This is a genomic window from Ralstonia sp. 25mfcol4.1 (assembly GCF_900104095.1).
Classification (GTDB): domain Bacteria; phylum Pseudomonadota; class Gammaproteobacteria; order Burkholderiales; family Burkholderiaceae; genus Cupriavidus.
Genome location: NZ_FNJO01000019.1, coordinates 1 through 55,090, shown reverse-complemented (window position 1 = coordinate 55,090; position 55,090 = coordinate 1). Strand labels below are relative to the sequence as shown.

The 55,090-nt window shown below is 66.3% G+C and carries 53 protein-coding genes, 1 pseudogene and 1 riboswitch (1 of these 55 cut by a window edge); of the genes and pseudogenes, 22 read left to right on the top strand and 32 right to left on the bottom strand.

The window, feature by feature from the left end; translation table 11 throughout:
- From BLQ58_RS25350 to thiC, 5 genes are all read right to left on the bottom strand, one after another.
- Positions 1-117, bottom strand: partial view of a thiamine phosphate synthase gene (locus tag BLQ58_RS25350; RefSeq protein WP_092602955.1) — the 5' portion only. Its footprint begins 1,014 nt before the window's first position; the window shows 117 of its 1,131 coding nt (coding positions 1-117); its start codon is at positions 115-117; its stop codon lies off the left edge, out of view.
- The gene (locus BLQ58_RS25345) at positions 114-962 is read right to left on the bottom strand and encodes a thiazole synthase (RefSeq protein WP_092602953.1); all 849 of its coding nucleotides are present in this window, start codon (positions 960-962) and stop codon (positions 114-116) included. The genes BLQ58_RS25350 and BLQ58_RS25345 overlap by 4 nt, the downstream gene beginning before the upstream one ends.
- Positions 963-973: 11 nt before the next feature.
- On the bottom strand, positions 974-1,171 hold the full coding sequence (gene thiS, locus BLQ58_RS25340) for a sulfur carrier protein ThiS (protein ID WP_092602951.1): 198 nt from the start codon (positions 1,169-1,171) through the stop codon (positions 974-976).
- Positions 1,172-1,183: 12 nt separating this feature from the next.
- The gene (locus BLQ58_RS25335) at positions 1,184-2,392 is read right to left on the bottom strand and encodes an FAD-dependent oxidoreductase (RefSeq protein WP_092602949.1); all 1,209 of its coding nucleotides are present in this window, start codon (positions 2,390-2,392) and stop codon (positions 1,184-1,186) included.
- A gap of 162 nt (positions 2,393-2,554) precedes the next feature.
- Positions 2,555-4,432, bottom strand: a complete 1,878-nt coding sequence (thiC, locus tag BLQ58_RS25330; RefSeq protein ID WP_092602947.1) for a phosphomethylpyrimidine synthase ThiC — start codon at positions 4,430-4,432, stop codon at positions 2,555-2,557.
- 124 nt (positions 4,433-4,556) lie between these two features.
- A riboswitch (TPP riboswitch) is annotated at positions 4,557-4,659 on the bottom strand.
- A gap of 174 nt (positions 4,660-4,833) precedes the next feature.
- Here thiC and BLQ58_RS25325 point away from each other — a divergent pair.
- Positions 4,834-6,528, top strand: a complete 1,695-nt coding sequence (locus BLQ58_RS25325; RefSeq protein ID WP_092602945.1) for an acyl-CoA dehydrogenase family protein — start codon at positions 4,834-4,836, stop codon at positions 6,526-6,528.
- A gap of 179 nt (positions 6,529-6,707) precedes the next feature.
- On the top strand, positions 6,708-8,249 hold the full coding sequence (locus BLQ58_RS29705) for a methyl-accepting chemotaxis protein (protein ID WP_092602943.1): 1,542 nt from the start codon (positions 6,708-6,710) through the stop codon (positions 8,247-8,249).
- A gap of 48 nt (positions 8,250-8,297) precedes the next feature.
- Here BLQ58_RS29705 and BLQ58_RS25315 read toward each other — a convergent pair whose 3' ends face one another.
- Positions 8,298-9,980 (bottom strand): GMC family oxidoreductase, encoded by a 1,683-nt coding sequence (locus tag BLQ58_RS25315; RefSeq protein WP_092602942.1) that lies wholly within the window; start codon positions 9,978-9,980, stop codon positions 8,298-8,300.
- Positions 9,981-10,253: 273 nt separating this feature from the next.
- Here BLQ58_RS25315 and BLQ58_RS25310 point away from each other — a divergent pair, with 273 nt between their 5' ends.
- Positions 10,254-11,618, top strand: a complete 1,365-nt coding sequence (locus tag BLQ58_RS25310; RefSeq protein WP_254776152.1) for a coniferyl aldehyde dehydrogenase — start codon at positions 10,254-10,256, stop codon at positions 11,616-11,618.
- A gap of 9 nt (positions 11,619-11,627) precedes the next feature.
- Here the strand turns inward: BLQ58_RS25310 and BLQ58_RS25305 are convergent, their stop codons facing one another.
- Both BLQ58_RS25305 and metK read right to left on the bottom strand, forming a co-directional pair.
- Positions 11,628-12,515, bottom strand: a complete 888-nt coding sequence (locus tag BLQ58_RS25305; protein ID WP_175460002.1) for a Kdo hydroxylase KdoO — start codon at positions 12,513-12,515, stop codon at positions 11,628-11,630.
- Positions 12,516-12,651: 136 nt separating this feature from the next.
- Positions 12,652-13,815: a methionine adenosyltransferase gene (metK, locus tag BLQ58_RS25300; protein ID WP_092602939.1), complete on the bottom strand. Its 1,164-nt coding sequence runs from the start codon at positions 13,813-13,815 to the stop codon at positions 12,652-12,654.
- A 286-nt stretch (positions 13,816-14,101) separates the two neighbouring features.
- Here metK and BLQ58_RS25295 point away from each other — a divergent pair, with 286 nt between their 5' ends.
- The 4 genes from BLQ58_RS25295 (at position 14,102) to BLQ58_RS25280 (ending at position 17,653) form a co-directional block, all read left to right on the top strand.
- Positions 14,102-14,995, top strand: a complete 894-nt coding sequence (locus tag BLQ58_RS25295; RefSeq protein WP_092603059.1) for a lysophospholipid acyltransferase family protein — start codon at positions 14,102-14,104, stop codon at positions 14,993-14,995.
- Positions 14,992-15,885: a lipid A biosynthesis lauroyl acyltransferase gene (locus BLQ58_RS25290; RefSeq protein ID WP_092602937.1), complete on the top strand. Its 894-nt coding sequence runs from the start codon at positions 14,992-14,994 to the stop codon at positions 15,883-15,885. Before BLQ58_RS25295 ends, BLQ58_RS25290 begins: the two co-directional genes overlap by 4 nt.
- Before the next feature lie 14 nt (positions 15,886-15,899).
- Complete coding sequence (dapF, locus tag BLQ58_RS25285) at positions 15,900-16,766, top strand: diaminopimelate epimerase (protein WP_092602935.1); 867 nt, start codon at positions 15,900-15,902, stop codon at positions 16,764-16,766.
- Between the two features lie 77 nt (positions 16,767-16,843).
- Positions 16,844-17,653 carry a polyphosphate kinase 2 family protein gene (locus BLQ58_RS25280; RefSeq protein ID WP_092602933.1) on the top strand — a complete coding sequence of 270 codons (810 nt, stop codon included), beginning with the start codon at positions 16,844-16,846 and terminating at the stop codon, positions 17,651-17,653.
- 41 nt (positions 17,654-17,694) lie between these two features.
- On the opposite strand, the gene BLQ58_RS25275 is transcribed toward BLQ58_RS25280, so the two are convergent.
- Entirely contained in the window at positions 17,695-19,026 is a 1,332-nt protein-coding gene (locus BLQ58_RS25275; RefSeq protein ID WP_092602931.1) for a DUF3734 domain-containing protein, read from the bottom strand.
- Positions 19,027-19,084: 58 nt separating this feature from the next.
- A complete protein-coding gene (pyrE, locus tag BLQ58_RS25270) occupies positions 19,085-19,762 on the bottom strand; it encodes an orotate phosphoribosyltransferase (RefSeq protein WP_066730642.1) in 678 nt (225 codons plus the stop codon).
- A gap of 30 nt (positions 19,763-19,792) precedes the next feature.
- Here pyrE and BLQ58_RS25265 point away from each other — a divergent pair, with 30 nt between their 5' ends.
- Positions 19,793-20,569, top strand: coding sequence for an exodeoxyribonuclease III (locus BLQ58_RS25265; RefSeq protein ID WP_092602929.1), 777 nt, complete (start codon positions 19,793-19,795; stop codon positions 20,567-20,569).
- Between the two features lie 39 nt (positions 20,570-20,608).
- Here the strand turns inward: BLQ58_RS25265 and BLQ58_RS29355 are convergent.
- Positions 20,609-20,723, bottom strand: a pseudogene (locus BLQ58_RS29355) (type II toxin-antitoxin system MqsR family toxin); the annotation flags it as partial.
- A gap of 1,292 nt (positions 20,724-22,015) precedes the next feature.
- Here BLQ58_RS29355 and ltrA point away from each other — a divergent pair.
- Positions 22,016-23,722, top strand: a complete 1,707-nt coding sequence (ltrA, locus tag BLQ58_RS25250; protein ID WP_092602927.1) for a group II intron reverse transcriptase/maturase — start codon at positions 22,016-22,018, stop codon at positions 23,720-23,722.
- Between the two features lie 140 nt (positions 23,723-23,862).
- A complete protein-coding gene (argC, locus tag BLQ58_RS25245; RefSeq protein ID WP_254776147.1) occupies positions 23,863-24,810 on the top strand; it encodes an N-acetyl-gamma-glutamyl-phosphate reductase in 948 nt (315 codons plus the stop codon).
- Between the two features lie 110 nt (positions 24,811-24,920).
- Here the strand turns inward: argC and BLQ58_RS25240 are convergent, their stop codons facing one another.
- A complete protein-coding gene (locus tag BLQ58_RS25240) occupies positions 24,921-25,385 on the bottom strand; it encodes an excinuclease ATPase (protein ID WP_092602923.1) in 465 nt (154 codons plus the stop codon).
- A 109-nt stretch (positions 25,386-25,494) separates the two neighbouring features.
- Entirely contained in the window at positions 25,495-26,430 is a 936-nt protein-coding gene (locus tag BLQ58_RS25235) for a M48 family metallopeptidase (RefSeq protein WP_092603057.1), read from the bottom strand.
- A 117-nt stretch (positions 26,431-26,547) separates the two neighbouring features.
- Here BLQ58_RS25235 and BLQ58_RS25230 point away from each other — a divergent pair, with 117 nt between their 5' ends.
- The gene (locus tag BLQ58_RS25230) at positions 26,548-27,828 is read left to right on the top strand and encodes a muropeptide transporter (RefSeq protein WP_092602921.1); all 1,281 of its coding nucleotides are present in this window, start codon (positions 26,548-26,550) and stop codon (positions 27,826-27,828) included.
- A gap of 51 nt (positions 27,829-27,879) precedes the next feature.
- On the opposite strand, the gene BLQ58_RS25225 is transcribed toward BLQ58_RS25230, so the two are convergent.
- The 6 genes from BLQ58_RS25225 to argB all read right to left on the bottom strand — a co-directional run bounded on the left by BLQ58_RS25225 (position 27,880) and on the right by argB (position 33,568).
- Complete coding sequence (locus BLQ58_RS25225; protein ID WP_092602919.1) at positions 27,880-28,698, bottom strand: acyl-CoA thioesterase; 819 nt, start codon at positions 28,696-28,698, stop codon at positions 27,880-27,882.
- A 129-nt stretch (positions 28,699-28,827) separates the two neighbouring features.
- Positions 28,828-29,436, bottom strand: coding sequence for a methionine biosynthesis protein MetW (metW, locus tag BLQ58_RS25220; protein ID WP_092602917.1), 609 nt, complete (start codon positions 29,434-29,436; stop codon positions 28,828-28,830).
- The gene (locus BLQ58_RS25215) at positions 29,433-30,605 is read right to left on the bottom strand and encodes a homoserine O-succinyltransferase MetX (protein ID WP_092602915.1); all 1,173 of its coding nucleotides are present in this window, start codon (positions 30,603-30,605) and stop codon (positions 29,433-29,435) included. The genes metW and BLQ58_RS25215 overlap by 4 nt, the downstream gene beginning before the upstream one ends.
- A 286-nt stretch (positions 30,606-30,891) precedes the next feature.
- Positions 30,892-31,548 carry a nucleoid occlusion factor SlmA gene (gene slmA / locus BLQ58_RS25210; RefSeq protein ID WP_092602913.1) on the bottom strand — a complete coding sequence of 219 codons (657 nt, stop codon included), beginning with the start codon at positions 31,546-31,548 and terminating at the stop codon, positions 30,892-30,894.
- A complete protein-coding gene (locus BLQ58_RS25205) occupies positions 31,545-32,579 on the bottom strand; it encodes a pyrimidine 5'-nucleotidase (protein ID WP_092602911.1) in 1,035 nt (344 codons plus the stop codon). The genes slmA and BLQ58_RS25205 overlap by 4 nt, the downstream gene beginning before the upstream one ends.
- Positions 32,580-32,650: 71 nt before the next feature.
- A complete protein-coding gene (gene argB, locus BLQ58_RS25200) occupies positions 32,651-33,568 on the bottom strand; it encodes an acetylglutamate kinase (protein WP_066735077.1) in 918 nt (305 codons plus the stop codon).
- Between the two features lie 156 nt (positions 33,569-33,724).
- Between argB and BLQ58_RS25195 the strand changes: the two genes are divergently transcribed.
- A complete protein-coding gene (locus BLQ58_RS25195) occupies positions 33,725-33,946 on the top strand; it encodes a cysteine-rich CWC family protein (RefSeq protein ID WP_092602909.1) in 222 nt (73 codons plus the stop codon).
- A gap of 63 nt (positions 33,947-34,009) precedes the next feature.
- The gene (locus tag BLQ58_RS25190) at positions 34,010-34,951 is read left to right on the top strand and encodes a LysR family transcriptional regulator (protein WP_092602908.1); all 942 of its coding nucleotides are present in this window, start codon (positions 34,010-34,012) and stop codon (positions 34,949-34,951) included.
- Positions 34,952-35,006: 55 nt separating this feature from the next.
- Here BLQ58_RS25190 and BLQ58_RS25185 read toward each other — a convergent pair whose 3' ends face one another.
- Positions 35,007-35,504, bottom strand: coding sequence for a copper chaperone PCu(A)C (locus BLQ58_RS25185; RefSeq protein WP_092602906.1), 498 nt, complete (start codon positions 35,502-35,504; stop codon positions 35,007-35,009).
- Positions 35,505-35,708: 204 nt separating this feature from the next.
- On the opposite strand from BLQ58_RS25185, the gene BLQ58_RS25180 reads away from it, so the two are divergent.
- Positions 35,709-37,082, top strand: coding sequence for an ATP-binding protein (locus tag BLQ58_RS25180; protein WP_092603055.1), 1,374 nt, complete (start codon positions 35,709-35,711; stop codon positions 37,080-37,082).
- On the top strand, positions 37,082-37,696 hold the full coding sequence (locus BLQ58_RS25175; RefSeq protein WP_092602904.1) for a response regulator transcription factor: 615 nt from the start codon (positions 37,082-37,084) through the stop codon (positions 37,694-37,696). The genes BLQ58_RS25180 and BLQ58_RS25175 overlap by 1 nt, the downstream gene beginning before the upstream one ends.
- Positions 37,697-37,732: 36 nt before the next feature.
- On the opposite strand, the gene BLQ58_RS25170 is transcribed toward BLQ58_RS25175, so the two are convergent.
- A complete protein-coding gene (locus tag BLQ58_RS25170) occupies positions 37,733-38,059 on the bottom strand; it encodes a hypothetical protein (protein WP_092602902.1) in 327 nt (108 codons plus the stop codon).
- 302 nt (positions 38,060-38,361) lie between these two features.
- Here BLQ58_RS25170 and BLQ58_RS25165 point away from each other — a divergent pair, with 302 nt between their 5' ends.
- Entirely contained in the window at positions 38,362-38,919 is a 558-nt protein-coding gene (locus tag BLQ58_RS25165; RefSeq protein ID WP_092603053.1) for a YcnI family copper-binding membrane protein, read from the top strand.
- A gap of 78 nt (positions 38,920-38,997) precedes the next feature.
- On the opposite strand, the gene hslU is transcribed toward BLQ58_RS25165, so the two are convergent.
- The 4 genes from hslU to BLQ58_RS25145 all read right to left on the bottom strand — a co-directional run bounded on the left by hslU (position 38,998) and on the right by BLQ58_RS25145 (position 43,296).
- Entirely contained in the window at positions 38,998-40,329 is a 1,332-nt protein-coding gene (gene hslU, locus BLQ58_RS25160; protein WP_092602900.1) for an ATP-dependent protease ATPase subunit HslU, read from the bottom strand.
- A 19-nt stretch (positions 40,330-40,348) separates the two neighbouring features.
- Positions 40,349-40,885, bottom strand: coding sequence for an ATP-dependent protease subunit HslV (hslV, locus tag BLQ58_RS25155; protein ID WP_092602898.1), 537 nt, complete (start codon positions 40,883-40,885; stop codon positions 40,349-40,351).
- A 273-nt stretch (positions 40,886-41,158) separates the two neighbouring features.
- The gene (locus BLQ58_RS25150; protein ID WP_092602896.1) at positions 41,159-42,145 is read right to left on the bottom strand and encodes a tripartite tricarboxylate transporter substrate-binding protein; all 987 of its coding nucleotides are present in this window, start codon (positions 42,143-42,145) and stop codon (positions 41,159-41,161) included.
- Between the two features lie 239 nt (positions 42,146-42,384).
- Positions 42,385-43,296 carry an alpha/beta fold hydrolase gene (locus tag BLQ58_RS25145; protein ID WP_092602894.1) on the bottom strand — a complete coding sequence of 304 codons (912 nt, stop codon included), beginning with the start codon at positions 43,294-43,296 and terminating at the stop codon, positions 42,385-42,387.
- Between the two features lie 194 nt (positions 43,297-43,490).
- On the opposite strand from BLQ58_RS25145, the gene BLQ58_RS25140 reads away from it, so the two are divergent.
- From BLQ58_RS25140 to BLQ58_RS25115, 6 genes are all read left to right on the top strand, one after another.
- Positions 43,491-44,024: a Fur family transcriptional regulator gene (locus BLQ58_RS25140; protein WP_092602892.1), complete on the top strand. Its 534-nt coding sequence runs from the start codon at positions 43,491-43,493 to the stop codon at positions 44,022-44,024.
- Between the two features lie 55 nt (positions 44,025-44,079).
- Complete coding sequence (locus BLQ58_RS25135) at positions 44,080-45,159, top strand: CobW family GTP-binding protein (protein WP_092602890.1); 1,080 nt, start codon at positions 44,080-44,082, stop codon at positions 45,157-45,159.
- Positions 45,160-45,513: 354 nt separating this feature from the next.
- On the top strand, positions 45,514-46,200 hold the full coding sequence (gene dksA / locus BLQ58_RS29580; RefSeq protein WP_228771094.1) for an RNA polymerase-binding protein DksA: 687 nt from the start codon (positions 45,514-45,516) through the stop codon (positions 46,198-46,200).
- A 216-nt stretch (positions 46,201-46,416) separates the two neighbouring features.
- Complete coding sequence (locus tag BLQ58_RS25125) at positions 46,417-47,613, top strand: GTP-binding protein (protein ID WP_092602888.1); 1,197 nt, start codon at positions 46,417-46,419, stop codon at positions 47,611-47,613.
- Complete coding sequence (locus BLQ58_RS25120; RefSeq protein WP_092602886.1) at positions 47,603-48,058, top strand: hypothetical protein; 456 nt, start codon at positions 47,603-47,605, stop codon at positions 48,056-48,058. The genes BLQ58_RS25125 and BLQ58_RS25120 overlap by 11 nt, the downstream gene beginning before the upstream one ends.
- 109 nt (positions 48,059-48,167) lie before the next feature.
- On the top strand, positions 48,168-50,327 hold the full coding sequence (locus BLQ58_RS25115) for a TonB-dependent receptor (RefSeq protein WP_092603051.1): 2,160 nt from the start codon (positions 48,168-48,170) through the stop codon (positions 50,325-50,327).
- A gap of 93 nt (positions 50,328-50,420) precedes the next feature.
- Here BLQ58_RS25115 and BLQ58_RS25110 read toward each other — a convergent pair whose 3' ends face one another.
- The 7 genes from BLQ58_RS25110 to BLQ58_RS25080 all read right to left on the bottom strand — a co-directional run.
- Positions 50,421-50,972: a GNAT family N-acetyltransferase gene (locus tag BLQ58_RS25110; RefSeq protein WP_092602884.1), complete on the bottom strand. Its 552-nt coding sequence runs from the start codon at positions 50,970-50,972 to the stop codon at positions 50,421-50,423.
- Between the two features lie 2 nt (positions 50,973-50,974).
- Positions 50,975-51,919, bottom strand: coding sequence for an MBL fold metallo-hydrolase (locus BLQ58_RS25105; RefSeq protein ID WP_254776145.1), 945 nt, complete (start codon positions 51,917-51,919; stop codon positions 50,975-50,977).
- The gene (locus BLQ58_RS25100; protein ID WP_092602882.1) at positions 51,916-52,167 is read right to left on the bottom strand and encodes a DUF1289 domain-containing protein; all 252 of its coding nucleotides are present in this window, start codon (positions 52,165-52,167) and stop codon (positions 51,916-51,918) included. Before BLQ58_RS25100 ends, BLQ58_RS25105 begins: the two co-directional genes overlap by 4 nt.
- Positions 52,164-52,667: a YbaK/EbsC family protein gene (locus BLQ58_RS25095; protein WP_092602880.1), complete on the bottom strand. Its 504-nt coding sequence runs from the start codon at positions 52,665-52,667 to the stop codon at positions 52,164-52,166. The genes BLQ58_RS25100 and BLQ58_RS25095 overlap by 4 nt, the downstream gene beginning before the upstream one ends.
- Positions 52,668-52,685: 18 nt before the next feature.
- Positions 52,686-53,618: a hydroxymethylglutaryl-CoA lyase gene (locus BLQ58_RS25090; RefSeq protein WP_092602878.1), complete on the bottom strand. Its 933-nt coding sequence runs from the start codon at positions 53,616-53,618 to the stop codon at positions 52,686-52,688.
- 65 nt (positions 53,619-53,683) lie between these two features.
- Positions 53,684-54,625, bottom strand: a complete 942-nt coding sequence (locus BLQ58_RS25085) for a 2-hydroxyacid dehydrogenase (protein WP_092602876.1) — start codon at positions 54,623-54,625, stop codon at positions 53,684-53,686.
- Positions 54,626-54,752: 127 nt separating this feature from the next.
- Positions 54,753-55,090: integrase core domain-containing protein (locus BLQ58_RS25080; protein ID WP_139186124.1), on the bottom strand; the 338-nt coding region annotated here is incomplete at its 5' end.

Here is a 55,090-nt window from a genome sequence, read left to right as displayed (position 1 = left end):
GGCCAGCGGCCACACCTGCCAGGGCGATTCGTCGCGGCCGAACATCGCGGCAAAGCGCCGCATCACGTCCTCAAACAGTGCGGCATCGATGGCCGCGGCAACACCCTGGCGCGTCATGCGCGATCCTCCGCGCCTTCGGCGTGCCAGAACGGCATGCCGACCACCGGCGTGCTGGCCTGCGCCACTTCGCGCTCGGGCATCGGCCCGGCCAGGTAGGCGGTGCGGCCGGCGTCCACGGCCAGCGCGAACGCGCGGGCCATGTTCACCGGGTACGCGGCCTGCGCCACGGCGGTGTTCAAGAGCACGCCGTCGTAGCCCCACTCCAGCACCTGCGCCGCGTGCGACGGCAGGCCCAGGCCGGCATCGACGATCAGCGGCGTGTCGGGCAGCCGGTCGCGCAGCGTGCGCATGGCGTGCGGATTCACGGCGCCACGGCCGGTGCCGATCGGGGCCGCCCAGGGCATCAGCGCCTGGCAGCCCACGTCGAGCAGGCGGCGGCACAGCACCAGGTCCTCGGTGCAGTAAGGCAGCACCTTGAAGCCTTCCTTGATCAGCGTCTCGGCCACGGCGGGCAGGTTCAGCGTGTCGGGCTGCAGCGTGTAGTCGTCGCCGATCAGTTCGAGCTTGATCCAGTCGGTCTCGAAGACCTCGCGCGCCATCATCGCCGTGGTGATGACTTCCTGCGCGGTGAAGCAGCCGGCGGTGTTGGGCAGCACGGGCACGCCCAGCGAGCGCAGCATCTGCCAGAAGGTGTCGCCGCCCAGCGTCTGGCCGTCGCCACTGCCGATGGCGGTCTGGCGGCGCAGGGCCACGGTAATCATGGCCGGGCGCGATGCCTCCACGGCAGCCTGCAGCGTGGCCGGCGACGGATAGCGCGCGGTGCCCAGCAGCAGGCGCGAATCGAAGGATTCGCCGTACAGCACGAACGGGTCGCGCAGGGTTTCAGCAGGTTCGAATGTCATGGAGGGTCCCTTTAGCCGCCCGTTACCGGTTGCACGAGATCGATCTGGTCGCCCGCATTGAGCGATGTGGCCGCATGCGCGGCGCGCGGCACGAACTGGCCGTTCACCGCGGCGGCGAACGGCGGCGCGATGGCTGCCGCCGTCACGGCGTCGGCCAGCGTGGCGGCGTCCGGCACGTCGAGCGGTTGGCCATTGAGCAGGATTTGCATGATGGTTATCGGTTAATGCAGCGTGCCGCCGCCGGGGCTGACGACCACGCTCGGCGCGGGGCAGACCACCTCGCGCACCTGCTGGATCATGCCGGGCCAGCGCAGCGCGGACGGCACGGCGTAGGCGGCGGGATCGTCGTTGAGCAGGGCACGTACCACGTGGCAGGCGGCTTCCGTCACGGCCGGCGCGATCAGCCAGCCATGGCGATACAGCCCGTTGATGCGCACCACGCGCGCACGCTGGTCCACGCGGATGGACGGCAGGTGGTCGGGGCGCGTCGGGCGGCGCTGCACGTTCAGTTCCAGCACCCGCGCCTCGCCGAAGGCGGGATGCAGCGAGTGCGCGGCCGACAGCAGTTCCAGCGCGGAGCGCACGCTCATCGGCGAATCGTCTTCGCTTTCGATTTCGGTGGCGCCGATCACGTACAGGTCGTTCGGCTTCGGTGCGATGTAGATCGGGTAGCGCGGATGCAGCAGGCGCACCGGCCGGTGCAGCTTCACGTCGGGCGCATGCACGCGCACCACTTCGCCGCGCAGGCCACGCAGGCCGGGCACGGGGTTGCCCTGCGCGTCGCGGTCCATCCAGGCGCCGCGGGCGCCCAGGCCGCGGCAATCGAGCACCACGTCGGCCTTGATGCCCAGCGATGGCAGCGATTCGGCGTCGATCTCGCCGGCCTCCCACACGCAGTGCAGCCCTTCGTCCATCGCACAGTGGAGCAGGGCCCGCAGCGCGCCACGATTGTCGAGCTGGCCTTCGCCCTGCAGCAGCAGGCCCTGCGGGAAGCGTCCGGCCAGTTCGGGTTCCACCTCGGCCACGCCCTTGCCGTCCAGCGTGCGCAGGCGCGCCTGTACCAGTTCTGGCGGGGCTACCGCGCGCATGCGGCTGGTGAACAGGGACACCTCGCTGCGGTCCCGCGCATGCCAGACCACCAGCGTGCCATCCTCCTGGAAGAACACGGGCTCGGGCAGTTCCTGGATCCAGGTGCGCCAGAGGTCGACGCTGGCGATGCCAAGGTCGACGATGCGCCGTTCGGCGATGGCCGATTCGGCCAGCGGCGCCAGCATGGCCGCGGCCACATGCGCGGCCGAGCCGCTGCCGTCGGGGCCGCCACGCTCCACCAGCGCCACGCGGGCACCGGCACGCACCAGCAGCCAGGCGGAAATCCGCCCGGCCAGGCCGGCGCCGAGAATGGCGACATCGAAGGACTGTACTGCTGTCATGGGCTTGTATGCCGGCGGCCTTGGCCAGGTAAGTGGCGCCGACCGGCCTCCGGTTGGATGAATACCGCCGCGCCGCGTGGGGGCGCCGCGCGCGGAACTCTGGGTGCTACGGTACTGCCGGGCGGCGCCGCGTGGGCGGCCGCCCGTCCTGCAAGACAACGCTTACGAGTAGATCTTCGAGCCCGACTTCACGAACTCGATCGATTTCTCTTCCATCCCCTTCTGGGCAGCGGGCAGCGATGCCGCATAGTCGCGCACTTCCTGCGTGATCTTCATCGAGCAGAACTTCGGCCCGCACATCGAGCAGAAATGGGCGATCTTGGCGCCTTCGGCCGGCAGCGTGGCGTCGTGGAACGACCGTGCGCGCTCGGGATCGAGGCCCAGGTTGAACTGGTCTTCCCAGCGGAACTCGAAACGTGCCTTGGACAGCGCATTATCGCGCAGTTGCGCGCCGGGCCAGCCCTTGGCCAGGTCGGCGGCATGGGCGGCGATCTTGTACGTGATGATGCCTTCGCGCACGTCTTCCTTGTCCGGCAGGCCCAGGTGCTCCTTCGGCGTGACGTAGCACAGCATGGCCGTGCCCATCCAGCCGATGTTGGCGGCGCCGATGCCGCTGGTGATGTGGTCGTAGCCCGGTGCGATGTCGGTCACCAGCGGTCCCAGCGTGTAGAACGGGGCTTCGTAGCAGTGCTTCAGCTCCTCGTCCATGTTCGCCTGGATGCGCTGCAGCGGCACGTGGCCCGGGCCCTCGATCATCACCTGCACGTCGTGCTCCCACGCCTTGGCGGTCAGTTCGCCCAGCGTGCGCAGTTCACCGAACTGTGCGTCGTCGTTCGAATCGGCGATGCAACCCGGACGCAGGCCGTCACCAAGGCTGAACGACACGTCGTACGCCTTCATGATTTCGCAGATCTCGTCGAAGTGCGTGTACAGGAAGTTTTCCTTGTGGTGCGCCAGGCACCACTTGGCCATGATCGAGCCGCCGCGCGACACGATGCCGGTCACGCGGTCGGCCGTCAGCGGCACGTAGCGCAGCAGCACGCCGGCGTGGATCGTGAAGTAGTCCACGCCCTGCTCGGCCTGCTCGATCAGCGTGTCGCGGAACATTTCCCAGGTCAGGTCCTCGGCGATGCCGCCGGTCTTGTCCAGCGCCTGGTAGATCGGCACCGTGCCGATGGGTACCGGCGAGTTGCGCAGGATCCATTCGCGCGTTTCGTGGATGTGCTTGCCCGTGGACAGGTCCATGATGGTGTCGGCGCCCCAGCGGATCGACCACACCATCTTTTCCACTTCCTCGGCCAGCGACGACGTCACCGCCGAATTGCCCAGGTTGCCGTTGATCTTCACGCGGAAGTTGCGGCCGATGGCCATCGGCTCCAGTTCCGTGTGATTGATGTTGGCCGGGATGATCGCGCGGCCAGCGGCAATTTCACGGCGCACGAATTCCGGCGTGATGTCTTCCGGACGCAGCGGCAGCGCGGCGCCCAGCGCATTGCCGGGATGCTGGCGCAGCAGCGCCTTGTATTCGGGCTTGTCGTACAGCGCCTGCAGGTTCAGCGATTCGCGCAGCGCCACGTATTCCATCTCGGGCGTGATGATGCCCTTGCGTGCGTAGTGCATCTGCGACACGTTCGCGCCTGCCTTGGCGCGGCGCGGGTTGGTCAACTGGGCAAAGCGCAGGTGGGCCGTGGCGGGGTCGTTGGCGCGCGCCAGGCCATATTCCGACGACAGGCCGGACAGCACCTCGGTGTCGTTGCGCTCTTCGATCCACTTTGCGCGCACGGGCGGCAGGCCGGCCTTCAGGTCGATATGCACGTCCGGGTCGCTGTACGGGCCCGAGGTGTCATAGACGGGAATTGGCGGATTCGCCATCTCGCCCTTCTCGGTGCGGGTGGCGGTCTGCAGGATCGTGCGCAGCGGCACGCGGATATCGGGGCGGCTGCCGGTCAGGTAGGTCTTGCTCGAAGCCGGATAGGCGAATTTCTGGTCGAGATCGCTTTCCAGCGACTCAAACGATGCGGCGGGGGCAGTACGGGCCATGGGTGTCGTCCTCTCTCTTGCGGGGATGGACGAAACCAGGAGCCCTGTGAGCCGGCCTGCGCGGCATGGCCGGCGGCGGCGTCCCGTTGCGGCAAAAGCGGCTTTCCCGCGGGACAAGAGGCAAATCGGTTTTTGTGAAACTTCCCACGCCGGTACTAGCCGGATCGGGTTCGAAGGGACTCTCTCAGCGCGCCCGGCCCATCCGGACGGCACCCCTGTTTCATCCAACGGGGTGAATTTAAGCACAAGCCCCGCCCCCGCGCCACCCGAAATTCGGTTCCAGCTGTCGTGCTTCACGGTATCGGAATGATGGTGCCCTGCAGCATTCCGAACGGGGAAGTTGCCGTACCATGGCCGCAGCCCGCCGAAGTGCCGAGAAGCATTGCCGCCCAGGAGATGCCATGTCCGCCACACCCGCCACCGACGTTCATCAAGCGCAGGCCGCAGAGACCCACAGCGTCTTCAACCAGGTGCCCGACCTTGCCCGCTACAACCTGTTCGACACCGATCCCGGCCTGCGCGCCGCGCTGGACCGGCTGGGCGGGACGTGGCATGCCGACGCGCTGTCAGGCTATGGCGCCCGGCTTGGCGACCCGGAGGTACAGGCATGGGCCGCCGATGCCAACCGCCTGACCCCGACGCTGCACACCCACAGCCGCACCGGCGAACGGATCGACCAAGTGCAGTTCCACCCCGCCTGGCATCACCTGCTGGCCCTGCTGCGCAGCCAGCAACTGCAGGCGCTGCCTTTCGCGCAGCCGCGCGAAGGCGCCTGGGTGGCGCGCACGGCCGGGTATTTCCTGCAGGCCCAGGTGGAATCCGGCTCGCTCTGCCCTACCACGATGACGTTTGCCAGCATCCCGGTACTCGGCAAGGAACCGGCGCTCTATCGCGATCTGCAGGCACGGCTGTTCTCGACCGAACACGATCCGCGCGACCTGCCCTGGCGCGACAAGACCGCCGTGATGATCGGCATGGGCATGACCGAAAAACAGGGCGGCTCGGACGTCCGCGCCAATACCACCGTCGCGATACCGGTGCGCGGCGAAGGCCGTGGCGCCGAATATGCGCTGACCGGCCACAAGTGGTTTTTCTCGGCGCCGATGTGCGATGCCCACCTGGTGGTGGCGCGCATGGGCGCCGCCGACGGCCCGCTGTCCTGCTTCTTCGTGCCGCGCTTCCGTGACGATGGCAGCAAGAATCCGATCCTGATCCAGCGCCTCAAGGACAAGCTCGGGAACAAGTCCAATGCCAGCAGCGAGGTGGAATTCCGGGGCGCCACCGGCATCCTGATCGGCGAGGAAGGCCGCGGCATTCCCACCATCATCGAGATGGCCACCAACACCCGGCTCGACTGCGTGATCGGCAGCGCGGCGCTGCTGCGTGCGGCGCTGGTACAGGCGCTGCATCACGCGCGCCACCGCATGGCGTTTGGCCGGCTGCTGGCCGACCAGCCGCTGATGCGCAACGTGCTGGCCGATCTGGCGCTGGAATCGGAGGCCGCCACGCAGATGATGATGGCGCTGGCCCACGCCTTCGAGCATGCCGATCAGGACCCGTTGGCCGCCGCGTGGAAGCGCGTGATGACGCCGGCCGCCAAGTTCTGGATCTGCAAACGTGCGCTCGAAGCCACCGGAGAGGCGATGGAGGTCTGGGGCGGCAATGGCTATGTCGAGGAAGGTCCGATGGCCCGACTCTATCGCGAGGCGCCGGTGAATTCGATCTGGGAAGGCTCGGGCAACATCATGTGCCTGGACGTGCTACGCGCGCTGCAGCGCAATCCCGACGATGGCATCCGCATCCTGCAGGACCTGGCACGGCTCTCGAACGGCCACGCCATGGTACGCGCGGAGCTTGCCTCCCTTCAGGCAATGCTGCATGGCCCGGCGGAGACGCTCGAAGCCAGCGCCCGCCGGTTTGCGCAGGGCCTGGTGCTCACCGCGCAGGCCGCGCTGATGATCGCCCACGCCCACCTGGAGTCGGCCGAACAGTTCGTGGCCAGCCGCCTGGGCCGCCAGCATGGCCGCGTGTTCGGCACGCTGGATGCCGATATCGCTACTTTGGTCCGCGTCACCCGGCGCGCCTGGCCGGACTGATACTCATAGTGTGCGGACATCGCACATTGCATGCTGCCTTGCAGTATCCCCACCTTCAGGGGATATGGCACCTGCCGTAAACGTTGTGGCGACGGGCTCCCGGCCCGCCTGCGAAAACCTTCCAAGTCGTCGTCACAACGGACGGTCCACGCCAAGTAACGTGGCCGCCAAGCCACCCCATGAATATCAGCAAACGTCTGCTTCTTACGCTGTCCCTTGCATTGCTCGCGCTACTCTTCGTCGGCCTGGGCGGTATCTGGCAACTGTCCAAGGCCGAAGACCGGTTCGAATACTTCAACGACAACACGCTGACGAGCGTGCGCGATCTCAACAATGTCAGCGGCGCGCTGGCCAACATCCGCGTCTCGCTTTACCGGCACGCCATGACCGCCGATGCCGGCGCCAAGACCGAAGCCGAGGGCATGCTCGACCGGTCCAACAAGCGTTTCGACGATCTGCTGAGCAAGTACGAGCGCGAAGACATCTCGGACGATACCGACCGCAAGATGCTGGAAGCCGATCGCGCGGCCATCAAGGCCTATCGCGAGACCCTGGGTGCGTTCCTGGAAAAATCACGTAGTAACGATTTCGATGCCACGCGGGAAATGATCACGTCGGGTCCGGTGCACGTCGCGTCAACCGCAGTGCGCAAGGCCCTGGACGAGCATCTCGACTACAACACCAAGCTCGGCGAGCAGGCGGTGGCATTCAACAAGGCCCAGTACCACACGTCCGTGCGCGTGTTCACGATCGTGATCGTGGTCGCCATCGCGCTGACCGCCTTCCTGGCTTTCGGGCTGTACCGGCGTATCCGTACCAGTCTCGATGAAGTCCAGGGCGCGCTGGAGCACGTCAGCAAGACGCTCGACCTTGACCACCGCGCGCCGGTCGACCGTCTCGACGAGATCGGCCACACCGCCCAGTCGTTCAACGCGCTGATCGAGCGCGTGGCGGGCACGCTGCGCGAAGTGCGCCGATCCACCGATTCGGTCAGCGTGGCCGCTGCGCAGATCGCCGCCGGCAACGTCGACCTGTCGTCGCGCACCGAAGAGCAGGCCGCGTCGCTGGAGGAAACGGCGTCGAGCATGGAACAGCTCACCGCCACCGTGCGACAGAACGCCGAGAACGCGCTTCAGGCATCGTCGCTGGCGTCGAACGCCGCGCTGGTGGCCGACGATGGCAACCAGTCGGTGCAGCAGATGGTGGGCACGATGGGCGCCATCAGCAGCAGCAGCGAGCGTATTGCCGAGATCACCAACCTGATCGAGGGCATCGCCTTCCAGACCAACATCCTGGCGCTGAACGCCGCCGTGGAAGCGGCGCGCGCCGGCGAACAGGGCCGCGGCTTTGCCGTGGTGGCCGGCGAGGTGCGCAGCCTGGCGCAGCGTTCGTCGAGCGCCGCCAAGGAAATCAAGGAACTGATCGAGGCATCGGTCGATACGGTGCGTACGGGCTCCGGCCAGGCCGAGAAAGTCGGCAAGACCATGACCGACATCCGCCTGGCCGTGAAGCGCGTGTCGGACATCATCGCCGAGATCTCGGCCGCGTCGCAGGAACAGAGCGCCGGCATCGAGCAGGTGGGCCATGCCGTGGGCCAGATGGACCAGGTGACGCAGCAGAACGCCGCGCTGGTGGAAGAAGCCGCCGCCGCCGCGCAATCGCTGGACGAGCAAGCGGGCCGCCTGCGCGACATGGTGGGCCAGTTCCAGATGCGCGGCTGACGGCCGGCCTCCCTCTCCCACAAAGCGGGAGAGGGGAAAAGATACATCTCAGTCCGCCACTGCCGCCTCCCGGATCCGCAGCGTCACATGTGGCGCGTAGCGGATCAGGTCGTGGGCACGCTCGCCGATCATGATGGCCGGCGCGTTGGTATTGCCGCCCACCAGCGTCGGCATGATCGACGCGTCGACCACCCGCAGCCCTTCCACGCCGCGCACCCGCAATTGCGGGTCCACCACGGCCAGGGCGTCCATGCCCATGCGGCATGTGCCCACCGGGTGATAGATCGTGTCCGCGTGCCGGCGGATCAGCTCGCATGCCGCCTCGTCGTCGCTGCCATCGAGCCGCAAGGCCTCCGAGTACAGTTCGCGGCCGCCGAAGACCGCCAGCGGCGCTTGCATGAAGATGCGCCGCACGATGCGCAACCCTTCCAGCATCGTTGCCATGTCTTGCGGATCAGTCAGGTAGCGCGGGTCGATGCGCGGCGCCTGCCGCATGTCGGCCGATGCCAGCCTCACCTCGCCACGGCTGCGCGGACGCAGCACGCAGACATGGCAGGAATAGCCATGGCCCAGGTTGATGCGCCGCATGTGGTTGTCGGCCATGCCGACCACGAAGTGCAGTTGCAGGTCGGGCTCGGACAGGTCCGGACGGCTGCGCACGAACGCGCCGGCTTCGGCAAAATTCGATGTCATCATGCCGGTCCGGTGGCGCCGATAGCGCAGGAATTCGGCCACGAGGCGCCTGGCCCCGCCCAGCGATATGCCGAACAGGTCGGACGCCGGCACGCGCTTGTGCAGGATGATGTCCAGGTGATCCTGAAGATTGCCGCCGACGCCGGGCAGGTCATGCACCACGTCGATACCGTGCTCGCGCAAATGGGCGGCCGGCCCCACGCCTGACGCCATCAGCAACTGCGGCGACCCGAACGCCCCGGCCGACACGATTACCTCGCGGCGCGCGCGCAGCACGATTTCCCGGCCGTCGCGCCACGCCAGCACCCCCACGGCGCGCCGTTTTTCGAAAAGGATACGCAGCACCTGCGTGCCGGTCATCACATGCAGATGGCTGCGTCCGCCGTTGCAGTTGCGGTCGCGGACATTGCCGCCGTGCAGGTAGGCGCGCGCAGCGTTCCACCGTTCGCCGTTGTGCTGCGTGACCTGATACCAGCCCACGCCCTCCTGCTCCTCGCCGTTGAAATCGTCGTTGCGCACGATGCCAGCATGCTGCGCGGCATCGATGAAATGCTGGCCGAACGGATTCGGCGAGCGCAGGTCGCTGACATGCAGCGGGCCGGTGCCGCCGTGCAGCGGATCGTCGTCATGGCCGGCCACACGCTCATTGCACTCGGCCCGGCGGAAGTACGGCAGCACATCGTCCCACGACCAGCCGTCGCAGCCCGCCGCGGCCCATCCGTCGTAATCGGCGGGCCGGCCACGCATATAGATCATGGCGTTGATCGACGACGAACCGCCCAGGCCGCGCCCGCGTGGCTGATAACCGCGCCGCCCGTCCAGTTCGGACTGCGGCGCTGTCAGATAGCCGTAGTTGCGCGCGCCAGCGCGCGGCAGCATGGCCGCGCAGCCGGCAGGTGTGCGTACCAGCACATGATGGTCGTGGGCGCCGGTTTCGAGCAGCGCGATGGCGTCATTGCCGCTGTCGGCAAGCCGTCCAGCCAGCGCACAGCCAGCCGAGCCGGCACCCACGACGAGATAGTCAAAGGTCGTTTCCATCTGTCTCCCCGCGTGTCCGGTGCCGGTCCAGTCTCCCGGCGGAGGCCCGCCGCGAAAGTCCAGTGTAGGCGTTGCCGCCGGCGTGGTGAAGCGGGGCGGCCCCGGAATCCGGGCGGCCAGCGCGCGGTGCCGCACGCCCCGCGTTTGGGAGGTGTCCTCCATTGATATAACCGACGCTCTGCCTTATGGTGCGCGATGGCCCACGGAAACTGATTCCGTCCAAGGAGACCGCCGATGAGAGAAGTGCCCGCCATGTCCACGGTGTTCAACGCCATGCATGCCGCGTCGCGCCACGACCAATCCCCGGGGTGGCCGGTCCGGGCCGACCGGCTGCGGCGCCTCAAGGCGCTGGTGCGCGACAACCACGACGCCATCGCGACTGCGATCAGCGCCGATTTCACGAACCGGCCGCGCCAGGAAACCGCGCTGCTGGAAGTATTCCCAAGCATTTCGGGCATCGATGACGCACTGCGGCATGGCAAGCGGTGGATGCGCGTGCGCCGGGTGAAGACCGGGCTCTGGTTCAAGCCGGGCAAGTCGCGCCTGGTGCCGCAACCGCTGGGCGTGATCGGCATCGTGGTGCCCTGGAACTATCCGCTGTACCTGGCCATCGGGCCCCTGACCGGCGCGCTGGCGGCCGGCAACCGGGCGATGGTCAAGCTGTCCGAATTCACGCCCCGGTTTTCCGAACTGTTCGCGCGGCTGGTACAGGCCACTTTCGCGCCGGACGAGGTGGGGGTCATCAACGGCGACGCCGAGGTGGCCGCCGCCTTTAGCGCGCTGCCGTTCGACCACCTGCTGTTCACCGGGTCCACCAGTGTCGGCCATCACGTGATGAAGGCCGCCGCCGCGAACCTGACGCCGGTAACGCTGGAACTGGGCGGCAAGTCGCCGGCCATCATCGGCCCTGGCGCCGATTTCGAGCGGGCCGTGGAGCGCATCCTGGTGGGCAAGCTACTCAATGCCGGCCAGACGTGCATTGCGCCGGACTATGTGCTGGTGCCGGCCGATCAGCGCGACCGGCTGGTGGATACCGCGCGGCGCGTGGTAGGCCGGCTCTATCCCGACATCGCGCGCAACCCGGACTACACGAGCATCATCAGCCCGCGCCATTTCGACCGGCTGGTTTCGCTGATCGACGCCGCCCAGTCGGCCGGCGCACGCGTGGTGCCGCTGACCGATGCCGGCCCCAACGCCGACGTCCGGCAGTTGCCGCCCGTGCTGCTGACCGACGTCCCGGACGACGTGCGCGCGATGCAGGAAGAGATCTTCGGGCCGGTGCTGCCCGTGGTGACCTACCGCAACCTCGACGACGCGATCGGCTTCGTCAATGCGCGCCCCCGCCCGCTGGCGCTGTACGTGTTCGACAAGAACGGCGACGTGGTGGATCGCGTCATGCGCCAGACCGTGGCCGGTGGCGTGACCGTCAACGACACGCTATTCCATATCGCTCAGGACGACCTGCCCTTCGGCGGCGTGGGGCCCAGCGGGATGGGCGACTATCACGGCGAAGCCGGCTTCGAGACGTTCTCGAAGCTCAAGCCCGTGCTCTATCAGGCTGGCCTGAATGGCGCCGGGCTGCTCAAGCCGCCCTATGGCAAGCGATTCGAGTCGATGCTGAAGATGCTGCTGCGGTAGTCTGCAAACTCAGGCGGCCAGCATCGGCTTGCCCAGCATGCGCGACAGCACGGCCTCGGGCGAATGGGTGCGGTCGCCGATGGCGGCCGGGTCCAGGTAGATCGTCTGTTCCATCATCGCCTTGCCGCGCATGGCGGCGTGCAGCAGCTGGTCGCTGAACACGATCCAGGTGGCGCCCGGCGGAAAATGGAATTCCTGCTGCGGCACGGTTTTCTGATAGTCCAGGTCGGCCTTGGCCAGGTCGTGCAATTGCAGCATGCGGTGATCGTATTCGCTGCGCTCGCGCTTGGTAATGTGCAGCGTCTTCATCAGCCAGGCCTGGCCCGGCCACATGCCGCGCGTCTTCGGCACGAATCGCGTAGCAAAATCGCCAAACGGCTCGCCCACGCGCCACACTCGCGGCGCTTCCGGGTCGATGTTGTGGAACACGCGCAGCAAGCGCTTGCCCAGCATCGGATTCGACGGGAACGAATCCACGTGCAGGCGCGTATCGTCCTTGCGCCAGCTGACCGGGCGCCCGGCGATCTCGCTCGGACGCAGCGACGTGCCCGCACGCGTCATGTGCCCCTCGTACTCGGGAAACAGCGTGCGGATCAGCGATTCGCTCGACGTGGCATAGCGATGGAGCAGGTTGTAGAGGTCGGTCAGGTCCTGCTCGGTGCCGGCGGCCCCCCGCACGGCGCGGTCGTTGACGCGCAGGTTGATGTTCTTCGACTTGCCGTCGGAATAGCGCGGATCCAGGAACCGCTCCTCGCCCGGCTGGAAGCGGAACGCCAGGTCCGGAAAGTACAGGACGGCGCCCTGCTCCAGTTCGCGGCGCAGCGTGGCGCGCGCCTCGGGCGTTACCTCGGGCGACCAGTCGGTATAGGGCTGGGTGCGGATCAGGTCCAGGGACATGGCAATTCCGATAATTTCAGGTTGACCGGATTCTACCTCCATGCGGGCGCCCGTCCCGGTGACGCTGGCGCAACAAAAAACCCCGCGGGTCCGTAAGGACCGGCGGGGCTTGCAGCCGTGAAGACGCCCTGGGCGCTTACAGGCCGGCGGCGGCGCGCAGCACGGCGGCCTTGTCGGTGGCTTCCCACGAGAATTCCGGCTCCTCGCGGCCAAAGTGGCCGTAGGCGGCGGTCTTTTCGTAGATCGGGCGCAGCAGGTCCAGCATCGCCACGATGCCCTTCGGGCGCAGGTCGAAGTGTTCCTGCACCAGCTGGGCGATCTTCTCGTCGGAGATCTTGCCGGTGCCTTCCGTGTAGACGGTCACGTTGATCGGACGCGCCACGCCGATGGCGTAGCTGACCTGCACCTGGCACTGGCGCGCCAGCCCGGCGGCCACCACGTTCTTGGCCACGTAGCGCGCAGCGTAGGCAGCCGAGCGGTCAACCTTCGACGGATCCTTGCCCGAGAACGCGCCACCACCGTGCGGCGAAGCACCGCCGTAGGTATCGACGATGATCTTGCGGCCGGTCAGGCCGCAGTCGCCCTGCGGGCCACCGATCACGAAACGGCCGGTCGGGTTCACCAGGTACTTCGTTTCCTTGAGCATGTCGGCCGGCAGCACGGGCTTGATGATCTCCTCGATCACCGCCTCGCGGATCTGTGCCTGCGAAATGTCCGGCGAATGCTGGGTCGACAGCACCACGGTGTCCACGCTGTGCGGACGGCCGTCCACGTAGCGCACGGTCACCTGCGACTTCGCATCGGGGCGCAGCCAGGGCAGGCGGCCATCGCGGCGCAGTTGCGACTGACGCTCCACCAGGCGGTGCGAGTAGTAGATCGGGAACGGCATCAGTTCCGGCGTCTCGTCGCAGGCGTAACCGAACATCAGGCCCTGGTCGCCGGCGCCCTGGTTCAGGTAGTCGTCCGATGCGCGGTCCACGCCCTGGGCGATGTCCGGCGACTGCTTGTCATAGGCAACCAGTACGGCACAACCCTTGTAGTCGATGCCGTAGTCGGTGTTGTCGTAGCCAATGCGCTTGATGGTGTCGCGTGCGACCTGGATGTAGTCGACGTTGGCGGTCGTGGTGATTTCGCCAGCCAGCACCACCAGACCGGTGTTGCAAAGGGTTTCGGCGGCCACGCGGGCATATTTGTCCTGGGCAAGGATGGCGTCCAGGACAGCGTCCGAAATCTGGTCAGCGACTTTGTCGGGATGGCCTTCGGAGACAGATTCCGAAGTAAAGAGGAAATCGTTCGACACGATCTAGTTTCTCCAGGTTGGCTTGTCGGCTATTGCGTGCCACCTTCGGAAACGATGCGGCGACGCTTTAGCGGTATTTAGGCCGCCCGGGTAGAGCGGCATCGCCCCGCAAGTTGTCAGTTAACTCGGCGATGGCAGGTATTATACCGCCCTGCCGCTTCCGTTGCAGGCCGCTAATTCTTCAAATAACGGCAGGAAACGGGCGTATCTCAGAAATCCCTGACTGCTTTTGCGGTTTTTACGCTTTACTTTCCGCTTCACCGGCTTCGTCTCGTCCCGCACCGACATGACCTTTCTGTTCTGGCTCATCTCCCGCCTGCCACTGCGCGTGCTGCACGCCGTCGGCGGTGCATTGGGGCTGCTCGTGGCGCGCCTGCCCGGCCGCTACGGCCGGCGTCTGGTCGAGAATTTTCGCCATGCCTACCCGCAGGCCACCGACGCCATGCTTGCGGAGTCGGCGCGCCACACGGGGCGCCTGATCATGGAGATGCCGTACTTCTGGAGCCGCAAGGCGATCACCGTACGCACGGACGATTTCGCGACGTTGTGGTCGGAAACGGCCCGGCTGGGCGCGGCCGGCAACGGCGTGATCGTGCTGACGCCTCACCTTGGCTGCTTCGAGGTATTGCCGCAGGACTACGCAGGGCAGCGGCGGGTGACTTGCCTGTTCAAGCCGCCCCACCAGCCATGGCTGCGCGCGTTCGTCGAGAAAATGCGTACCCGGCCCAACATGGCCATGGCGCCGGCAACCCCACGCGGCGTGCGTATGCTGGTCAAGGCACTCAAGCGCGGCGAGACCATCGGCATCCTGCCCGACCAGGTTCCAAGCGGCGGAGAAGGCACCTGGGCGCCGTTCTATGGCAAGCCTGCCTATTCGATGACACTGGTGCATCGGCTGCAGCAACTGACGCGGGCCCCCATCGTGATGGTCTTCGCCGAACGGCTGCCGCGCGGCGCCGGCTACCGCGGGCATCTGCGCGTCCTGTGCGACGGCGGCATGCTGCCTGAAGATCCGGCCGCAGCGTCTGCTGTCATCAATGCCACGATCGAAGAGTTGATCCGGATCGACCCGACGCAATATTTGTGGGGATATAACCGCTACAAACATCCGGCCGGTGCCGGGCTGCCGCCGGACATGGCCCACGCCACGCCGGCGGTCACCAACAACGAAAATCAATGAGCCGCATCTTTACCTGGCTCGGCATCGGCTTGCTGACGGTGCTGGGCAAACTCCCCTACGCTTTTGTGGCGCGCTTTGGCGAAGCACTGGGCAGCATCCTCTATCTGGTGCCGAACCCGCGCCGCGAGGTGGTGCGCGCCAACCTGCGCCTGTGCTTTCCGGATCGCTCCGACGCCGAGATCGAGGCCATGGCGCGCGAAACCTACCGCAAGGTGTTCCGCAGCTTTGCCGAAGGCGGCATCTTCTGGACCTGCGGCGAAGCCAAGATGCGCCGCCTGGTGCAGATCAAGGACCACGGCAACCTGCCGGCCCTGGACGGCACGCCGCATATATTGGTGACGCTGCACCTGTCGGGCCTGGAAGCGGGTGCCATCCGCCTGACCATGCACCTGCGCGACAACGTCGGCCGCTCCGGCGCGTCGCTGTACACGGTGCAGAAGAACAGGCTGTTCGACGATTTCCTGAAGGTGGCGCGCGGCCGTTTCGGCGCCAACATGATCTCGCGCAACGACAGCGTGCGTAACATTCTGCGGGTTCTCAAGAAGGGCGAGGCGCTGCAACTGATTTCCGACATGGACTTCGGCGAGCGCGACTCGGAATTCGTGCCGTTCTTCGGCGTGCAGGCGCTGACGCTGACGTCGGTGTCGCGCCTGGCACGGCTTGCCGGCGCCCGGGTGGTGCCGATCTACACCGAGCAGCTACCCGACTACCAGGGCTACGTGCTGCACCTGCTTCCGCCCTGGGACGACTATCCCGGAGAAAGTGTCACCGACGACACCCGGCGCATGAACGCGTTCTTCGAAGAGGCGATCCGTCCGCGCATCCCCGACTATTACTGGGTACACAAACGCTTCAAGCACCGGCCGCCCGGCGAACCGGACATCTACTGATTACAATCGGCACCATGAAACTCCAGTTCACCAAGATGCACGGCGCCGGCAACGATTTCATCGTGCTGGACGGCATCCACCAGAAGCTCGACCTGACCGACGCGCAGTGGCGCGCCCTGGCCAGCCGCCATTTCGGCATCGGCGCCGACCAGATCCTGATCGTCGAGAAATCGGCGCGCGATGACGTCGACTTCCGCTATCGCATCTTCAATGCGGACGGCGGCGAGGTGGAGCACTGCGGCAATGGCGCCCGCTGCTTCGTGCGCTTTGTCACCGACAAGGGCATGACCGACAAGCGGTCCGTGCGCGTGGAAGTCATGAACGGCGTCATCACCCTGACGCTGCAGGACGACGGCCAGGTCACCGTGGACATGGGCGCCCCCGAGTTGACGCCGGCCCGCGTGCCCTTCGTCGCCGACGGCCTGCCCACGCGCACCGAAGGCGACGACACGCTGTACGGCCTGGAAGTCAACGGCCGCACCGAGTGGATTTCGGCCGTATCGATGGGCAACCCGCACGCAGTGCAGGTGGTGGACGATGTCGAGCAGTTCCCGGTGCTGCAGGACGGTCCCGTGATCGAGCATCACAAGTCGTTCCCGAACCGCGTCAACGCCGGCTTCATGGCCATCGTCGATCGCCACACGATCAACCTGCGCGTCTTCGAGCGTGGCGCGGGCGAAACCCTGGCCTGCGGCACGGGCGCCTGCGCCGCCGTGGTGGCAGGCATTCGCCGTGGCCTGCTCGACTCGCCGGTCACGGTGCATACGCACGGCGGCGACCTCAGCATTGCCTGGCAGGGCGTGGGCCAGCCGGTGCAGATGACCGGACCGGCCACGACCGTGTTCGAAGGGTCTATTGACCTGGCGGCGCTCCCTGCCTGACCATTGGGGCTCGCCCCCGCACCGGGCGGGGGCCGTGTGGAACGCGGGACGACATCGGTCCTGCCACCGGAGAGCCCATGAGCCTGGACGATTTCGGTATCACCTCGGGCAAGCAGTTCAAGCTTGCCAATTTCGACGCCGGCAGCAAGCCGCTGTCCACGGGCAACAAGGCGTCCGACACCGCCCATCTTGCCGAGCTGAGTGGGCAACTGGACGCCGTGCAGGACATTTTCTACGCCGAGCACAAGCACAAGCTGCTGATCGTGCTGCAGGGCATGGACACCAGCGGCAAGGACGGCACCGTCCGATCGGTCTTCCGCAGCTTCGATCCGCTGGGCGTGCGCGTGGCCAGCTTCAAGGCGCCCACGCCCGAGGAACTGGCGCGCGACTACCTGTGGCGCGTACATGCCCAGGTGCCGCGCAAGGGCGAAATCGTGATCTTCAACCGCAGCCACTACGAAGACGTGCTCATCACGCGCGTGCACGGCTGGATCGACGACGCCGAATGCAAACGGCGCTACCGGCAGATCCGCGAGTTCGAACAGATGCTGGTGGAGACGGGCACCACCATCGTCAAGTGCTTCCTGCATATATCGAAGGGGGAGCAGAAGCAGCGGCTCGAGGAACGGATTGCCGATCCGCAGAAGCACTGGAAGTTCGACATGCAGGATCTGGCCGAACGCAAGTTCTGGAGGGAATACCAGCAAGCCTACGAAGACGCCATCGCGGCCACGGCCGCGCCCCATGCACCCTGGTACATTGTGCCGGCCGACTCGAAGAGCCACCGCAACCTCATGGTGGCGGAGATCCTGCGGGCCACCTTCGACAAGCTGCGGCCCGACTACCCGCCTCCCAAGCCCGAACTGGCGAAGGTCGTGGTCGAGTGAGCGCGCGGGCCGGCGCAAGGGCCCCTGCGCCGGCCACCCTGTCAGTCGCCGCCGTTGCCGCGATGCACGTCGTGCGTGACGAACGGACGTTCTGGGCCGGGCATGGCCAGCCAGTGCGGATGCTTGAGCGTGTCGCGGATATCGTCGAGCCCACTGGACCAGTGCTCGTGCATCGTCAAGACGCCAAACTGGTAATCCTTGGCGCTGCCTTCGAAGCTCTTGTCGCGATAGATCAGCTGGATCACGTTGCGGCGCGCGTCGCAGGCGTGGTCGGCGGCGCGCTTGTACCACGCGTCGTCGCGTTTCGAGGGCGGCACCAGCGCCATCAGCTCGCTCAGCATGCGGCGATAGTTCTGCTGTTCGCGCATGGCCTCGGTGATGGCGCGCGTGCGGCTTGAATACTGGATGTCCTTCTGGCGCTCGGCCACATCCAGCAGATTGTGCGGCAGCTTGCCGCGCGCGCTCCACAGGTCCACCTGGAAGATCAGCGCGTCGCGCCGCGGCTGGGCCGTCAACACTTCCTGCAGCGGAGTGTTCGACACCAGCCCGCCATCCCAGTAGTACTCGCCGTCGATCTCGATGGCCGGAAAGCCGGGCGGCAGCGCGCCCGATGCCATGAAATGCTCGGCGCGCAGCGTCATGCGGGTGTTGTCGAAGTACGCGAAGTTGCCGGTGCGCACGTTGACCGCCCCCACCGACACGCGCATTTCCTTCGGCCTGTTGACCCGGTCGAAGTCGACAAACCGCTCCAGCGTGGCCTTGAGCGGTGCAGTATCGTAATAGCTGGCGCTGCCCGGATCGTCGAAGCGCGACCAAAGGTCGGCGATGTTGCGCGGCGAGAAAAACCCACGCTGGCCTTCCAGCAGCGCGCGCGTGGCGTTGATGCCGTCGAACCAGATGCGCATGGGCTCCGGCCACATCGGCGCGGCCTCGGTCAGCAGGTCCAGCGGCAGGCCGGGCAGCCACGGCTGGGCGCAGATGTACTCCCAGAACGCCCGCAGCTGCGCGACCCGCGTTTCGGGCGGATTGCCGGCGATGACCGCCGCGTTCAGCGCGCCGATCGAGATCCCGGCGACCCAGTTCGGATGGATGCCGCCTTCGGCGAGCCCCTGGTAGACGCCCGCCTGGTAGGAACCGAGCGCCCCGCCCCCCTGCAGCACCAGCGCGCGGATCGCGTAGGCTTCATGAGCCGGGCCCTCGTGCGGCGGCGCGTCAGGCGCGCAATGTTCGGGCGGCAGCGCCTTGCGGCGGCTTGCGGGCCGTTTGGCCTTGGACGGTGTGGCGGCGTCGGCCGCCGAGTCCTGGGGCGGCGCCCCCTGTTCGCCAATCTCGCGCTGGATCGCTTCCTGGTTCTGCCGCCGCTTTTCCGCCACGCCCCTGCTCCCCTGAAAATGAAAACGGCCCCAGGCGGGGCCGTGTGCAACACAACTGTCAGACGCCGTACTTCTGACGATAGGCAGCAACCGCGTCGCGAGAGTTCCCCAGCGCCGGGTCCTGCGAGGCATCCAGATACGCCAGCAGGTCCTTCAGCGACGCGATGGCGATCACCGGCACGCCGTATTCGCGCTGCACGTCCTGCACGGCCGAATGGGTGCCGATGTTGTCGGCGGTGCCGCTTTTTTCCATGCGGTCCAGCGCGATCAGCACGGCGGCCGGCTCGGCGCCGGCGGCGCGGATCATCTGCATCGACTCGCGCACCGAGGTACCGGCCGAGATCACGTCATCGACGATCACCACCTTGCCCTGCAGCTTGGCGCCCACCAGCGTGCCGCCTTCGCCATGGTCCTTGGCTTCCTTGCGGTTGTACGCAAACCCGACATCGCGGCCCATTCCGGCCAGCGCGACGGCCGTGGCCGACGCCAGCGTGATGCCCTTGTAGGCCGGCCCGAACAGCACGTCGAACTGCAGTCCCGAGTTGATAAGGGTCTTCGCGTAGAATTGCGCCACCTGGCCCAGCATCGCACCCTGGTTGAACAGGCCTGCGTTGAAGAAATACGGCGACTTGCGGCCAGCCTTGGTCACGAACTCGCCAAAAGACAGCACGCCTGCATCCAGTGCAAAGCGGATAAAGGTCTGGCTCAGGTCGGCCGGCGTCGTCTGCTGCGTCATCTTTTCTCTCTGAATTCAAAATTTCCCGAGATGTTACGGATTATCAGCGCCAACCTCAACGGCATCCGTTCGGCCCACAAGAAGGGCTTCTTCGAGTGGATGGGCAAGCAGAACGCCGACATGGTCTGCGTACAGGAACTCAAGGCGCAGCAAGCCGACATGACCGAGGCGTTTCTGGCGCCACATGGCTATCACGGCTTTTTCCACTACGCCGAAAAGAAGGGCTACAGCGGTGTCGGCCTGTACACCCGCCACCAGCCCGAACGCGTGGTCACCGGGTTCGGCTGCGCCGAATTCGACGCCGAGGGGCGCTACGTGGAAGTGCAGTATCCGCACCTTGCCGTCATTTCGGTCTATGTGCCGTCCGGATCGAGCGGCGAAGAGCGCCAGGCGGCCAAGTTCCGCTTCATGGAAGCGTTTCTGCCTCACCTGCTGCAACTGAAGGCGAGTGGACGCGAAGTCGTACTGTGCGGTGACGTCAACATCGCCCACAAGGAAATCGACATCAAGAACTGGAAGGGCAACCTCAAGAACTCCGGTTTCCTGCCCGAGGAGCGGGCGTGGATCGGCGCGCTGTTCGACACCCACGGCTACGTCGACGTATTCCGCCAGCTCGACCCGCGCCCGGAGCAGTACACCTGGTGGAGCAATCGCGGGCAGGCCTACGCCAAGAACGTCGGGTGGCGCATCGATTACCACCTGACCACCGCGAGGATCGCCGCCACGGCCAAGGCCTGCGCCATCTACAAGGACGAGAAGTTCAGCGACCACGCCCCGCTGTCCATCGATTACGACTTTCCGTTGTGATGGGGCTCCCTGGCGCAAGGCCGGGGCGGCTGACGGCTTCAAGTCGCCCTGAACGGTCAATTTCACGTAAAGGGCTCCCATAGGGTGTGCGTGGGGGATACACATCCTGCCAGACGCGGTGGTCTCGATACGTCGTCATGCTCTTGTAGAAGTCGTCATGCGCCGTCGATTTTTTTTGCCTGCGAAATCAACCTGGTTGGTTATTGTTCACCAGCCCGGAACGCTGCCCCGCCAACACGCCTCTTTTGGCGTAAACCCTGCGTCCGGCAGTCAATCTCGCTACAATGCAGGTTCTCGTGCGACACGCACTTCGTGTCCGGCAGCTCTACGTTAAGAGCATCGACCTCTGTTGAGACAAGGAGAAGGCTTTGGCCTGAACCGTCCAATCTCAACCATTTCTTGCTTTGACAAGCCCGGCCGCAAGGCTGGAGCGAGTCCATGTGTTGTGGGAAGGCCAGCGTATCGGTCAACTCGCAGCTTGCTATTTGCTGGATGGATTTCCAGCCATTGCCCAAAGGTGGGGACGCTCGCCTTTGGGCAGATTCCCTATAAACGCCCCTCCAAGGAGGGTGCGGGCGGACGTGCGACGGCTGTTTTTGTTGCGCAAAAGCCACATAGCATTTAAACCGATCCAGCAGGATCGGCGCTACGCCTTTGGGACGGAGACATGAGCCCGCAAGGGCCCCTCTTCCGTCAAGCGCCTGCCGACATGGCGGCACTCAAGTAATGAAGTGAGGTTTCCCCGGAGCGTATAGCTCTGCGCGTTATGGTTCGGTCGAGTACGCCCGCGAGGGTGCCTCGATAGAGAACCTGTCATGCGACTGACAGTAGCCTAGGGAGACATGCGTCGCTGGTAACGGCGGGGTATGAAGCTCTCCTGACAACGTAGCCCCCGCAAGGGTGCGTCCCTATCGTGAGATAGGGGCGTAGAGACTCCGAGCAGCAATGGGGTCGAGGAGCCAGGCTGACTGGTATGGGTAATGTAAGTGAACTGCTGTTAAACACCGTGAGCATTGCTGTGCCAAAGCTGCTGATAGGCACTAACCAAAAGGTACGTGGTCGGATATTCCGCTGAGAACTCGGGATACGTCGTCAACAGACCACCGGTGGAGAGGCAGGCCCTAACCCGGTCTTGTAACGCGCAGGGAACGTGGTAAGCCCGTATGGCTGCCGGAGCGCAGTATGGCTCTGGCAGGCGAACCGCAAGGAACGCTGTCGGCTGTGCGGGTATGGGAGGTTGGAAAAAGCGAACGCCGGGTTGTAATGATCCGGATAGGGGTTGAAACATCATCCCACGCGAAAGCGGGCAGACTTCCAACTGGTCTTTCGTCGCAAGACGGCTGACTGAACTCGCTTGTTTAATTTTCTTCCCTTGGGGGGTGACATGCCCCTCAAGGGGCATGTTGTCTCTGCTGTTTGGGGAAGTCCTCAAGATAGGAGAGCAGCATGGAAGCATTGATCCGCGAGGATGAATCTGCGCCCTCCGGCATTCCGCAACGATGGGGCGACATCAATTGGCGCTGCGTCGAACGGAATGTCCGGGCAATGCAGATTCGAATTGCGAAGGCGACACAGGAAAGGGATTGGCGCAGGGTGAAAGCCCTGCAACGGTCTCTGACCCGCTCGTTCTCCGCCAAGGCATCGGCGGTACGACGAGTGACGGAGAACCAAGGTAAGCGGACGGCAGGTGTCGACCGCGAGCTCTGGGACTCGCCTGAAGTTCGGTGGCAAGCCATCGGACGGTTGAAGCGCCGGGGGTATCGACCTCTGCCACTGCGGCGGGTCTTCATTCCCAAAGCTAATGGAAAGGAACGCCCTCTGGGTATTCCGACCATGTTGGACCGGGCCATGCAGGCGCTGTATCTGCTGGCGCTGGAGCCGGTGTCCGAGGGGACAAGCGATCCGAACTCTTATGGGTTCCGGATCAATCGATCCACGGCGGATGCCATGTCCCAGCTTTTCGTCTCTTTATCCCAAAAGGCTTCGGCCCAATGGGTACTAGAGGCGGATATCCGCGGGTGCTTCGACCACATCAGCCATGACTGGCTGGAGCGCAATGTCCCAATGGACAAAGCAATCCTTCGGAAGTGGTTGAAAGCTGGCGTGGTATTTCAGGGCCAGTTTCAGGCGACCGAAGCCGGTACGCCACAGGGGGGCATTATTTCCCCAACCTTGGCAAACGTGGCGCTAAACGGGTTGGAACGGCAACTGGTGGAGTTCTTACGGACGACACTGGGCGTCAACAACGCGAAGCGGCTCAAGGTCAATGTTGTACGTTACGCGGACGACTTCGTAATCACCGGCAACACGCCGGAGGTATTAGCTAACGAAGTGAAACCGTGGGTAGAAAGGTTCCTAGCAACACGGGGGCTTTCACTGTCCACGGAGAAAACGCGGATCGTCAGCATAGCCGAGGGTTTCGACTTCCTCGGGTGGAATTTCCGGAAGTACTCGGGAACGCTGCTCATCAAACCGAGCAAGAAAAACGCGCAAGCGTTCTACCGCAAGGTGAAGGAGGTCATCAGCGCCAATAAGACGGCAAAGCAGGAGAATCTTATCCGCCTGCTGAACCCGATGCTGAGAGGCTGGGCACAGTATCACAGTCCAGTTGTGGCGAAAGAGTCGTTCAACAAAATGGAGCGCAGTATCTTCCGCGCTCTGCTCTGGTGGGCGAAACGGCGGCACCGAGGAAAGAATGCCGAATGGGTGCGGAAGAAGTACTTCGCGTCGTTTGGCGATCGGAACTGGGTGTTCGGGACCGAGTTTGTGGAAGATGATGGGGAACGGCGTTGGCAGGAGTTGTACTCGCTTGCCAGCACGCCCATTAGAAGGCACAAGAAGATTCGAGGGGAGTTCAACCCCTTCGATCCAGCGCAGGAAATGTATGGCGAAAATCTACGCCGGGACCGCATGTTGGAAAACATGTCTCACCGGAAACAGTGGATCAAGCTGTATGTCGACCAGCGGGGCTTGTGCGCGGTGTGTCAGTGCAAGATAACCAAAGAGACCGGGTGGGATGACCACCACATCGTCTACCGGGCCCACGGTGGGTCGGACGCTCTAGGAAATCGAGTATTGCTGCATCCGAACTGTCATATCCAGGTACACCAGCACGGTAGAACCGTTGTGAAGCCGGTGTTTGATGTCTCTTGAGCACTTTGTGAAGGCTTGAGCCGTATGCGAGGAAACTCGCACGTACGGTTCTTAGGGGGGAGCAGGCCAGCAATGGTATGCTCCTACCCTCCCGCCCCCAAGGACAGGAGACTCTTCGCATTTTTCATAGTGAGTCCGCCATGGTTTTCAAAGTGTTCGTCGATGGTCAGGAAGGCACCACCGGTCTCCGGCTGCTTGACTATCTCTCGGGTCGCTCCGATGTGGAGCTGTTGCGCATTGCCGATGACAAGCGCAAGGACCCGCAGGAGCGAGCACGCTTCCTGAATGCCTCGGACGTCTCTTTCCTGTGCCTGCCCGATGTGGCCTCGCGCGAAGCCGTGTCGCTGGTCACGAATCCGAACACGTGCGTGATCGACGCCAGCACGGCGTTCCGCACCACCGACAGCTGGGCCTATGGCCTGCCCGAACTGACCCGCGGCCAGCGCGAGAAGATTCGCGCCAGCAACCGCATCGCCGTGCCGGGCTGCCACGCCAGCGCCTTTGTGCTGGCCGTGCGTCCGCTGGTGGAAGCGGGCCTGATGCCGGCCGATTACCCGATCTCGGCGTTCTCGCTGACCGGCTACAGCGGCGGCGGCAAGTCGATGATTGCCGAATTCGAAGCCGGCGGTAACCCGAAGCTGAACAGCCCGCGCCCGTACGCGCTGGGCCTGGCGCACAAGCACCTGCCGGAAATGCGCGTGCAGGCCGGCCTGGCCCAGGCGCCGATCTTCAACCCGATCGTCGGCAACTTCCTGAAGGGTCTGTCGGTGACGGTGCCGGTGTATCCGTCGCTGCTGCGCGGGCAGGCCGATGCCGAAGCTATCCTCGACATCTACCGCAAGCACTACGAGGGCGAGCAGTTCGTCCGCGTGCATCCGTTCAACAGCGACGACAACCTGGACCATGGTTTCTTCGACGTCCAGGCCAGCAACGACACCAACCGGGTGGACCTGTTCGTGTTCGGCAACGAAGAGCGCCTGAACCTCGTAGCCCGCCTGGACAACCTGGGCAAGGGTGCGGCCGGCGCAGCGGTGCAGTGCATGAACGTGCGCATCGGCGCGGACGAAGCCACCGGCCTGAAGGCTTGACGGCCTGAACGCGCATCGGGCGCCAAGGGTGCGCGGGCGCGTGACGCACAAAAAAACCGGCTCCATGGAGCCGGTTTTTTCATGGGGTGCCTGGCTGGCGGCAGGCTGGATCAACCGCCCACCTTGACCAGCGTGGCCTTGAGCGCGACGCCGATATAGGCCGCGCCCTTGGCGCACACATACGTCTTGTCGCTCGACGTTTCGTCGTCCTTCCAGTTGCTGCGGATCTCCATTAAGGCGTTGTTGCCCGTGCTGCTGGCACGCTGCTGCAATTCCTGCAGCGCCTCCACGAACACGGTCTGGCACAGCTCGGCATCGGTCGGCGCGGGCGTGTCCTGCACCCGGCTCACAGGCCGGCGCACGCGCTTTACCGTCTTGAACAACACCGGATTCTGTGCGCCGTCGAGCCTGTTGAAGCCCCAGGACATCTGGATGCCCGGGTCGATCCGGGTAGCCGCCGTGGGCGACTTCAATGCGGCATCGATCGGCATGTTCATGAGCTGGTCGGCCGCACTGGCGGCGCCCGACGCCAGTAAAGCGGTCGCGACCAGGGCACTGCGCAATGTCTTGTTCATGGGCCTCTCCCTTGTTGAGTCGATCCTCGGCATCTGCGGCGCCACGCGCCTCGAACGCCACCCGGATGATGCTACCCGATCCGCCGTTGCACGAATCAGATTGACGTGTTTACTTTTTTAGTGGCCGCCGCTGGTCCTCGTCGCCAGCATCCACCGGCGCGCCGGCCAGGCCGGCCATGTTGGCCTGATGGGGCGCCAGCTTGTCCATCGGCATGTTCATGGTCCGGGCATAGATCGGCAGCACCTCTTTCATGTGCGCCTCCAGCACTGCAATGCGGCTGCGGCCCGAGGGATGGGTCGACGAGAATTCGTCGCCCGCCTGCAGGAACTTGCCCATCTTCTGCCACAGCGTGATGGCAGCGCGCGGGTCGTAGCCCGCGCGGGCGGCGATATCCATGCCGATGAGGTCCGCCTCGGTCTCTTCCAGCCGCGAGAACCGCAGCGACAACATCTTGGCGTTCGAGCCGATGTCCATGTTGCCCAGGTTGCCGAAGCCGGTCAGCTGCGACACCACGTTGGCCCCCAGATTCGAGATTTCAGCCTGCGCGGCGCGCTGGCGCGCGTGTTCTTCCAGCGCATGGGCGATCTCGTGGCCCATCACCACGGCCACTTCGTCGTCGGTCAGCTTCAGTTCGTCGAGCAGCCCGGTATAGACGGCCATCTTGCCGCCGGGCATGCAGAAGGCGTTGATCTGTTTGGCGCGAATGACGTTGATTTCCCACGGCCAGCGACCGGCGCGCGGATTCCAGAGCACGGTCTGCGGCAGCAGCCGGATGCCGATCTCGCGCAGGCGCTGCACCTGCGGATCGGCGTCGTCCAGCAGCGTATGTTTGGCGATGGCTTCCTGCCTGACCTGTTCGTACTCGCGGGCGGCCTGCTGGTCGATGACCTCCATCGGCACGATCTCGCGCACCTTCGAGTAGCGCCGCTCCACGCGCACGCCGTCATCGGGGGCCGCCACGAGGGCCACGTCCTGGGCCAGCACGGGCAGCGCCAGTGCAAGCGCCGCTGCGGCCAGGGCGACGCGCAGGCAGGACTGACGCATGGTCTCGGGCATGATGGGATTCACGGCGGGGCTCGATGCGAAATAAGTCGTGGCGGGTTCGGGGGCAGCGCGAACGGGTGATGCAATAATACACGCCAGCCCTGGCGCCACCCCATCATGAATTTCCAGACCTATCTCGACATCTTCCGCAACCGCCGCATCGGCGCCATGCTGACGCTCGGTTTTGCCTCCGGCCTGCCGCTGGCACTGACTTCCGGCACGCTGCAGGCCTGGATGACCGTGGAAGGGCTCGACATCAAGACGATCGGCTTCTTCTCGCTGGTGGGCCAGGCCTATATCTTCAAGTTCCTGTGGGCCCCGCTGATGGACCGCTACACACCGCCGATGCTGGGGCGGCGGCGCGGCTGGCTGCTGGTGACCCAGCTGGCGCTGGTGGGCAGCATCGCGGCGATGGCCTTCTGCCCGCCGCACCAGGCCCTGTGGGCGTTGGCGGCACTGGCCACGCTGGTGGCCTTCCTGTCCGCGTCGCAGGACATCGTGTTCGATGCCTACAGTACCGACGTGCTGCGCCCCGCCGAACGCGGGGCCGGCGCGGCGGTCAAGGTGCTGGGCTACCGGCTGGCCATGCTGGTGTCGGGTGGTCTGGCGCTCTACCTCGCCGACCGCGTGCTGGGCTGGTCGAACATGTACCTGCTGATGGCCGCGCTGATGAGTGTGGGCCTGCTCACGCTGATGTGGGCGCCCGAACCGGACACCCCGGCGCGCGCCCCCAGATCGCTGGAAGAGGCGGTACTCGGCCCCTTGCGCGACTTCTTCGGCCGCCAGGGCGCCTGGTGGCTGCTGCTGCTGATCGTGCTGTACAAGCTCGGCGATGCCTTCGCGGGCAGCCTGTCGACCACCTTCCTGATCCGCGGCCTGGGCTTCGACCCCGGCGAGGTCGGCATCGTCAACAAGACGCTGGGGCTGGCGGCCACGATCATCGGCGCGCTGTTTGGCGGATCGCTGATGGTGCGGCTGGGGCTGTATCGGTCGCTGATGCTGTTCGGCGTGCTGCAGGGGGTGTCGAACCTGGGCTACTGGGTCCTGTCGGTGACGCCGCCGCACCTGTGGACCATGGCCGCCACCATCGCCGTCGAGAACGTCTGCGGCGGCATGGGCACCGCGGCCTTCGTGGCGCTGCTGATGACGCTGTGCAACCGCTCGTTCTCGGCCACGCAGTACGCGCTGCTGTCGGCGCTGGCGTCGATCGGCCGCGTCTACGTGGGCCCGACCTCGGGCTACATGGTCGAGGCGTGGGGCTGGGCGCCGTTCTACCTGGGCACCGTCATCGCGGCCGTGCCCGGCGTGGCGCTGCTCTGGGCCATGCGCCACACCGTCCACCGCTATGAAGCGCAGGCGCGCGAGCCGGCAGAGACAGCGGCGGCCCGGCCGGCGTAGGGCGGGCGCAACGCCGGTTCGGCCCAGGGAGCAGGCGGGCAGATCCCGGCCTTATTCCTTGTAATAAACGATCTGGTGCGAGGTGGCGAGCAACGCGCCATCAGGGCTCCACATTTCCGCCGTCTGGTCGAAGAAGCCCTGCCGGAACACGCGCGCCCGGGCGCTGCCCAGCACGTGGCGGTCGCCCAGCGCGGCCAGCGTGGCCGCGTCGGCGTGGAAATACGTGGTCAGCGATACCGTGCCGGCCGGCACGAAGCCCGCGCGCTTGAGGAAGATGCGCGGGTAGAACGCGTCGCACCAGGCCGCCATGGAAGCATAGTCGGGCGTGCGCGCCGGTTCGTCGCGGATCCAGAACTGCGTCAGGCTGTCCGGATTCTCCGTGCCGGGCTGGGCCGTGGGCTTGGCGCCCCGCACCGCGCGCATGTCATAGCTGTTGATCCATTTCACCGGCGCGAAGCCACCCATTTTCGGCAGCGTCCGGGCGGCGGGCACGGCGGGCATCGTTGCTTCGCCACAATTCCATGTTTCGCGACGCACCGCGAACACGGCGCTGCCGGTGGTAGTGACTTCGCCGTTCTGCAGCACCTCCAGATGCCAGTGCTGGGTCGACCGATTGGTGCGCGACGGCCGCGCGACGATCTCGAACGCGCCTTCCGCAATCGGGCCGGCAAAGTTGACCGTCAGCGCGCTGGGATCGCCAAGCCGCTCGGGATGGATCAGCGCCGCCTGCAGCATGGCGGCCGCCGTGGCGCCGCCAAACGGCCCGATCATGTTCCAGTAGGCCTGGCTGGTGTGTCCCCGAAAGCGGTGTTCGCCGGCCGGTTCCAGTTGCAGGGCGTGATCGAGCGGATGCAGGGGCGCTTGCGTCATGGCAGGGATGCGGGAAAAAGTACGGTCGTTCGGTAACGTCGTACGGTATGCCCGCCGGAGGCTTGCGTCAAGCTAGGGACGCTTCGATTCCGCCCTGCAGCGCGCCGGGCGCAATCGCGCACACCCATGTCAGGTGGCCGCCACCCGATACACCGCCAGGCTGCCGCGCCAGTTGACGCCCCAGTTCACGGTCACGCCTTCGTGCATCACCACGCGGTCCAGCACGCGCAGGCCCACCTTGGGCGCCAGTTCCTCGAAATCGCGGATCGTCAGTACGCGCACGTTCGGGGTGTTGTACCACTGGTACGGCAGGGCCTCGGACACCGGCATGCGGCCCTGGAATACCGAAAGCCGGTGCGGCCAGTAGCCGAAGTTCGGGAACGAGACGATGCACTCGCGGCCCACCCGCAGCGTGTCGCGCAGCACCTGCGCCGTGTTGTGGATGGTCTGCAGCGTCTGCGACAGGATCACCGTGTCGAAGCTCTGGTCCTCGAACAGCGCCAGGCCGCCCTCCAGGTTCTGCTGGATCACGTTGACACCCTTCTGGGCGCAGGCCAGCACCTCTTCGTCACGGATCTCGATGCCGTAGGCCTTCACGTCCAGCTCGTCCTGCAGCACGCGCAGCAGACTGCCATCGCCGCAGCCGGCGTCGAGCACGGTGGAGTTCGGCTCCACCCAGCGGGCAATCGCGCGGAAGTCGGGACGCAGCGCGAGGATATTGGGATTGGCGGCGTTCATGCACCGATCTCCTCGGCAATGCGTTCGTAGTAGGCGCGCATCAGGTTGTGATAGCGCGGGTCTTCCAGCAGGAAGGCGTCGTGGCCATGCGGCGCGTCGATCTCGGCGTACGACACCTGCCGCTTGTTGTCGAGCAGGGCCTTGACGATCTCGCGGCTGCGGTTTGGCGCGAAGCGCCAGTCGGTGCTGAAGCTGACCACCAGGAACTTGGAATGCGTCTGGGCCATCGTCTTCGTCAGGTCGCCCTGGAAGGCCAGCGCCGGGTCGAAATAGTCCAGCGCGCGCGTGATCAGCAGGTAGGTATTCGCGTCGAAATACTCGGCGAACTTGTCGCCCTGGTAGCGCAGGTAGCTTTCCACCTGGAACTCGACGTCGAACGAGAACTGGATGTCCTCGGCCTTCAGTGTCCGGCCGAATTTCTCGGCCATGTCCTCGTCGGACAGGTACGTGATATGGCCGATCATGCGCGCCACGCGCAGCCCGCGCTTGGGCTTCACGTTGTGCGCGTAGTAGTTGCCGCCGTGGAAATCGGGGTCGGACAGGATGGCGCTGCGCGCCACCTCGTTGAACGCGATGTTCTGCGCCGACAGCTTCGGCGTGGACGCCACCACGATGCAGTGGCGCAGGCGGTCCGGGTACATCAGGCTCCAGGCCAGCGCCTGCATGCCGCCCAGGCTGCCGCCCATCACCGCCGCGAACTGCTCGATGCCGAAGTGGTCGGCCACGCGCGCCTGCGCGTTGACCCAGTCCTCGACGGTCACCACCGGGAACAGCGCGCCGTAGGGCTGGCCGGTGGCCGGGTTGGCGCTCATCGGCCCCGTCGAGCCGAAGCACGACCCAAGGTTGTTCACGCCGATGACGAAGAAGCGGTTGGTATCGAGCGGCTTGCCGGGGCCGACCATGTTGTCCCACCAGCCGATATCGCGCGGGTTGTCGGCGGCGATGCCGGCCACGTGGTGCGAGGCGTTCAGGGCATGGCACACCAGCACGGCATTGCTGCGCGAGTCGTTGAGCTTGCCGTAGGTTTCGACCATCAGGTCATAGCCGGCGATCTGGCTGCCATTGCGCAGCTTCAGCGGTTCGGCGAAATGCAGGCGCTGGGGCGTGACGACGCCGACGGAATCGGTCGGCACATCGAGCACGCCAGCGGGAGGAGCGACATCGGTCATGGAGCAGGCCCGCGTCAAGTCAGCAGGCGAAAAAAAACCCGACCGGCCAATGCGTAGGTTTCGCAGCCAAGTCGGGCTTTTCGCGGGATTCCGCGTGTCGGTGCTGGAGCGTGGATGATCCATCCGCGAGGCACCGACCCAACCTCTTTAGCCGCATTTATATTGGCAACCGGAGCGTTTTCCCCGGGTGCCGCGCGCCCGCAAGCCAGTCATCAAATCGGCGCGACCCGCACATTATAGTGCAAAGCGCCGGCCGCACGCATGACCGCTTGCCGGCGCGGGGCATTTACCCCAGCAGCACGCGCAGTTGCGCATCGATGTTGTCGCTCGGCAGCTTGCGGAACCCGCTGCGGGCGTAGCGGTGCCAGTGGCCCTGCACCGTGGCGGTAATCAGCGCCACGCGTCCCGGAATATCGGCATCGGCCGGAAACGCGGCCTGCGTGACAGCCACCTTCAGGCACTGGCGCAGCGATGCCTCGATGCGGTCCACCATCTGGTTCATGCGCTCCTGCAGGCGCTCGTGCTCGCCCACGAGGGCCTCGCCGGTCAGCACGCGCGTCATGCCCGGGTTCTTTTCGGCAAACGTCAGCAGCATGCGCACGATGGCCTGCACCTGGCGCAGCCCGTGTTCCTCCTGCGTGGTGATCTGGTTGATCAGGCCGAACACCGTCTGCTCGATAAAGCCGATCAGGCCTTCGAACATCTGCGCCTTGCTGGCGAAATGGCGATACAGGGCGGCCTCGGACACCGACAGCCTGGCGGCCAGCGCGGCCGTGGTGATCTTTTCCCCGCGCGGGTGTTCGAGCATGCCGGCCAGCGTCTGCAGGATCTGGATGCGGCGTTCGCCCGGGCGCGGGCGCTTGCGCGCCGGGGTCTCCGGCTCGATGGCCGATGAGGCAACTGGCATGAGAGCCTCTGCCTCGCGAGCGATGGTTTGCGTCATGACCCGATTCTCCGCTTTTGTCGTAGGAGTTGATGCATCAATTGTACTTTTATGTCCACATATCCCGGGCGATTCACCACGCGGGCACGCATTCTGGGGGCATGATCGGGCTGCATCTGTGGCGCCGTTGCCGCAGTCTGGGCACCTGACCCGCCGTCCAGGCCGCCCGACGGGTCCTGGGTTTCGGCCGCGACCAGCGTCACCGAACGCTCCTGGGCCGTGTGGCCCACATGCTGGCGATCCTCGGCCGACAGCATCGACCGCGTGGCGGCATCGCGCGCGGCGCCGGCCTGGGCCGGCACCACATGCGGCCGCGACGGCGCCAGCGTGCGCAGGAAACCGGTGACCCAGGCCGTGCGGATGCCCATGGCCGCATAGTGCTTCAGGTGGGACACGGTGTCCTCCACCAGCACCACGCGGTGCGGCGCCACGCCAATCTGCGTCAGCAGCCGCCGCAGCATGCGCCGGTCGGGCTTGGGCCGCAGATGACCATGCACCCACATGTCCTCGATCGCCACCACGCGCTCGAAGCAGCGGTCGATCCCGGCCATCGCCATCACCGCCATCGCGTAGTCGCGCGGCGCGTTGGTCACGAGGACCTTGCGGCCCGGCAACCGGCGCAGCGCGGCCACCAGCCCGCGCCGCACGCGCACCATGTCCGCCAGTTCGGGGAAGTCGTGCGCGGCACGCAGGAAATCCGCGGGGTCCACCTGGTGATGGCGGATCATGCCCAGCAGGGTGGCGCCGTAACGCTGCCAGTAGTCCACGCGCACGCGGCTGGCCGTGGCCTCGTCGCTGCCCAGAACCCGTGCCACGTACGCGGTCATCAGCCGGTTGATGGCCGGGAAGATCGCGTGCGAGGCATCGTGCAGCGTGTTGTCGAGATCGAACAGCCACACCGTATCGCCGGAGGCATTCCCCACCGCGTCGCGCAGCAGATGCCGGCGCGGACGGTGGACGGAAGCCTGTCCGGACGAAAGACGACGTGCGCGATCCCTGCCGCGACGCTGGGTGGGCTGACGGATAAACACGCCTGGATTGTGAACCTGAATGGAGAGGAAGACCGGGAACCCGCGCCAGGCGGGTTCCCTGACGGACGCGCTCAGTGCGAGCGGATCATCGTGCCGAAGGCCTGTTCGGTCAGGATTTCCAGCAGCAGCGAATGTTCGATGCGGCCGTCGATGATGTGGACCGAATGCACGCCGCTCTTGGCGGCGTCCAGCGCCGACGAGATCTTCGGCAGCATGCCGCCGGAAATCGTGCCGTCGGCGAACAGTTCCTCGATCTCGCGCGCCGACAGGTCGGTCAGCAGGTTGCCCTTCTTGTCCATCACGCCCGGGATGTTGGTCATCATGACGAGCTTCTCGGCCTTCAGGATCTCGGCCATCTTGCCGGCCACGACGTCGGCGTTGATGTTGTACGCCTGGCCGTCGTCGGAAAAGCCGATCGGCGAGATTACCGGGATGAATGCGTCATCCTGCAGCGCCTTGACCACGGCCGGGTTGATCGCCTCGATATCGCCCACATAGCCGATATCGATGAAGGTACCCGGGTTCTCGCGGTCGGGCATCTGCAGGCGCTTGGCGCGGATCAGGCCGCCGTCCTTGCCGGTCAGGCCCACGGCCTGGCCACCGTACTGGTTGATCAGCATGACGATGTCCTGCTGGACTTCGCCGCCGAGCACCCATTCCACCACTTCCATGGTTTCCTCGTCGGTGACGCGCATGCCCTGGATGAACGTGCCGACCTTGCCGACCTTCTTGAGCGCCTCGTCGATCTGCGGGCCGCCGCCGTGGACCACCACCGGGTTCATGCCCACGAGCTTCAGCAGGATCACGTCGCGCGCAAAGCCGTGCTTGAGCTTTTCCTCGGTCATCGCGTTGCCGCCGTACTTGACCACAATGGTCTTGCCGTGGAACTTGCGGATGTAGGGGAGCGCCTCGGCAAGGATTTCAGCCTTGAGAGACGGGGCGATGGCCGCTACCGACGTGGTGGCAGGCCCAGGATTGTCAGCGTTCATGGCTTCGGACATTCCGTGTGATCTGGAGCAGGTATCATGACGAACCGTCCGCCTGACAGGGCGGTACGGGGCGAGCCGGCATTGCGGGCAGGCGCCGATTCTACAAGAAACCGGCGGCGGCATTGCAATCGCGGCAATGCAACAAGGATACACGCCATGACCGACCCCTCGACGATACAGACCGGCCGGCTGCGCCCCGTGGAGCATTGCAGCGCCTGCGGGGCCGCCTTCGTCTGCGGGTATGCGGCCGGCCTGCCGGAATGCTGGTGCGCCAGCCTGCCGCTGCTGCCGGCGCGCCAGATCGTGCCGGGCCAGCATTGCCTGTGTCCCGAGTGCCTGAAACGTCGTCAGGCTGAGACACCTCTCCATTCACAGTGAAAATTTTCGCTCCTGCGTTCGGCGAATGACAAAACGGACGCAGTCCGGTTTAACATTCGCGACATGAATAGCCTACGCGGAATCGATCTCAACCTGCTGGTGGTGCTGGAAGCACTGCTGGCCGAACGCCATATCTCGCGCGCCGCGCTGCGGCTGCAGCTGAGCCAGCCGGCCGTGAGCCATTCGCTGGCGCGGCTGCGGCAGTTGCTGGACGACCCGCTGCTGGTGCGAGGCCAGGGCGGACTGGTGTTGACGCCGCGCGCCCACGAGCTGACCGGCCCGCTGGCCGAGGCGCTGGCGCAGGTGCGCATCCTGCTGGGCCCGGGTGGCTTCCAGCCGGCCACGGCCCGGCGCACGTTCCGCCTGGCGATGTCCGACTATGGCGCCCTGGTGGTGTTGCCCCGCCTGCTGCGCGCGCTGCGCCGGGCGGCGCCCAATATCGATCTGGTCGTGACGCAGTCCAGCCGCGAAGCCATGACCGCGCAGATCGCCGACGGCGAGCTGGACGTGGCGCTGGCCGCCTTTTCGTTCGAGCCCGAGGGCGTGCGCACGGCGGTGCTGTTCGATGACGATTTCGCCTGCGCGGTGGATGCGGCCACGGTGCGCGACACCGGCCGGCTGGACCACGTGGCCTACCTCGCGCGCTCGCATGTGCTGGTGACGGCCGCCACCGAGCGCGGCGAGGCCATCGACGCCGCCGTGACGCGGCTGGGCGGCCGGCGCAAGATTGCCTGCGCGGTGCCGCACTGGAGCGTGGCGCCGGGACTGATCGTCGGCACCAACATGGTCCTGACCACGGCCCGGCGCAGCCTGGAAGCCCTGGCCGACCCGCGTCTGGCCATCTTCGAGGCGCCGTTTACGATCCCGGGCTTCAGCTACAGCATGATCTGGCCCGAAAAGGCCGAGGCCGATCCCGGCCATACCTGGCTGCGCGAACGCGTGCGCGAGGCCGCTACGTCAGCCGACGCCGACGCCGAAGCGGCCGCCATCAGCCTGCGCGGCTGACCCGGCGGGCCAGCCCGGCGCCGCCGGCCCAGCCCGGTCAGTGCTGTGGTCCCGCTCAGTGCTTGTGATCCATGTGGCCGGCGTGGCCGCCCGACTGGGCCGACGCGGTCACGTCGCGCACCTCGGCCTTGACGGTCTGTTCCGTCACCTTGCCGTTCTGCTCGATCTTCAGCGTGATGGGCACCGTATCGCCGGCCTTGAGCTGCTGCTTCAGGCCCATCAGCATCACGTGATAGCCGCCCGGCTTGAGCTGCACGTCCTGCATCTTCGGCAGGTCCAGCGCCTGGATCTGGCGCATGCGCATCACGTTGTTGTCCATCTTCATTTCGTGCAACTCGGCCGTGGCCACCGGCGACGACACGCCGACCAGCTTCGCCGCGTCGTGCGCGTGCAGCGTCATGAACGCGCCGGACGCGGTCTGGGCCGGCACGGTGCCGCGCACCCAGGCGTCGCTGACGTCGACCTGCGCCATGGCGTGGGCGCTGGCCAGCAGGCCGGCCAGGCCAAGGGTGACGATGGAAGCGGCACGCGCCGCACGGACTTTGGCTTGCATGGGGAACATCTCCACGATTCGGATCGAAGGCGACAACATTGAGGGCGACCATTAGACCATGGCTGGCCGGACACCGCCCGCCGCCTTGCCGTCGCCGTGCCCGTCGCCGGATAGCCCGACAGTCTGGCAGCCCCGCCGGCCACCCAGAATGCGGCACGGTGTCGCATGACGGGCAACCCGCCGCAGCATTGCTACACTCGCGCCATGCACGCCTCGATCGACCTGCCCCCTACCCCGCTGCCGGCCATCTTCGGCATGCCGGCGCAACGCCATAGCCTGGTCAGCCTGCGCCGCCTGTGCTGGCTGCGCTGGGCCCTGCTGGCCGGCCAGGCCATGCTGCTGGTGTCGTGCGAATCGGTGGCCGGCATCATGCTGCCGTACAAGCCGCTGCTGTTCCTGTTCACGGTCCAGACTGCGTTCAACCTGTATTCGGTGGCGCGGCTGCGCTGGCACGCCACGCGCGGCTCCATGCCCGGCGATGGCGAGCTGATGGTGCAGATGATGGTGGACCTGACCGCGCTGTCGGCCATCCTGTTCTATACGGGCGGCGCCACCAACCCGTTCGTGTCGTTCTACCTGCCCGGGCTGGCCATCGCGGCGGCCATCCTGCCGTGGCGGCTGGTGGTGGTGCTGGCGGTCTATGCGCTGTCCTGCTATTCGCTGCTGCTGCTCGAATACCTGCCGTTGCACCTGCACAACCCGGACAACGCGGTGAACTATCACCTGGCCGGGATGTGGCTGAACTTCGTGGCCAGTGCCGTGATGATCGCGTTCTTCGTGGCGCGGCTGTCGAACGTGCTGCGCCAGCGCGACGCCCAGTTGAACCATGCGCGCGAACTGCTGCTGCGCGAGGCGCGCGTCGAGGCGCTCAACGACCAGGCCGCCGCCGTGGCACATGAAATCGGCACGCCGCTGGCCACGCTGGCCGTGATCGCCGGCGAACTGCGCGCCGATGCCGAGGACGCCCGGCGCGGCGCCACCACCGTGGCCGGCTACCTGCCCGATTTGCGCACGATGGAGCAGCAGCTCGAACTGTGTCGCTCGATCCTGGCGCGGCTGCGGGAAGATCACGAGACGCTGGCCCCGCAGCGCATCGACGCCTGGATCGCTTCGTTTGTGGAACGCTGGCAGTTGCGCCATCCGCAGGCCAGCCTGCAGGCCGACGTGCTGCCCGAGGCTGCGGCGCAGGCCGTTGATACGGCGCGCGTGAGCCAGATCCTGACCATCGTGCTGGACAACGCCGCACGCAGCCAGTACGGCGAGGGCGGCGGCACCCGTCAGGCTCCGCCGCTGGCGCTGACCGTATCGGTGGACGCCGACACGCTGGTCTGGCGCGTGACCGACCACGGCAGCGGCATTGCGCCGGGGCTGCGCGCGCAGCTTGGCGAAGCGCCGGTGGCCAGCAGTCACGGCGGCCAGGGCATCGGCCTGTATCTGGCGCAAAGCGCCGCCCGCCAGCTTGGGGGCGGGCTGGCATGGCTCGACAACCCCGCCGGCGGCACGGTGACAGAGCTGCGCCTGCCGCTGGCCGGCGCAGCCGCGAACCCCCTCTCCCTGCAATCCGATTTCCAACCGTAATGACCGACGCACCTGCCGACGCACTTGCCGCCGTACCTGCACCCGACGCCACGCCTTTCCTCGTGATCGATGACGACGAGGTGTTTTCCGGCACGCTGGCCCGTGCGCTCACGCGCCGCGGCTATGCCGTGCAGGTGGCGCACAACGGCGGCAGCGCGCTGGCCCTGGCCGCAAAAACGCCGTTCGCCTATGTCACGCTGGATCTGCATCTGGGGCCGCCGCCCGAGGCCAGCGGCACCGCGCCGGCCGAATCGGGGCTGCATCTGGTGGCGCCGCTGCGCCAGGCGCTGCCCGACGCACGCATCCTGGTGCTGACGGGCTACGCGAGCATCGCCACGGCCGTGGCAGCGGTCAAGCAGGGGGCCGACGAATACCTGGCCAAGCCGGCCAACGTCGATTCGATCCTGACCGCGCTGATGGCAGGCGTTTCGGAAGAGGCGGCCGAGGCCGCGCTGGAAGAACCGGTGCCGCTGTCGGTGGCCCGGCTGGAATGGGAGCACATCCAGCGGGTGCTGACCGAGCACGGCGGCAATATTTCGGCCACGGCGCGGGCGCTGAACATGCATCGACGCACGCTGCAGCGCAAGCTGGGCAAGCGGCCGGTGTCGCGCTGATTCCGGCTGACTGGCTTCCCGGCCCGACCCGCGGTGTTACAGGCGCAATTGCACGTAGTCCCAGCCCAGATCGTCGTCCGAGGCATCGGCCATGCGCACGGCGTCGCTGGCGTGGCGGTCGGCCAGCGTCACGAGCGCACCCGAGGCCATGGCCGTGGCGGCCACGACGGCGCGGCGCTCGGTCTGGTCCGCGGCCTTGGCCACGTTGACGGTCGGCACCGCCGCCGCATGGGCGTTGGTCATCACGCCGGGGCGGATGCAAAGGAACACGGTGGCGGCGGTAATGGCGGCCACGACGCCGGTGGTGGCCATGGCCACCCGGCGCTTGCGCACACGGTTGCGCTTGAAGAAGGTTGTACGCATGGCTGACTCCCTTTAGGTGTTTGCGCAGGATGCGGTGGCTCCCGCATCGGTCCCATCGACCAGGACGGTGACAGACAAGGTGCGCAAGGGTCGCATTTTCTTCAGGATTGGCGCCAGTGTGCTTACCAATGCTTACGACGGTTACGGGTGCGACAACGGGCTGCCCGCCTTTGAAACACCGCTGACTTGAAACGGGCGACGCGCGACCGCCCGCCGCGCTGCGGCACCACGTCGCACGTCGGCGCCCGGTGCGCAAAGTTAGACTGATGCACTTTGTCACACAGTCGGACGACTCCCGCTCCATGATCCCGCGCATCCTCGCTGCCGCCCTGCCCACCGCCCTGTCCGTTGCCCTGCTGGCCGCCGCGCCGCTGGCCTCTGCCCATATCGTCTTCGAACAGAAGCAGGCGCCCGCCGGCAGCTACTTCAAGGGCGTGCTGATGGTGGGCCATGGTTGCAATGGCAGCGCCACGAAATCGGTCACGGTGACCATCCCCGAAGGCGTGCAGGGCGCGCATCCGCAGCCGAAGCCGGGCTGGCAGCTCGACGTCCAGCGCGCGAAGCTGGCCAAGCCCTATACCTCGCATGGCAAGACGGTCGAGGACGATGTGCGCACGATCCGCTGGTATGGCAACACGCTGGCCGACCAGCATTTCGACGAATTCCGCCTGCTGATGAAGCTGCCCGAACAAGGCGGCAAGCTGTACTTCCCGGTGGTGCAGGAGTGCGAGAACGGCAAGTCGGAATGGACGCAGGTTCCGGTCGAAGGCCAGAACCCGCGCGAGCTGAAGTCGCCCGCGCCGGCGCTGGAAGTGATCCCGGTGGATGCCCATGCCGGGCACGCCGGCCACGCGCACTGACCGGGGCAACCTGCCCCGCGCAGGCAAAAAAATAGCCGGACGGCTGTCCGGCTATCTTGATGGCGGAAGCCCCGCGCGTCACAGCACGTAGCGCGACAGGTCCTCGTTGCCCGCCAGGTCGCCCAGGCGTTCATCCACGTACGCGGCGTCGATCGTCACGGTGTTTCCCGACGACTTCGTGGCGTGGAACGACAGGTCTTCGAGCAGGCGCTCCATCACCGTGTACAGCCGGCGCGCGCCGATATTCTCGACCTTCTCGTTGACCGAGAACGCGATCTCGGCCAGGCGGCGGATACCGTCCGGCGCGAACTGCAGGTCGACCTCTTCGGTCTTCAGCAGCGCCTGGTACTGCTTGGTCAGGCTGGCGTCGGTCTGCGTCAGGATCGCCTCGAAGTCCTGCACCGACAGCGATTCCAGTTCCACGCGGATCGGGAAGCGGCCCTGCAGCTCGGGGATCAGGTCGCTCGGCTTGGACAGGTGGAACGCGCCCGACGCGATGAACAGGATGTGGTCGGTCTTGACCATCCCGTACTTCGTGTTGACGGTGGTGCCTTCCACCAGCGGCAGCAGGTCGCGCTGCACGCCCTGGCGCGACACCTCGCCCCCGCCCACGTCGCTGCGGCTGGCGATCTTGTCGATCTCGTCCAGGAACACGATACCGTTCTGCTCCACATTGGCGATGGCCTTGTGCTTGAGCTCTTCCTCGTTCAGCAGCTTGGCGGCCTCTTCGTCGATCAGCAGCCTGAACGCTTCCTTGACCTTCATCTTGCGGCGCGCCTTCTTGCCCTGGCCCAGGCCGGCGAACATCGTGCGGATCTGCTCGGTCATGTCTTCCATGCCGGGGGGGCCCATGATGTCCATGCTCGGCATGCCGGCGGCCACTTCAAGCTCGATGTCCTTGTCGTCGAGTTCGCCCTGGCGCAGCTTCTTGCGGAACACCTGGCGCGTGTTCGAGTCCTTGTCTTCCTGCTGCTGGAAGCCGATGTCGCGCGGCGGCGGCAGCAGCACGTCCAGCAGGCGGTCCTCGGCGGCGTCCTCGGCCTTGGTGCGCACCTTCTTCATTTCGGACTCGCGCGTCTGCTTGACGGCCATCTCGGCCAGGTCGCGCACGATCGTGTCGACGTCGCGGCCCACATAGCCCACCTCGGTGAACTTGGTGGCTTCGATCTTGATGAACGGCGCATCGGCCAGCTTGGCCAGGCGGCGCGCGATCTCGGTCTTGCCCACGCCCGTGGGTCCGATCATCAGGATGTTCTTGGGCGTGATTTCCTGGCGCAGCGGCTCGTCCACCTGCTGGCGGCGCCAGCGGTTGCGCAGCGCCACGGCCACGGCCTTCTTGGCCTTGTTCTGGCCGATGATGTGCTTGTCGAGTTCGGAAACGATTTCCGACGGTGTCATGGTTTGCGACATGGGAATCCGTGGGGGCGCGTCAGTCGATGGTCTCGATGACGAAGTTGGTGTTCGTATAGATGCAGAGTTCGCCGGCGATGGTCAGGGCCTTCTCGACCACGTCCTTCGGCGACAGCTCGGTGTTCTCGACCAGCGCCTTGGCTGCCGATTGCGCGTACGCGCCGCCCGAGCCGATGGCCGCAATGCCGCCTTCGGGGTCGAGCACGTCGCCGTTGCCGGTGATGACCAGCGTGGTGTCGCGGTCCGCCGTGATCAGCATGGCTTCCAGGCGGCGCAGCGCGCGGTCCGAACGCCAGTCCTTGGCCAGGTCCACCGCCGCGCGGGTCAGGTTGCCCTGGTATTTCTCCAGCTTCGCCTCGAAGCGGTCGAGCAGCGAAAAGGCGTCGGCCGTGCTGCCGGCAAACCCGACCAGCACCTTGCCGTTATAAATGCGCCGGACCTTGCGGGCCGTCCCCTTCATCACGATATTTCCGAGCGTGACCTGGCCGTCACCGCCCAGTGCGACCTGATTGCCGCGGCGGACGCTGACGATGGTGGTGCCGTGATACTGTTCCATGGTGCCTTTGCGTGAGAGGTGTTCAGCGGCGTAGGTGGCGCCACATGACCGGCTTTCAAGAGGCGGCTATGCCGGCGACGATCTTCCAATATAGGAAATCGCCGATTCGGGCGTCGGGTCGGACCCGACCGGCCCCGGCTGCACATCGCCCCCGGCAGGTACGCCGCAAATAGAAAAAGGCCACGCAGCGCGTGGCCTTTTCGGCACCGGAGAGCCCCCCGGGGGGGCAATCGGCGGTCGGTCGGCGAGTTAGTCCGCGAGTTAGTCCGCGAGTTAGTCCGCGTATACGCCAGCCTTCTTGATCACCGGCGTCCACTTGTTGATTTCCGACGTCAGGAACGTGCGCAGCGAATCCGGCGTGGCGCGCTGGGCCGGTACGGCTTCGGCCCCCAGTTCCGCCATCTTGGCGCGGAAGGTCGGGTCTTGCACCGACTTCTGCAGCGCGGCCGACAGCTTGTCGATGATCGGCTTCGGCGTGCCCTTCGGCGCGTACATGGCGTGCCAGATCTTCACTTCCACGCCCGGCATGCCCTGTTCGGCGGCGGTCGGGATGTCCTTGAACGCTTCCACGCGGCGCGACTGCATCGCAGCGTACGGCTTCAGCGCGCCCGCCTTCAGCTGGCCGGCGATATTGGTGGTCTGGTCGCACATCAGGTTGACCTGGCCGCCGAGAATATCGGTCAGCGCCGGGGCGGTACCCTTGTACGGCACGGTGGTCAGCTCGGTCTGGAGCGCGCTCTGGAACAGCAGGCCGCACAGGTGCGAGGCCGAGCCGATGCCGGCGTTGGCCAGCGACAGCTTGCTGGCGTTGGCCTTGATGTACGGCACCAGGTCCTTGAACGTGGCGGGCGGCAGTTGCTTGTTACCCACCAACACCATCGGCACGTCGGCCACTTCGCCGACCATCTCGAAATCCTTCAGCGGATCGAAGCCCAGGTTGCGGTACAGCGCCGGCGCCGTGGACATGCCGATATGGTGGATCAGGATCGTATAGCCGTCGCCCTTGGCCTGCGCCACCTTCTTGGCGCCGATGGTGCCGCCGGCACCGCCCAGGTTTTCGATCACGATGGTCGTGCCCAGATGCTTGGACATGATCATCGTCAGTTCGCGCGCCACCTTGTCCGTCGGGCCGCCGGCCGCAAAGGGCACCACCGCCTGCACCGGCTTGTTGCCCGGGTATTCCTGCGCCTGCGCTCCCGTGAAGACACCCACGCCGGCAACGGCCAGCGCGGCTGCAATATTCAATGCAACTCGTTTCATTACGTCTCTCCTGTTCCCTCTTGGATTCCCGTTCCAACGCTGCGGGTGCCGCCGGGCTTTGTCGTTGTTCGCGACCCCCGAGCGCGTCGATCCATATCGGAAAAACGCGGTGACCATCGGCACGATGTATGGATTCCAGACAGCGTCAAACCCCGCCGACAGGCGGAGCCGGAGGTGGATGTTAGCAATCGCGAACAAACACCAGATATAGGGGCTAACCCGCGAGAAAGTGGCGTTTCTTACGAGAATGTAATGAATTTGAGGATTTCTTCGAGAAGCGGTTCGGGCGCTTCTTCGGGCAGGTAGTGACCGCACGGCAGCGTGCCGCCCGTGACGTTCGTGCCCACTTCCTGCCAGAGCTGCAGCGGCTCGAAGCAGCGGGCCACCACGCCGTGCTCGCCCCACAGCACGCGTACCGGCATCTGCAGCTTGCGGCCGGCTTCGCGGTCCGCGCGATCGTGGTCGAGGTCGATGGTGGCGGCGGCGCGATAGTCCTCGCACATGGCATGCACGCGCGCCGGTTCGCGCATCGCGGCGACGTAGGCGGCCATGGCATCGGGCACGAACGGGCTCGGGCCCGCGCTCGGGTGCCGCAACCCGAGCAGCCGCTCGATCAGGAACGCGGGCTCGGCATTGATCAGCGTTTCGGGGAACGGCGCCGGCTGGATCAGGAAGAACCAGTGCCAGTAGGCGGCGGCAAACGCCATGTCGGTGGCCTCGTACATGGCCAGCGTCGGCGCGATGTCGAGCAGCATCAGCTGGCTGACCGCGCCGGGATGATCCATGGCGAGCCGATGCGCCACGCGGGCACCGCGATCATGGGCGCACAGCGCAAACTGCCGGTAGCCAAGCTGGCGCATCACCTCGACCTGGTCCTGCGCCATCGCGCGCTTGCTGTAGACATCGTGCGTGGCGCTGCCCGGCGGCGCGCTGCTATTGCCGTAGCCGCGCAGGTCGGTGGCGATGACGGTGAAGCGGTCGGCCAGCGCCGGCGCCACCTTGTGCCAGATCAGGTGGCTCTGCGGGAAGCCGTGCAACAGCAGCAGCGGCGGCCCCGAGCCGCCCCGGACGCCACCAATCTCGACGTCGCCCACCTTCAGGCGAAACCATTCGAAGTTGGGAAACAGCAACGCGCTGGCGTCGTTCTGCATGACAAGGTCTCCGGTTGTGGTCTGGCCTGCCTGCCGATCATAGGACTTTTTCCGCAGCCCAGAGGCTTCCCGGATGCCGCGCGGTGACCTACCAGACGCCTTGCCGGATGCCGCCCGGCGGCTTCCTCCGTCGCAAAAACCCTGTTTGTGCAACTGAATTGCAACTCGCCGGGGCCTATGGTTAAATCGTCGGCATGAACCGCCCCACTCCTCATTCGCACGCCACGCCCGCGTCCGACGACGCCGGTGCCGGCCGCCTTGACGCGGCGCAGGCGCGCCTGCGCCAGCTTGGCGCGCGCGTGACGCAACCGCGCGTGGCCATCCTGGCGTGCCTGATCGACGCCCAGGCGCCGCTGACGCACCAGGAAGTGATCGACCGCCTGCCGGCCGATGGCGACGTGGACCGCGTGACGGTGTACCGGGTGCTGGACTGGCTGGTGGACCAGGGCCTGGCGCAGAAGCGTGCAGGCAACGACCGCGTCTTCCGTTTCACGCTGCTGGAGCACGAGGCCGCGCGCGCCGAAGTGCATCGTCAGCACAGCCACTTCCATTGCACGCGCTGCGACCGCACGTTCTGCCTGGAATCGGCCGGCAAGTCCGTGGCGCCCAAGGTGCCCAGCGGGTTCGCGGTCGATCACGTGGAACTGACGGTCAACGGGGTCTGCGCGGAATGCGGCAAGGTGCGCGCGGAGTCCGGCAGCCAGCCCGGCGGCCATGCCGGTCACTGAATAGATATAGATACGGGCGACCTTTCGATCCCGGCTTTCCTCGGAGCAGAACAATATGTCCAAACTGATTCCGGTCACGATCCTGACCGGCTTCCTAGGCAGCGGCAAGACCACGCTGCTCAAGCGCATCCTCAACGAGCAGCACGGCATGAAGATCGCCGTGATCGAAAACGAGTTCGGCGAGGAGAACATCGACAACGAGATCCTGGTGCAGGACGGCCGCGAGCAGATCGTGCAGATGAGCAATGGCTGCATCTGCTGCACGATCCGGGGCGACCTGGTGCAGGCGCTGTCCGACCTGATCACCCAGCGCGACGAAGGCAAGCTCGACTTCGACCGCGTGGTGATCGAGACCACCGGCGTGGCCAATCCGGGCCCGGTGGCGCAGACCTTCTTCATGGACGAGGAAATCGCCTCGCGCTACCTGCTGGACGCCGTGATCACGCTGGTCGACGCCAAGCACGGCAACATGCAGCTGGACAAGCAGGAAGAAGCGCAGCGCCAGGTAGGCTTTGCCGACGCAATCTTCATCACCAAGTCCGACCTGGTCGACGCGGCCGGCATCGACGACCTGCGCCACCGCCTCAAGCACATGAACCCGCGCGCACCGATCCGCACGGCCAATTTTGGCGAAACGCCGATCGACACGATTTTCGACCTGCGCGGCTTCAACCTGAACGAGAAGCTGGAGATCGACCCGGAATTCCTGCGCGCCGACGAGCACGACCATGACCACGAGCATGGCGAGCACTGCGGCACCGACTGCGGCCACGACCATGGCCACGATCACGGTCACGACCATGGCCACGCGCACGACCACCATCACCACCACCACCACACCGACCGCATCGCGTCGTTCGTCTTCCGCAGCGACAAGCCGTTCCACTACGGCAAGCTGGAGGAATTCCTGTCGGGCATCCTGTCGGTCTACGGCGAGAAGCTGCTGCGCTACAAGGGCGTGCTCTATATGGAAGGCGTGGACCGCAAGGTGGTGTTCCAGGGCGTGCACCAGCTCATGGGCAGTGACGTGGGCGCCAAGTGGGAAGACGAAACCCCGGGCACCAAGATGGTGTTCATCGGCGTGGACCTGCCGCGCGACGCCATCCTGAAGGGCCTGGCCGCCTGCCTGGCCTGACTTTCCCCCGGGCGCGCCGCCAGGTGCGCCCGCCGCCGCTTGGGCGGCCGGGCGCCGCGCCACCCCCGGCAGCGCCCGCTACCCTCCCCTTGGGTGGGAATATCGGGAAAACTCCTGTCTCTTGTCGGTCTTTCTCCCATATCTCCGAAAAATTTGTTCAAGTACAATAGGCCGGATTTGATACGGGCGGCGCACCTCTGGGCGTAGCCGGTATTTGCAGGGCGGCGGTCGTCGTCAGCATGAGGCACAGCCGCCAGCAGGCGCGGTCGTTGGCTTCGTGCGGAGACCGCCCTCCGCATGGGGACCAACGATCGGTGCGCCGTCACTCTTCGACGCGTTGAGAGAGGTGTCCCCATGACAGCCGCAACAAAGACCAAGGAAAGCCGCAGCAAGACAGGTACCGCTGCGGCGGAGACGCTCAAGGCGCCGCCCGAAAAGGCGACGCCAGCTCCCCGCGGCAGTACGGCGCACGCCGATGCGGGCGAGGCCAAGGGAGGCACGCGAAGCAGCAAGACTGCAGCCAGCCAGAGTGAAACAGCCGCTCCGCGCAAGCGGGCGGCCACTGCACCCGAGCGGACGAAGACGCCGCCGGTCGCATCAACAAGAGAATCAGCAGGAACCATGAGCAGCAACAAACTTCTGACTGAAGCTGAAATCCTGAAGATGAGCGACAAGGATTACATGAACGAGGCGCAGCTCGCCTTCTTCAAGAATCGCCTTGAGCAGCTTCGCGACGAGATCCTCAAGAATGCGGACCAGACCACGGAACACCTGCGCGAGACGGTCATCGTGCCGGATCCGGCGGACCGCGCGACGATCGAAGAAGAACACGCACTCGAACTGCGCACGCGCGACCGTGAGCGCAAGCTGCTGAAGAAGGTGGAGCAGTCGCTGCAGCGCATCGAGTCCGGCGACTACGGCTGGTGCGAGGAAACCGGCGAGCCGATCGGCGTGCCGCGCCTTCTGGCCCGCCCGACCGCCACGCTGTCGCTGGAAGCCCAGCAGCGCCGCGAACTGCGCCAGAAGCTGTTCGGCGACTGATCGTCTCCGGCGGTCACCCGCGCGGCTGACCCGCTCCGACGCCCAACGGCCCGGTCTTCCGGGCCGTTTTGCTTTGCGCGCCCCATCGTCCCGGTTGCGATTGCCTTTGTGGCGTCACGGCTACGGCACTACCATTGCGGAATACCGCCAGCCTGTTGCCGCAGCCGGCTTTCTGTTACAGTCGCAACTTTGTTGCAATAACCTCGTCCTTTCGTCATGGCCGCTCGCCTGCCCGTCACCGTGTTGTCCGGATTCACCGGCGCCGGCAAGACCACCGTGCTGCATCAGCTGATGTCGCAGCCCGGGGTACGCCTGGCCGTGGTCGACAGCCGCGCCGACCTGCTGGCCGAAGTGGACCGGCTGGCCCAGACCGGCCAGTACGACTTCGCCGTGATCGAGGCCGATCCGACCGACGAACCGCTCGGTATCGCCGAAGCCTTCGCGTTCGAGGACGCCCACGGCGAGCAGTCGCCCGGCGTGGCGCACCTGGACACGCTGGTGACCGTGGTCGATGCCAGCCGCTTCCTGACCGACTATCACGACGCCGACTTCCTGTCGGCGCGCGGCCTGGCCGCCCACGATGACGACGACCGCACCGTGGTGGACGTACTGATCGACCAGATCGAAGTCTGCGACGTCATCGTCATCAACAAGATCGATCTGGTCGACGCCGGCCAGCTGGGCCGCCTGCACGTCGTGCTGCGCGCGCTGAACCCGCGCGCCAGCCTTGTCGATGCCAGCCATGGCAACGTGCCGGCCGCGCAGGTCCTGGGCACCGGCCGCTTCGACATGGAAGCCACGCCCAACGCGGCCGGATGGCAGGCGGCGCTGCAGAACGACGCGGTGCCCGACGCCGCCGGCATCGCCACGCTGGTGTACCGCCGCCGCCGCCCGTTCCATCCGCAGCGGTTTGCCGACCTGATCCACACCGAATGGATGCGCGAGCATGGCGACGTACTGCGCTCCAAGGGCCTGTTCTGGCTGGCCAGCCGCATGGACATTGCCGGCGACTGGAGCCAGGCCGGCGGTGTCTGCCGCCCTGGCGCGGCCGGTGCGTGGTGGGCCGCGATCGATGCAGAGGAATGGCCGGCCGAAGGGCTGGCACGTGCCGCCATCGAGGCCGATCTGCTCGAAGACGGCCTGCCCGCCGCCTATGGCGACCGCCGCCAGGAACTGGTGCTGATCGGCGCCGACCTGGACGTGCCCGCGCTGGAAGCCCGGCTCGACACCTGCCTGCTGACCGACGACGAAATGGCGGCCGGCCCCGAGGCCTGGGCGGCGTATCCCGATCCGTTCCCCGACTGGGGCGATGCGTTCGACGACGATCACGATCACGATCACGATCACGATCACGACCACGGTCACGACCATGACCATGGCGACGGGCCGTGCGACTGCGGGCATGCGCACTGAATTCCCGCTCTTCTCCCGCTGGCGCGCGCGCGGCATCGGCTTCTGGCCGGCGCTGTGCCTGGTTGCGTGCCTGCTGCTGGCGCAGCACGCGGGCCTGGTGCACCGCGTGATGCATGGCGGGCTGCAGAACGCGCCGCAGGCCGCCGCCCAGATCGATGCCACTGATTCCACCGCATCCACAGATTCCACAGATTCCACCGCTGCCTCGGAAGGCGCCGCCGACGCAGGCCACGCCGAACCGTTTTCGCTGAAACTCGGCCTCCACTCGTGCGTGCTGTTCGACGGCGCGACGCTGGCCGACACCCACTTTGGCAGCTTCGAGCTGCCGTCGCTCGCCTTCGGCAAGCCGGTCAAGCCGGCCAACCTGGCCTACCGCTGGCCCGATCTGCCGGCGGCACACGCCTTCCAGTCCCGCGCCCCGCCAGCCGCCTTCGCATTCGCCTGACCTGCAGCCGTGTGGGCGGGGCGATGTCCCGCGCCCGCGCACGCCTGACCGGGCGCGCCGCGCATTTGCCGTGGCTGCGCCCGCCAATACCGAATTCGAATCGCGAGCCATGTACTCGAAATCCAACCGTACTCTGGTGGTGCGTCGCACCCCGCTGGCGGCGCTTGCCGCATTGATCACCGCGGGCCTGTCCTCGCACGCCATCGCCCAGGCCGCCGCTCCGGCCGCCCCCGAAGCCGCACCGGCGGCCGCCGCACAACCTGCCGCCCCGACACTGAAGGAAGTGGTGGTCACCGCCAATCCGCTCGGCAGCGACCTGAACGACATGGTCGCCCCGGTCTCCACGCTGGGCGGCGACGCGCTGGCCGTGCGCCAGGCCAGCACGCTCGGCGAAACGCTGAACAGCATGCCGGGCGTCACGTCGAGCTACTTCGGCCCGAACGCCAGCCGGCCGGCCATCCGGGGCCTGGACGGCGACCGCATCAAGGTGCTGCAGAACGGCGGCTCCACGCTGGACGCCTCCACGCTGTCCTATGACCACGCGGTGCCCATCGACCCGCTCGTGGCCGAGAAGATCGAAGTGGTGCGTGGCCCGGCGGCGCTGATGTACGGCGGCAACGCCGTGGGCGGCGTGGTCAACGTGATCGACAACCGCATTCCGCGCGATCCGGTTACCGGCGTCTCCGGCGCGGCCGACGTCAGCGGCACCATCGGCGGCGACAAGGGTCGCAACGCCAGCGGCATGCTGGAAGCCGGCAACGGCAAGTTCGCGGTGCACGCCGATGCCTTCGTACGCCAGACCAGCGATCTGCGCATTCCGGGCTACGCCCGCAGCGGCACGCAGCGCGCCACCCAGCCGCTGCCCGAAGGCGAGAGCGAGGCCTACGGCAAGATCCCGAACACCAATGCCCACCAGGAAGGCGGCTCGATGGGCGGCTCGTACACGTGGGCCGACGGCTTCGTGGGCGCCAACTGGTCGACCTATCGCAACGACTACGGCACGCCAGCCGAGGAAGACGCGCGCATCAAGATGCGCCAGGACCGCTTTGCGCTGGAGGGCGAGTCGCGCAACCTGGCTGGCGCCACCAACGGCATCTTCGAATCGGTCAAGGGCAAGTTCAGCTACACCGACTACGAGCACCGCGAGATCGAGGGCGGCGAAACCGGCACGACCTTCAAGAACCACGGCTGGGACGCCCGCCTGGAAGCCACGCACGGCAAGATCGGCAACATGACCGGCGTGATCGGCACGCAGTTCGGCCATACCGACTTCTCCGCCCTGGGCGAAGAGGCCTTCGTGCCGAGCACGACCACCGACAACGCCGCGTTCTTCGTGTTCGAGGAACTGCCGCTGATCTCGTCGGGCGACCTGAAGCTGAACTTCGGCGGCCGCCTGGACCACAGCAAGGTGAAGGCCAGCGCCAACGGCAACGACCGCTTCAGCGATGCCGAGCGCAGCTTCAACGCCGGCAGTGCATCGGCCGGCCTGCTCTACAAGCTCAACCCGGTCTGGACGGTCACCTCGAACCTGTCGTACACCGAGCGCGCGCCGACGTTCTACGAGCTGTACGCCAACGGCCCGCACCTGGCCACGGGATCGTTCGAAGTGGGCGACCCGAACGCCGCCAAGGAACGCGCCACGTCGATCGACCTTGGCATGCGCTTCAAGCAGGGCAACCATAGCGGCAGCGTGTCGGGGTACTACAGCCGCTTCCAGAACTACCTGGCGCTGCTGAACACGGGCGGCTATCGTGACGCCGAAGGCAACGTGGTGGCCGCCGGCAGCGACGGCGCGCTGCCCGAACTCCAGTACATGGGCGTGCCGGCCACGCTGTACGGCTTCGAGGCCGAAGGCAAGACGCGCCTGCTGCAGAAGATGCTGACCACCAGCGATTCGCTCGACTTCGAAGCGCGCGCCGACTATGTCCACGGCGAGAACCGCAGCAACGGCCAGCCGCTGCCGCGCCTGTCGCCGCTGCGCCTGGGCGGGTCGCTGGTCTACGCCGCCGGCCCGTGGGGCGCCCGCGTCAACGTGGACTGGAATGCCCGCCAGAGCCGTGTGCCGACCGGCGATACGCCGACCGACGCCTACACGATGCTGGGCGTGGCGCTGACCTACAAGATGAAGCTGTCGGGCACGCAGACGCTGTTCTATGTCCGCGGCGACAACCTGACCAACACCGAGGCACGCAGCGCCACGTCGATCCTGCGCGATATCGCGCCGCTGCCGGGTCGCAGCGTGCGGATCGGGATGCGCACGCAGTTCTGACGGCTGAATTGCCGCTGGCCGGCTGGTTTGCGCCCTTCTCCCGCCCGGCGGCAAAGGGGCGCAAGCCAGCGATACGCAAACGTCCCACCGGCCCTATCGGCCCATCGAAAATGACTCGGGTACCAGCGAATACACCGCCGCCGGCACGGGCCGCCCGCGCAGAATCAGGCGATTGCGGGCGATGCACTCGAACCCGGCACCGATCTTCTCGGCGACGGCGCGGCTTGCGAGGTTGGTCTCGACTGCCACGATCTCCAGCCGCGTGAGCCCAAGCGTGTGAAAGCCGTAGCAGGCCATCATCGTCGCCGCGCCCGACGCCAGTCCCTTGTGCTGCTGGCTCTGCCGGATCCAGTAGCCCAGGTTGCCCGTGTTGTCCTCGCGGCGGATCTGATTGATGGCCACGCCGCCGTAAAGCTCGCGGCCGTCGGGCGAGAACACGCCGATGTCGTACGCGGCGCCCTCATCCATCATCATCGCGCACCGCTCGAACCACTCGCGCGCATCGTAGATGCTGTAGTCCGCCCGCGCCCACGGCATCCACAGCCCCACCGTCGGCATCGACTCGCGCACCGCCATCACGAACTGGGCCTCATCGCTGGCGCGGAACGGCCTGAGCTGGAACGCCTGGCTGCGCAGCGGCTGCATGGTCAGTCCCGGTTGGCCACCAGGTTGCCGTCACGCTGCAGCGCGCCCACTTTCTCCAGCGCCTGCAGGGTCTGGTCGAATACCGCTTCCAGCGACTGGCCAGGCGTGAAGCGCGCATGCATGCGCTGCATCAGCGGCGTGGCGGCGAACCACGTGAACAGGGCGTCGCGCGGCAGCGCCTGGGCTTCCAGCAACTTGAACTTGGCCAGCACGCGCATCGCATGCGTGGCGTTGCGCAGCGGATCGGCCTGCAGGTAGTCCAGCCGGCTTCGCGCACGGGCCACGGCGCCGGCCACATCGTCGAACACGCGGCCATGGCCGGGAATCACCAGCCGGGCGTCGAGGGTGTCGATCAGCGACAGGATGGCTGCCTGCTCGGCGAAACCGCTTTCGCCGTCAAGCTCGGGAAAGATCACGCCGAAACCGTTTTCCCACAGCGCGTCGCCCGAGATCAGGATGCGCTGCGCCGGCGCGAACAGCATGACCGCGTGCGGGTCGTGCCCCGGCGCGGCGATCACGCGCCAGTCGATGCCGCCCAGCCGCAGCGTGTCGCCGTCGTGCAGCACCTCGTCGAACGTGAAACGCGCGCACTGCTGGCCGGTGGCATCGAAGCTCAGGGCATCGGTATCCCAGGCCGTCACCGCCGCTGCCTCGGCGGCAGGGATGGCCGTGCGCGGTTGCCAGCGTTGCTGGAGCGCCGCGTTGCCGCCGCAGTGGTCGGAATGCAGGTGGGTGTTGATCACGCGCCGCAGCGGACGGCCGTCGAGCGCGGCTTCCACCAGCGCCACGGTCTGGGCGGCGTGCGTGACGTAGCCGGTATCGACCAGCGTGGTGTCCTGCGTGGCATCGTCGATCCACAGCACGTTGTTCGCGGACAGCCAGCCGCGTTCGAAGACGCGCATCGTGGCGGGCAGCCCGAACGCCCCCGATGCGATGGCCGCGCTCATGCCGCGTTGCCTTCGCAAAGCTGCGGCACGCGCGCCGGCAACAAGGCCCAGACGCGGCGGCGTTCTTCGTCGTCGGCACCCGACCACGCCGCGATCTCGGCAATGGTCCGCAGGCAGCCTTCGCAGTAGCCGCTGTCGCGGTCCATCTTGCAGATGCTGCGGCACGGTGACGGCACCGGCGACACGATCTGCGCCGCAGCCGCACCGCGCACCAGGTCAGCCAGAAGCCGGCGACGGGCGGGCGTCATGCCTGGGCCTGCGGGCCTTGCGCCACGTCGGCCACTTCCGCGCCGGTCATGGCCTGCAGCTGTTGCGGCGTCAGGTTGAACACCGCATGGGGATGGCCGGCGGCCGCCCAGACGCTGTCGTACTGGAACAGGTCGGCGTCCAGCAGCATCACCGGCTTCACCGCATGGCCGATCGGGCAGACGCCGCCAATGGCGTAGCCGGTCTTCTCGCGCACGAACTTCGCGTCGGCCTTGCCCAGCTTGCCCACGCGGGCTTCCACCTTCGTCTCGTCCACGCGATTGCTGCCGCTGGCGATCACCAGCACCGGCACATCGTCCTCCACGCGGCGGAAGATGATCGACTTGGCGATCTCCGCCACGGTGCAGCCCAGCCCGGCGGCGGCCTCGGCCGAGGTCTTGCCGGTAGCCGGCAGCATCACCACCGGCCGGTCATGGCCAATGCCGGCTAGCAGGTCCGCCACGCGCTGCGCGGATTCGGGAAGCGTCGGGTTTTCGCTCATGCTTGTTGTTCTCCTGGTTCAGACACAGACCGTGGCGTCGGCCGCTGCCGCCCACTTGGTCAGCAGCGCCTTGCCCACGCGCGAGCTGTTGGCGCGGCCGATGGCCTGCGAGATATAGTCGCCGGCCCGCACCACGGCCTCCAGATCGATGCCGGTATGCAGGCCCATGCCCTGCAGCATGTACAGCACGTCCTCGGTGGCCACGTTGCCGGTGGCGCCCTTGGCATAGGGGCAGCCGCCCAGCCCCGCCACCGACGCGTGGAAAATGGCGATGCCCACTTCCAGGCTGGCCAGGATGTTCGACAGCGCCTGCCCGTAGGTATCGTGAAAGTGCCCCGACAGCCGGTCGATCGCGAATTCGGCCGATGCGGCGCGCATCACCTCCTGCACCTTCAGCGGCGTGCCCACGCCGATGGTGTCGGCAATGTCGATCTCGTCGCAGCCCAGCTCGCGCATGCGGCGCACCACATCGACCACGGCATGCACCGGCACCTCGCCCTGGTACGGGCAGCCGAGCGCGCAAGAGATGCTGCCGCGCAGGCGGATGCCCTTCTCCTTGGCGGCGGCGGCCACCGGCGCGAAGCGCGCGATCGACTCGGCGATCGAGCAATTGATGTTCTTCTGCGAGAACGCCTCGCTGGCCGCGCCGAAGATCACCACTTCGTCGGCACCAGCCGCCACGGCGCCCTCGAAGCCCTTCATGTTCGGCGTCAGCACCGAATACAGCGTGCCGGGCCGGCGTTCGATGCGGGCCATCACCTCGGCCCCGTCGGCCATCTGCGGCACCCACTTGGGCGACACGAACGACGCGGCCTCGATATTGACGAAGCCGGCGTCGGTCAGCTTGTTGATCAGCGCCACCTTGACGTCGGCCGGCACCATCGCTTTCTCGTTCTGCAGGCCGTCGCGCGGCCCGACTTCGACGATCTTCACATATTGGGGGATGGTCATGCTTGTCTCCTCGGTCCCTCTGTCCTCTTGTCCTGCCGCCGTGGCGTCCCTGGGCCGGTCGTGGTCTAGTAGCCGCGCTGCAGGTCCACCACGCCGGCAATCGGCTTGCCTTGCGCCAGCAGGCGGATCTTGCCGGCGATCTGCGCGATGCTGTCCTCGCGCAGCGTCAGCGCGGAAATATGCGGCGTGATCGTGATGCGCGGCTCCTGCCAGTACGGATGATCGGCCGGCAGCGGCTCGGTGCGGAACACGTCCAGCGTGGCGCCGGCGATCTGTCCGTCCTGCACGGCCGCCAGCAGGTCCGCTTCCACCAGGTGCTGCCCGCGCGCCACGTTGATCACATAGGCGCCCTTGGCCAGCCTGTAGAGCAGACCGGTGTCGATGATGTCCTCGGTGTCGGGCGTCAGCGGCAGCACGTTGACCAGCACCTTCAGGCCGTCCAGGAACGCCCCTTGCCCGTCTGCGCCATGGAACGACTGCACGCCCTCGACCGTCCTGGCCGAACGGCTCCAGCCACGTACCGGGAAGCCGAAGCCGGCCAGCGTGCGCGCGATGTGCGAGCCCAGCGTGCCGATGCCCATCACGCCGATCGTGAAATCGGCGCGGCGGTGCGGCTTCAGGAATTTCCACGTGCCGGCCTGTTCCTGCGTGGCATAGGCATCGAGCTTGCGGAAGTAACGCAGCACGGCGGCGGCCACGTACTCGCTCATCTGGGCGGCCATGCCGGCGTCGTCCAGGCGCACGATCGGCACGCCGGCGGGCAGCGCCTCGGGGTCGTTGTCGCGCAGGCGCAGGATGCCGTCCACGCCGGCGCCGAGATTGAAGACGGCCTTCAGGTCCGTGCGGCCGCGCAGCATTTCCAGCGGCGGGCGCCACACCACGGCGTAGTCCACGCGCTGGCCCTGGCTTTCCTCCCAGGTCACGCATTGCGCTTCGGGCAACACTTCGGCAAAGCCCTCGATCCACGGCGCGTAGCGGCCATCCGGCACGTACAGCTGCAACTTCATCTCGACTCCATCGTTATACGGGTTAGGCCAACGATTATGCGCGCTTTCGGTTTCGCCGTCGGGCGGGTGTGCGATTACCGGCAGGAGGATGCGCGTCCCGGTTTTGCTCTGTAGTGGTCAAGTTTTTTCAGACAGGTGTTAGGGTGGTCTGTTGGAACTTGTCCTCGTAGTCTGTTGGCGACGCGTAGCCCAGTGTCGAATGCAAGCGCACCGGGTTGTAGAAGTCCACGATGTACTGTGTGATGTCGCGCCGGGCTTCGGCCCGGTCGGTGTACCGCCTCTGCCAGACCCGCTCCATCTTCAGGTTTAGGAAGAAGCGTTCGGCTACGGCGTTATCCCAGCAATCGCCCGACCGGCTCATGCTACAAACCAGGCCGTGGCGCGCCAGCAATCCCTGGTACTCCTCGCTTGCATACTGGCTGCCCCGGTCCGAATGCACGATCAGTCCGGGCGCCGGATTGCGCT

Bases quoted from the DNA above. Each gene is read 5' to 3' on its own strand.
- BLQ58_RS25095 (WP_092602880.1), bottom strand. From the start codon at position 52,667: ATGAGCGAAAACCCGACGCTTCCCGAATCCGCGCAGCGCGTGGCGGAC.
- hslV (WP_092602898.1), bottom strand. From the start codon at position 40,885: ATGGAACAGTATCACGGCACCACCATCGTCAGCGTCCGCCGCGGCAAT.
- BLQ58_RS25345 (WP_092602953.1), bottom strand. From the start codon at position 962: ATGACATTCGAACCTGCTGAAACCCTGCGCGACCCGTTCGTGCTGTAC.
- hslU (WP_092602900.1), bottom strand. From the start codon at position 40,329: ATGTCGCAAACCATGACACCGTCGGAAATCGTTTCCGAACTCGACAAG.
- BLQ58_RS25150 (WP_092602896.1), bottom strand. From the start codon at position 42,145: ATGAAACGAGTTGCATTGAATATTGCAGCCGCGCTGGCCGTTGCCGGC.
- BLQ58_RS25325 (WP_092602945.1), top strand. From the start codon at position 4,834: ATGTCCGCCACACCCGCCACCGACGTTCATCAAGCGCAGGCCGCAGAG.
- BLQ58_RS25225 (WP_092602919.1), bottom strand. From the start codon at position 28,698: ATGACGCAAGCGCCCCTGCATCCGCTCGATCACGCCCTGCAACTGGAA.
- BLQ58_RS25185 (WP_092602906.1), bottom strand. From the start codon at position 35,504: ATGCAAGCCAAAGTCCGTGCGGCGCGTGCCGCTTCCATCGTCACCCTT.
- pyrE (WP_066730642.1), bottom strand. From the start codon at position 19,762: ATGACGCAGCAGACGACGCCGGCCGACCTGAGCCAGACCTTTATCCGC.
- BLQ58_RS25195 (WP_092602909.1), top strand. From the start codon at position 33,725: ATGACCGACCCCTCGACGATACAGACCGGCCGGCTGCGCCCCGTGGAG.
- argB (WP_066735077.1), bottom strand. From the start codon at position 33,568: ATGAACGCTGACAATCCTGGGCCTGCCACCACGTCGGTAGCGGCCATC.
- BLQ58_RS25170 (WP_092602902.1), bottom strand. From the start codon at position 38,059: ATGCGTACAACCTTCTTCAAGCGCAACCGTGTGCGCAAGCGCCGGGTG.
- BLQ58_RS25105 (WP_254776145.1), bottom strand. From the start codon at position 51,919: ATGAGCGCGGCCATCGCATCGGGGGCGTTCGGGCTGCCCGCCACGATG.
- BLQ58_RS25110 (WP_092602884.1), bottom strand. From the start codon at position 50,972: ATGCAGCCGCTGCGCAGCCAGGCGTTCCAGCTCAGGCCGTTCCGCGCC.
- BLQ58_RS29705 (WP_092602943.1), top strand. From the start codon at position 6,708: ATGAATATCAGCAAACGTCTGCTTCTTACGCTGTCCCTTGCATTGCTC.
- BLQ58_RS25125 (WP_092602888.1), top strand. From the start codon at position 46,417: ATGGCCGCTCGCCTGCCCGTCACCGTGTTGTCCGGATTCACCGGCGCC.
- BLQ58_RS25280 (WP_092602933.1), top strand. From the start codon at position 16,844: ATGAGCCTGGACGATTTCGGTATCACCTCGGGCAAGCAGTTCAAGCTT.
- ltrA (WP_092602927.1), top strand. From the start codon at position 22,016: ATGGAAGCATTGATCCGCGAGGATGAATCTGCGCCCTCCGGCATTCCG.
- BLQ58_RS25290 (WP_092602937.1), top strand. From the start codon at position 14,992: ATGAGCCGCATCTTTACCTGGCTCGGCATCGGCTTGCTGACGGTGCTG.
- BLQ58_RS25230 (WP_092602921.1), top strand. From the start codon at position 26,548: ATGAATTTCCAGACCTATCTCGACATCTTCCGCAACCGCCGCATCGGC.
- BLQ58_RS25310 (WP_254776152.1), top strand. From the start codon at position 10,254: ATGCATGCCGCGTCGCGCCACGACCAATCCCCGGGGTGGCCGGTCCGG.
- BLQ58_RS25120 (WP_092602886.1), top strand. From the start codon at position 47,603: ATGCGCACTGAATTCCCGCTCTTCTCCCGCTGGCGCGCGCGCGGCATC.
- BLQ58_RS25315 (WP_092602942.1), bottom strand. From the start codon at position 9,980: ATGGAAACGACCTTTGACTATCTCGTCGTGGGTGCCGGCTCGGCTGGC.
- BLQ58_RS25115 (WP_092603051.1), top strand. From the start codon at position 48,168: ATGTACTCGAAATCCAACCGTACTCTGGTGGTGCGTCGCACCCCGCTG.
- BLQ58_RS25165 (WP_092603053.1), top strand. From the start codon at position 38,362: ATGATCCCGCGCATCCTCGCTGCCGCCCTGCCCACCGCCCTGTCCGTT.
- BLQ58_RS25335 (WP_092602949.1), bottom strand. From the start codon at position 2,392: ATGACAGCAGTACAGTCCTTCGATGTCGCCATTCTCGGCGCCGGCCTG.
- BLQ58_RS25175 (WP_092602904.1), top strand. From the start codon at position 37,082: ATGACCGACGCACCTGCCGACGCACTTGCCGCCGTACCTGCACCCGAC.
- BLQ58_RS25265 (WP_092602929.1), top strand. From the start codon at position 19,793: ATGTTACGGATTATCAGCGCCAACCTCAACGGCATCCGTTCGGCCCAC.
- BLQ58_RS25140 (WP_092602892.1), top strand. From the start codon at position 43,491: ATGAACCGCCCCACTCCTCATTCGCACGCCACGCCCGCGTCCGACGAC.
- thiC (WP_092602947.1), bottom strand. From the start codon at position 4,432: ATGGCCCGTACTGCCCCCGCCGCATCGTTTGAGTCGCTGGAAAGCGAT.
- BLQ58_RS25190 (WP_092602908.1), top strand. From the start codon at position 34,010: ATGAATAGCCTACGCGGAATCGATCTCAACCTGCTGGTGGTGCTGGAA.
- BLQ58_RS25100 (WP_092602882.1), bottom strand. From the start codon at position 52,167: ATGACGCCCGCCCGTCGCCGGCTTCTGGCTGACCTGGTGCGCGGTGCG.
- BLQ58_RS25180 (WP_092603055.1), top strand. From the start codon at position 35,709: ATGCACGCCTCGATCGACCTGCCCCCTACCCCGCTGCCGGCCATCTTC.
- metW (WP_092602917.1), bottom strand. From the start codon at position 29,436: ATGAACGCCGCCAATCCCAATATCCTCGCGCTGCGTCCCGACTTCCGC.
- BLQ58_RS25235 (WP_092603057.1), bottom strand. From the start codon at position 26,430: ATGCGTCAGTCCTGCCTGCGCGTCGCCCTGGCCGCAGCGGCGCTTGCA.
- dapF (WP_092602935.1), top strand. From the start codon at position 15,900: ATGAAACTCCAGTTCACCAAGATGCACGGCGCCGGCAACGATTTCATC.
- dksA (WP_228771094.1), top strand. From the start codon at position 45,514: ATGACAGCCGCAACAAAGACCAAGGAAAGCCGCAGCAAGACAGGTACC.
- BLQ58_RS25305 (WP_175460002.1), bottom strand. From the start codon at position 12,515: ATGTCCCTGGACCTGATCCGCACCCAGCCCTATACCGACTGGTCGCCC.
- BLQ58_RS25295 (WP_092603059.1), top strand. From the start codon at position 14,102: ATGACCTTTCTGTTCTGGCTCATCTCCCGCCTGCCACTGCGCGTGCTG.
- BLQ58_RS25145 (WP_092602894.1), bottom strand. From the start codon at position 43,296: ATGCAGAACGACGCCAGCGCGTTGCTGTTTCCCAACTTCGAATGGTTT.
- BLQ58_RS25240 (WP_092602923.1), bottom strand. From the start codon at position 25,385: ATGAACAAGACATTGCGCAGTGCCCTGGTCGCGACCGCTTTACTGGCG.
- BLQ58_RS25090 (WP_092602878.1), bottom strand. From the start codon at position 53,618: ATGACCATCCCCCAATATGTGAAGATCGTCGAAGTCGGGCCGCGCGAC.
- BLQ58_RS25215 (WP_092602915.1), bottom strand. From the start codon at position 30,605: ATGACCGATGTCGCTCCTCCCGCTGGCGTGCTCGATGTGCCGACCGAT.
- BLQ58_RS25085 (WP_092602876.1), bottom strand. From the start codon at position 54,625: ATGAAGTTGCAGCTGTACGTGCCGGATGGCCGCTACGCGCCGTGGATC.
- thiS (WP_092602951.1), bottom strand. From the start codon at position 1,171: ATGCAAATCCTGCTCAATGGCCAACCGCTCGACGTGCCGGACGCCGCC.
- BLQ58_RS25135 (WP_092602890.1), top strand. From the start codon at position 44,080: ATGTCCAAACTGATTCCGGTCACGATCCTGACCGGCTTCCTAGGCAGC.
- argC (WP_254776147.1), top strand. From the start codon at position 23,863: ATGGTTTTCAAAGTGTTCGTCGATGGTCAGGAAGGCACCACCGGTCTC.
- slmA (WP_092602913.1), bottom strand. From the start codon at position 31,548: ATGACGCAAACCATCGCTCGCGAGGCAGAGGCTCTCATGCCAGTTGCC.